We start from the raw sequence: 54850 nt of genomic DNA, 5'->3' as shown, positions 1-54850 counted from the left end.
ATTACCGTGGGAACGTGGCCGACGAACCGAACCTGCTTGGCGACTTCCTGCGCGCCCGCCGCGAACTCGTCACCCCCGAACAGGCCGGGATCCCCGTCCACGGCGTGCGGCGGGTTCCCGGCCTGCGCCGCGAAGAGGTCGCGATGCTCGCCGGCATCAGCGCCGACTACTACCTGCGCCTCGAACAGGGCCGCGACCGCAGGCCGTCGGTCCAGGTCCTCGAGTCGATCGCCCGTGCGCTCCAGCTCGACGAGGAAATGACCGCCTACCTGGTCGGGCTCGCCGCCGAGAAGCCCCGGCGCAGGCGGCGGCCGCCCAGGGAGACGGTGCCCGCCGGCACCGCCAAACTCATCGGGACGCTCCCGCTGCCCGCGTTCGTCGAGGGGCGCTACTTCGACGTCCTCGCCGCCAACCCGCTGGCCACGGCGTTGTCCCCACGCCTGGCGCCGGGCGGCAACCGGCTGCGGGACGTGTTCCTGGATGCCGGAGAGCGGGCGCTCTTCCCCGACTGGGAGACCGCCACCGAGGAGCTGATCGCGGGCTTCCGCCAGTCGGTGGGCACCGACATCGACAACCCCCGCTTCGTCGAGCTCGTCGGCGAGCTGTCCCTCGCCAGCCCCCGGTTCCGGCGGCTCTGGGCCCGCCACGACGTGCAGCCGCGGCAGGGCGCGCGGGTGCGGTTCGACCACCCCCAGGTCGGGCGGCTGGTGCTGCACCGGGAAAAGCTCGTGATCACCACCAGCAGCACCGAAGGGATGATGCTGGTCGTGTACCACGCCGACGCGGGCAGCGACGACGCGGACAAGCTCGCGCTCCTCGCCTCCGCCGCCCTGCCGGCACCCGCGCCGGATCACTCCTTCGGCTGAAAGAGGTGCGCGGCCGCGTGCGGCGGCGCACCCTTTCGTCCATGGCGTTCGGAAAAGCCGCCGCCGTGGCGGCTGTCCTGATCACGGCTGCCGCGACGGCGGCCGGGGCCGAACCCGCCCACGGCGAGCAGGCCTTCACCGTCGACGGCACGTTCACCGCGCCCGAGGGGATCACCTCGGTGTTCGTCGCCGTGTGGGGCGCCGGTGGCGGGGGTGGCGAGGCGAACCCCGGCGGCGGTGGGGGAGCGGCGTGGTGTTCCGTCGCGGTCACCCCGGCCGCCGAGTACACCATCACCGTCGGCGCGGGCGGGCAGGCCGGGGCGCCGGGCAGCGACTCCACCGTGGGTGTCGCGGGAAGCCCGGCGCTCGTCGTGGCGCACGGGGGCGCGGCCGGGACAGCCGACGCGCCGGGCCGGGGCGGCGCCGCCGACTGCGGCACCTCGCCCGGCCTCGCCGCGCCCGGCAGCGACGGCACCGCCGACCGGCCCGGCGAGGCGGGCGTGATCCCGAGCGCGCCGCCGGGCGGGATCGGCGCCGGCGGCGCGGCCGGGATGCCCGGCGCGCCCGGGTACGTCTACTTCTGGTGGTGATCCGCCAGCTTCGAATGCCGCCTGCTGTAGCCGAAGTACACCACCAGCCCGATGACGAACCAGATCGCGAACCGCAGCCACGTCTCCGGCTGCAGGAACGTGATCAGCCAGATGGAGAACGCCACGCCGATCGCGGGCACCACCGGCATCCCCGGGCAGCGGAACGTGCGCGGCAGGTCCGGACGGCGGTATCGCAACACCACCACCGCCACGCACACCACCACGAACGCCAGCAGGATCCCGATGTTCGTCAGCTCCGCGGCCTCCCCGATCGGCAGCAGCCCGGCGATCACCGCTGCCGCCACGCCGAGGATCCACGTCATCCGGCTCGGCACCTTCTTCACCGGGTGCGTGCCGGAGAGCCACTTGGGCAGCAACCCGTCGCGGCTCATCGCGTACCCGACGCGCGTCGCGCCCAGCAGGAACGTGAACAGCACGGTGAGGATGCCGAGGATCGCACCGACCGCGATCACGCCGCCGAGCCACCGCAACCCGACCGATTCGAAGGCGCTGGAGAACGCGGCTTCCGAGTCGATGTCGGTGTAGGGCACCATCCCGGTCAGCACCAGGCACGCCAGCACGTACAGCACCATCGAGATCCCGAGCGAGTACAGGATCGCCTTGGGCATGTGCTTCTGCGAGTCGCGCGACTCCTCGGCCGCGGTGGACATCGCGTCGTAGCCGAACACCGCGAAGAACACCGTCGCCGCGCCGGTGAACGCGCCGCTGACACCGAACGGGAAGAAGTCGGACCAGTTGCCGGTGTTGACGTGGAACGCGCCGACCACGATCACCAGCACCACGAGCGCGACCTTGAGGTACACCAGCAGCGTCTCGAACCGCGCCGCGGAGCGCATGCCCTGGTTCAGCACGAACGCGATCAGCAGGCACAGCAGCACCGCGAACAGGTTCACCTTGTACGAACCCGCCGCGACGCCCTCCGGTTCGGTGCCCGGCGCGCCGGACATCCACAGTGGCAGGTGGATGTCCAGGAAGCCCAGCAGGTCGTTGAAGTAGCCGGAGATGCCGATCGCGACCACCGCGACGATCGCGGTGTACTCCAGCAGCAGGTCCCAGCCGATGAACCAGCCGACCAGCTCGCCGAGGACCGCGTAACCGTAGGTGTAGGCCGATCCGGCGCGCGGGATCAGCCCGGCGAACTCGGCGTAGGAGAACGCCGCCGCCGCGCTCGCGATCCCGGCCACCAGGAACGAAATGAGCACGGCCGGTCCGGCGGTCTCGTTCGCCACCGCGCCGGCGAGCGAGAAGATGCCCGCGCCGATGATCCCGCCAACGCCGATCGCGGTCAGCTGCCACAGGCCCAGGGTCCGCTGGAGCCCGCCGCCTTCCACGGCCTCGATCTGCTCGACGGGTTTGCGCCGGAACAGCTCGTGTACGGCCACCGATCTCCCCAATCACTCGTTCGGGTATGACCGGATCACGTTACTAGGGAAGGGCTCGCCCCGGGACCCACGAAGGTCCCGGGGCGGTGGGGGATCAGCCGAACTGGCCCGGCTGGTAGTCGCCGGCCGGGTTCCGGACGATGACGTTGATGCGGTTCCACGTGTTGATGAGCGCGATCGCGGCGACCAGCGCGGCGAGCTGCTCCTCGTCGTAGTGCTTGGCCGCGTTGGCCCACACCTCGTCGCTGACCCCGCCCGCGGCGTCGGCGAGGCGGGTGCCCTCCTCCGTCAGCTCCAGTGCGGCGCGCTCGGCCTCGGTGAACACGGTGGCTTCCCGCCACGCCGCGACCAGGTTGAGCCGTGTCGGCTCCTCGCCCGCCGCCACGGCGTCCTTGAAGTGCATGTCCGTGCAGTAACCGCAGCCGTTGATCTGACTGGCGCGCAGCTTCACCAGTTCCTGTGTCCGGGCGGGCAACGTCGACTCGGCGAGCACCTTGCCCGCACCGAAGAGGTGCTTGACGAACTTGCCCGCGGTGGGGCTGGTGAAGATGTTCAGACGAGCGTCCACGGTGAACTCCTGTTCCGTTCGGGGTTTCTGCCTCCTTGACGGAACAGCGCGCCGAGATGTGACAGCCTCAGCCCGCGGCGGCCTTCTGCGTGAGCGCGGCCGAGCGGCGGCGCGGCTTCTTGTGCAGCACCCCGGCCCGGAAGTAGCTCAGCAGGTCGGCGATCGCGACCGGGTCGTCCAGCTGCGGGCAGTGGCCCCACTCCTCGCGCAGCATCAGCCGGCTGTGCGGCACCAGCGCGTGCAGGCGCCGCCCGGCGGCGGCGGTCACCAGGCGGTCCTTGCCGCACGCGACGACCAGCAGCGGGACGGTGATGCCGTCCAGCCCCTCGTACGCCTCGGCCAGCTCGGCGACCAGCTGGCGCGCCTGGTCCAGACGAGTGGTGGTCGAGCGGAAGTCCGGGAACAGCCCGGTGAACCGGGCGACGTGGGCGACGTCGGCGGCGGCACGGTCGGCGTAGAGCAGCCGCGGCACCACGAACTCCGCGATGGTCCGCACCACGAACCCGGGCACCGGCAACGGCAGCGACGCGGCCAGCCGCAGTGGCAGCGGGTACTTCCCGACGGTCCGGACCAGCCAGGAGTCGACGAAACCGGGCGCGGCGATCGACACCACACCCGCGATCGGCAGCTCGTCGCGGCACGCGGCACGCAGGCTCATGGTGCCGCCGAGCGAGTTGCCGCCCAGCACGACCTTGCCGCGGTCCGAATAGAACCGGACCACCTCGGCCACGAACGCGTCGAGCTGCGCCAGCATCGCGCCGGGGCGCAGGGGATCGGCCTCACCGAAACCGGGCAGGTCGACCGCGACCGCGGGGATCCCGGCGGCGGCGAGTTCGGCCAGCGCCGGGCGCCAGGTGTCGGCGCTGTCGCAGTAGCCGTGCAGGAGGACGAGTCTTCCGGTGCCGCGCTTCGGTTTGGGGCCGACTTCGAGCACCCTGGTGCGCACGCCTGCGAAGCTCCGGTGGCCGGCCCGGACGACTTCCGGGCCGGCGAGCCGTGAGCCCGGCGCCGCCTCGATCTCCCGCTGCACTGCGGTCATGTACCCAGATTAGCGAGTAAATCTCGGGTTCCGCTCAGTAGACGGGGATAACAAACCGGTATCGGCGCCATGTCAACAAGGCGTCTATGCAGGTCAGAGGGTTATCAGCGGGTGAAAACGACCTTGCCCGCGGTCTCCCCCTCCTGCATCAGCCGGAACCCTTCGGCGGCCTCCGACAGCGGCAGCTCCTTGCCGATCTGCGGCTTGATGCCCGTCAGATCGAGGTAGCGGAGCAGGTCCTCCAGCTCGTCCCGGGTGCCCATCGTGGACCCGACGACCCGCAACTGCAGGAAGAACACCCGCTGCAGGTCCGCGCTCGGATCCGGACCACTCGTCGAACCGGACACCACGACGATCCCGCCCGGCTTCAGCGACTTGAGCGAGTGGCCCCAGGTCGCCTTCCCGACGGTCTCGAACACGCCGTCCACCCGTTCCGGCAGCCGCGCGCCGGACTCGAACGTCTGGTGCGCGCCCAGCTGCTCGGCCAGCGCCCGCTTCTCCTCGGACCGGCCGGTCACCCACACCCGCAGGCCCGCGGCCCGGCCGAGCTGGATCAGCGCGGTCGAGACGCCACCCGAGGCGCCCTGCACGAGCATCGTCTGCCCGGGCCGCAGGCCCGACTTCACGAACAGCATCCGGTACGCGGTCAGCCACGCCGTGCCCATCGTGGCGGCTTCGGCGAAGGACAACCCGGCGGGCTTCGGCACGGCGTTGCGGGCGGGCACGACCACGTAGTCGGCGAAGGTGCCCTGGTACTTCTCGGTGAGCAGGGTGCGCTTCGGGTCGAGGGTGTCGTCACCCTGCCAGCCGGGGGCGTTGATCACCGAGTGCAGGACGACCTCCGTCCCGTCCTCCAGCACGCCCGCCCCGTCGCAGCCGAGGATCATCGGGAACTGGTCCGGCTTGATCCCGACCCCGCGCAGGGTCCAGATGTCGTGCATGTTGAGGCTGGCGGCCTTCACGGCGACCTTCACCCAGCCGGACGGCACCTCCGGCTCCGGTCGCTCTCCGACGGTGAGGGCGTCGAGCGGGTTTTCGGGGTTCGGTTCACTGGCGTAGACGGCGAACATGCCTGCAACGTACCTCGCCGGGCCCCCTGGCGTACCCTGGTCAGGTGTTCGACGGCCTGGCGACCTGGTGGGACAACGCCGAGCTGTGGCTTGCGCAGCTGTGGTTCCCGTTGCAGTTCCTGCTGGTCATCGCCGTGCTGGCGCCGCTGTGCGTCGGTGCGGCGTGGCTGATCGACCGGATCGTCGACCGGGTGGCCGCGTGGTTGCGGCCGGGCCGCGACGAGGACGTTTCGAGCCGGTCCTAAGGTGTCGCTGGTGTCAAGCAGGAGGCGGATCACCGTCGCGCTCGTCGGGCTCATCGTGCTCGTGTTCGGTGGCTGGATCGTGCGCGAGACCACCACGTCGACCGAGCCGGCCAGTGGGCTCACGGCGTTGTCCAGCCTGCCCGCCGAGGCGGGCCAGACGTGGCGTCTCATCCAGGCCGGCGGGCCGTTCCCGTACCGCAGCGACGGAACGGTGTTCGAGAACCGGGAAAAGCGGCTCCCCGTCAAGGAGAGCGGTTACTACCATGAATACACGGTGCCCACGCCGGGGAGCGCGGATCGCGGGGCCCGGCGGCTGATCACCGGGGCGCAGACCGAGCTGTACTACACCGGTGATCACTACGCTTCCTTCGTCCAGGTCGACCCGTCGAAGTAGCGAGAACCCCATGTCCTCTTCCCAGACGATCGTCGAGCAGGCCCGCGCGCGCGGCGCCTACTCGCACATCATCGGCAGCAGGCCGGCGGACAAGATGTCCGCCCTCGACGCGATCGCGTCCGCGTTGTCCTTTCCGGACTGGTTCGGCCGCAACCTGGACGCGCTCTACGACTGCCTCACCGATCTGTCGTGGTTGCCCTACGGCGAGCACGTCCTGGTGTGGGCCGGATCGGACCTGCTCAAGGACGCCGACCCGAAGGCGTACCTGGCGATCCGCAGCGTCCTGTCGGACGCCGAGCGCGCCTTGGCGCCGGGCGGCGACCGCGCCGACAGCCGCCGGCTGACGGTCGCCCTCACCGACGACTAGTCCTGCGGGACCCAGTTCGGCTTGCGCTTCTCGCCGAACGCGCGGATGCCTTCCTGGCCCTCCTCGCCGGCGAAGAACTGCGCGGACAGCTTGAGCATGTCGGGGAAGCCGTCGGCCGGGGTGGCCGGGCGCGGGCTGGCGAGCAGTTCCTTGGTCGCGGCGAGCGCGGCCGGGCCGCCGAGTGTGAGCGAGCGGACGTAGGCGTCGGTCGCCTCGTCGAGCTGGTCGGCGTCGACGGCCTTGTTGACCAGGCCGATCTCGGCGGCGCGCTCGGCGTCGAACACGTCCCCGGTGAGGAACAGCTCCTGCGCGGCGCGCGGGTTGACGCGCGGCAGAACCGTGAGCGAGATGACGGCGGGCACGACGCCGATGCGGACCTCGGAGAACGCGAAGGTGACCTCCTTGGCGGCGACCACGATGTCCGCGGCCGCGACCATCCCGACCCCGCCGGCGCGGGCGACCCCGGACAACTTGGCGACGACCGGCTTCGGGCTCGTCCAGATCTGCTCGAGGATGCGGGGGAACTCGTTGACGCCCTGGTCGCCCGCCCCGGCGCCGCGCGCTTCCTTCAGGTCCATGCCGGCGCAGAACACCTTGCCGGTGTGGGTGAGAACGATCACCCGGACGGCGTCGTCGTCCTTCGCCTTGGTCAGCGAGGCGGACAATTCGCGGCGCAGCTGGGCCGACAGGGCGTTCCGGTTGTGCGGCGAGTCGAGGGTGATCGTCGCGACACCACTCGCCACTGAGTAATGCACCAGTTCATCAGTCACGGGCTCACTGTAGTTCGGGTGGTGCGGCGGGGGAGCGTGGTTGTGAGCGGCTGCGCATCGGGACGATCCGGTGACAGCGCGTCAGGGGGCACGCTACGGTGCTACGGAGTGATTCACGAGGGGGAGGAGCTGGTGATGGCTGAGGAGGGCTCGACCTCATCCGCCGACCAGTTGGCGGACGTGTTCGGTGGCGAAAGCCGGTTGAACGCCATGCACGGCGACGCGAAGCGCATGCTGGCAGACGCGAAGGCGGGCCGCTGGGCCGTGGACGAGGAGACGGGATCGCACCTGCGGCGTGCGGTCACACAGATGCAGGATCGGATGAGCGACCTGACCTTGCGGATCAACCGGCTGCAGCAGGCGCCGAAGTTCGGCAACGACGAATACGCGAAAAGAGCATCGGCGCACTTTCTCACAGCGATGGACTCGGATGACCAGTCGCTCGTCCGGGTGTTCCTCGCGGCTCAGGACATGCTCGCGAGCCTCGGCCAGGCTATCGAGATCGCGATCAGCAAGTATGACGCGTCGGACGACGCAGCGGTCCAGGCGCTGCATACGTTCAAGGATCAGGAACTTCGGTGACCATCAACCTTCGCATTCCTCATGCCGTGACAGGTGCGTGCCTGGCGGCAACCATGGCCGCTTGCACCACCACCGTTGCGGGAACAGCATCGCCCATATCCGGTGTGAGCCCCACTGCGAACGCAGACGTGTTCGCAGGGCTGAACGCGTGCCAGGTTCTCGACCAGTTGGTCGCGGGAGAAGGGTTCAATCCCGGCGAAAACACGAGTCGACGCAACGAGTGTGGTGCTCTCAAGCCGCGGTTCGGATCGTACGGTCTTGCCCTGGATCCCGTGCAGGGGCTCCGCGAGTACCGCGAGACGAACGACGCCGTGACGGACGTTTCGGTCAACGGGCGGAACGCCCTTCAGGCCGACATCCCCACCGGTGGGTGCGCGATCGCCATCGAGGTTGGGGAGCACGCCCGCGCCTTGGTGCAGGTCGCACTGGTCACTAGTCCGCGCGATCCGCAGGCCTGCGTGGACGCCCAAGTCCTCGCCGAGAAGCTTGAGCCCCTGCTGCCCAAGGTGCGGTAATCAGTTCTGCCGCGGCAGCAGTTCCTCCACGAACCGCTCCAGGAACGCCTCGAACGACGATCCGCCCCGGTGGTAGACCACGAACTTCGTCAGGCCGGCTTCCAGGTGGCCGTCCAGCAGGCGGTGCAACGACGACCAGTCCGTGGCGATCACGTCCGCCGGGTCGGTGTCCGGGCGTCGGGAGCGCACCGTGGCGGCCAGGGCGTCCGGGATGCCGTCCTCGGCGAGCATCAGGCTCATCCCGTAGTGGTCCGGCTCGATCGAGCGGCCCGCGGCAGCCGCGGCGGTCTCGATGGCCTCGCGGGCCCGGCGTGCTTCCGCCGGGGACAGGAAGCTGCCCAGCCATCCGTCGGCGTACTGGCCGATCCTCCGGTACGCCGCGGGCGCACTCCCGCCGAGCCAGATGTCCACCGGGCGCTCGAGCCGCGGGCCCAGCGAGACGTCCTCCAGCTTCCAGAACTCGCCCGCGAAATCGCCCGCACCGGCCAGCGCCGCCCGCAGCAACCGCAGCGACTCGTCGAACACCGCGGCCCTCGCGCCTGCTGGGACCTCGAACAGCGGCCACTCGCTGCGGCGCGCGGGGCGCAGGCCGAACACCGGCAGCACCCGCTTCGGCGCCAGCGCCGCCAGCGACGCGATCTGCTTCGCCACCAGCACCGGGTGCCGACCGGGCAACACCGCCACCGAACTGCCCGCCTTCAGCGACGAAGTCCGTGCGAGCGCGTGCGCCATCCCGACGAACGGGTCCACCGCGTCCGAGTACACCTGCTCGGAAAACCACACCGAGTCGACCCCGGCGGCCTCCAGCCGGTCGACGATCCCCGGCAACTCCACGGGCGAGGTCTCAGCCCCCAGCCCAACCCCGATCCGGATCTTCACGCCACCCACGTTACGGGTCAGGCCGACCGGGCGGCACCGGCCAACGCGGTGGCGTACCGCTCCAACACCAGCGACACCACCCGCGGATCACCGGCCAGGCAGTCCGCCAGCACCACCGACGGCTCGGCCTCCCGCGCCAGCGCGGCGATCCGGTCGGGCAGCAACCCGGGCGCGAGGAACCACGACGCCACCGCGATCCGCGACGCCCCACGGGCCCGCAGCTTCGCCACCGCCGCGGGCACATCCGGCTTCGCGGCGCTCGCGAACGCCGCCACCGCCCGGAAACCGTGCCGGGACTGCCACCGCCGGGCCAATGCCGCGACCGCTTCGTTCGCCGCGGCGCGCGACGAACCGACCGCGGCCAGCACCACGCCCAGCCCGGGATCGGACACGTCCGCCACCGCCGCCAGCCGGTCGAACGCCACCGGCTCCAGGTCCGCGCCCAGCACGTCGGCGATCGTCACCCGCAGCGCGGGCACCTCCGCCACCAGCGCGGGCAGGTCGACCCGCGCGTGGAAGGCGCTGCCCAGCAGCAGCGGCACCACGACCGCCTCCCGGTGCCCCTCCGCGACCAGGTCCCGCAGCACGTCCGTCACCAGCGGCTCGGACAGGTCCAGGAACGACACCCGCACGTCCAGCTCCGGCGCCGCGGCGGCGATCCGGTCCACCAGCGCCCGCACGGTCGCCGCGGACCGCGGGTCCCGGCTCCCGTGCGCGACGGCGACCAGTGGGATCACAGCGACCCCAGCCCGCGCGCCCGCAGCACGGCCCGCTCCAGCGGCCGGAACACCAGCAGTTCGATGCCGACGCCGACCAGCAGGATCAGGAAGATCGCCGCGATCACGGTCGACATGTCGTTGAGGAACCGGCCGTCGTCCAGGTAAGCGCCCAAGCCCTTGCCCAGCAACGGCGATGTCGCGATGATCTCCGCCGCCATCAGCGACCGCCACGAGAACGCCCAGCCCTGCTTCAACCCGGCGAGGTAGCCGGGCAGCGCCGCGGGCAGCAGGATGTGCCGCGCGGTCGCCAGCCGTCCCGCGCCCATCACCTTGCCGACGCGCGGCAGGATCGGCGGGATCTGGTCGATGCCCGCCACCAGGCCGTTCGCGATCGACGGCACGCTGCCCAGCAGCAGCACCACGTACATCGCGGCCGGCTCCACACCGAACCACAGCACCGCGGCAGGCACCCAGGCCACCGACGGCAGGCTCTGCAGACCGGACAGGAACGGCCCGATCCCGGCCCGCACGAGCTTGACCTTCGCGACCAGCAACCCGAGCGGCGTCGCGATCAGGATGGCGACGAGGAACCCGAGCACCGCGCGGTGCACCGACGTCCACACGAACCCGAAGGCGTCCCCGCTGGTGAACCGGGCCCACAGCTCGTTCCACACCGCGAGCGGCGAGGGCAGTTGGTACTCCGGCCAGAACGCGGCCGCCCACAACGCCTGCCAGACCGCGATCACCAGGACCAGGAACACCACCGGCGGCAGCACCGACCGGACGAACCGGCCCCAGCCGCCCTTCTTCGCGGCAGGCCGGACGGGCGTGTCGAGCGCGTCCAGACCCGCCTCGACCGCCGCGGCGTCCGGTTCGGTGGTCGAGCCCTCAAGCGGCGGCATGGCTGCTGATCACCTCACGCAGGCGGCGGTTGATCACGTCCACCGCGTTCACCTCGTCCTGCCCGGCCAGGCCGTCGACGCGCCACTGCTGCACGACCTTGCCCGGCCGTGACGACAGCAGCACCACTCGCTGCCCGAGCCGGACCGCTTCGCGCACGTCGTGGGTCACGAACACCACCGCGGTGCCGGTCGCCTCCCAGATGCGCAGCAGCTCGGCCTGCAGCACGTCGCGCGTGATGGCGTCGAGCGCGGAGAACGGCTCGTCCATCAGCAGCAGCGACGGCCGTTCCTCGCCGTCCTCGGTGTGGGTGGCCGAGGCCAGCGCGCGGGCGAGCGCCACGCGCTGGCGCATGCCACCGGACAGCTCGTGCGGCCGCTTGGCGCCCGCCCCGGACAGCCGCACCAGCTCCAGCAGCTCGCCGGTGCGGGTCTTGCGCTCGGTGCGGCCCATGCCGGCCAGCTTCAGCGGCAGCTCGACGTTCGCCGCGGCGGTCAGCCACGGCATGAGCGCCGCCTCCTGGAACATGACCGCCGGCCGGGACGTGGTCAGCTCGATCTCACCCGCGCTCGGCCGATCCAGGTTCGCGATCAGGTTCAGCAGGGTGGTCTTGCCGCAGCCCGAGGCGCCGAGCAGGCAGACGAACTCGCCCGGCGCGACGTCGAGGTCGACCCCGGCGAGCGCGGTCACGGCGTCGCGACCCTGCCCGAAGCTCTTGTGCACCCCGGACAACCGCACGGCGTGCCCGGTCGCGGGCTCCACCGGCGGGCGTCCCAGCGTGGCGGTCATGAACAGCCTCCTACTTCTTGTCCAGGCCGGACGCGCTGACGGCCGGCTTCCCGGCCTGGGCGAGCACCGTGTTGAGCAGGGTCAGGTCGGCGAACCCGGCGACGTCCGGGGCCTTGTCCTTCACCCCTGCGGTCACCTGGTCCTGGGCGAGCTGCGGGAACTGCCCGGCCAGCGGGTCGGTGGTGAGCTGGATGCCCTGCCACGCGCGGTCCAGCGTCGCGGCCCCGAGCGCCTTGCCGGTGAGCTGCTGCAGCTGGTTGTTCACCGCGGTCTTCGCCTTCGCCGGGTCGGACGCGGCGAGCGTGTTCGCGTCGAGCAGGCCCTGCAGGATCGCGGTCACGGTCGCCGGGTGCTCCTTCAGGAACTGGGTGCGCACGATCAGCACGGTGGTCGGGAACTGCCCGCCCGGCCAGAGGTCCTTCTCGTCGACCAGGACCTTCGCGCCGGCCTCCAGCACCAGGCGGGACGCCCACGGCTCGGGCAGCCACGCGGCCTGGATCGCGCCGGACTTGAACTGGTCGAGCGTCAGCGCGTTGTCGATGTTCTGGACCTTGACGTCGCTCAGCTTCTGGTCGGCGATCCACTTCTTCAGCGACACGTCCTGCGTGTTGCCCAGCTGCGGCGACGCCACGGTCTTGCCCTGCAGGTCCTGCGGCGTGTTGATCGACGGCTGCACGACCAGCTGCGCGCCGCCCGAGGTGGCGCCCGCGATCAGCCGCACGGCCTCGCCGCCGGACTGGGCGTAGGCGTTGATCGCCGGGCCGGAGCCGATGAACCCGATGTCCAGCGAACCGCCGAGGAGCGCGTTGACCTCCTCGGGGCCGGCGTTGAACTTGGTCGGCACCAGCTTGGTGTTCCCGAGGTGCTGCGCGAACAGGTTCTGGTCGAGCCCGATCAGCGCCGACGCGTGCGTGACGTTCGGGAAGTACCCGAGCCGCACCTCGGCCGCCGGGCCCTGATCGGTCGCCGTCGCCGAATCCTCCGATCGGTCCGCCCGTGAACACCCGGTCACCACTGCCAATGCGGACAACGCCACTGCTGCCAGAGCCAGAACACGAGTTTTCACGGACGGACCTTTCGGTTGGGGGATGGGGAGTTACGGGCCGGGGGAGACCACGTCCCGGTCGCTGCGCAGCACGGGAAGCGGCGCACCGACCATCCCGGCCGCCAGCGTGGTGCCGTCGGCCGGGTCGATCACCAGGAAGGCGCCGGTGCGCCTGCTGACCTCGTACTCGTCGACCGGCAGCGGCTCCGCGACGCGGACCTTCGCACGACCGATCTCGTTGAGCTGCAGCGTCTCCGGGTAGTCCACAGTGGACAGCTTCTGCTCGTCGAAGCGGGAGACCAGCTCGTCGACGAACGCCTGCACCGTGCGCGCGCCGTGCTTGACCAGCACGCGGGCGCCCGGCCGCAGCGGCTTCTCCGACAGCCAGGCCAGCGTGGCGTCCAGCTCGTCGGTCGCGACCGGGGCCGAACCCGCCGCCGCGATCACGTCACCGCGCGCGATGTCCAGGTCGTCGGCCAGCACCAGTGTCACCGAGCGGCCAGCGGCGGCCTCGGCCAGCTCGCCGTCCGGCGTGTCGATCCGCTCGACCGTCGTGCGCAGGCCCGCTGGCAGCACCACGACCTCGTCGCCGGGGCGCACCGTGCCCGCCGCGACCTGGCCCGCGTAGCCGCGGTAGTCCGGGTACTCGGGCGTGCGCGGCCGGATCACGTACTGCACCGGGAAGCGGAACGGCGCGTCGTGCGGGTCGGGCGCGACCGGCACGGTCTCCAGGTGCTCCAGCAACGTCGGGCCGGAGTACCACGGCGTGTGCGCCGAGCGCTCCACCACGTTGTCACCCACCAGTGCGGACACCGGGATCGCCAGCACCGATCCTTCGGCGTAACCCAGCGACGTGGCGTGGTCGGTGAACTCCTTCGCGATGACCCGGAAGGTTTCCTCGTCGTAGTCGACCAGGTCGACCTTGTTCACCGCGAGCACCAGGCGCGGCACGCCGAGCAGGGCGAGCACCGCGGCGTGGCGGCGGGTCTGCTCGATGACGCCCTTGCGCGCGTCCACCAACAGCACGGCCAGCTGCGCCGTGGAGGCGCCGGTGACGGTGTTGCGGGTGTACTGCACGTGGCCGGGGGTGTCGGCGAGCACGAACGAGCGCTTCGGCGTCGCGAAGTAGCGGTAGGCCACGTCGATCGTGATGCCCTGCTCACGCTCCGAGCGCAGGCCGTCGACGAGCAGCGACAGGTCCGGAGTGGACAGACCGCGGTCGACGCTGGCGCGGGTGACCGCGTCCAGCTGGTCGGCCAGGACCGACTTGGTGTCGTAGAGCAGACGGCCGACGAGCGTCGACTTGCCGTCGTCGACGCTCCCGGCTGTGGCGAGCCGCAGCAACGAGCTCATCAGAAGTACCCCTCCCGCTTGCGGTCCTCCATGGCGGCCTCCGACAGGCGGTCGTCGGCCCGGGTGGCGCCGCGCTCGGTGAGCCGGCTCGCCATCACCTCGGCGATCACTTCCTCGACCGTCGACGCTGTGGATTCCACGGCGCCGGTGCACGAGCCGTCACCGACCGTGCGGTACCGCACCGTCAGCTCCTTCACCTCTTCGCCGTCACGCGGACCGCCCCACGGTCCCTCGGTCAGCCACATGCCGTCGCGCTTGTAGACCTTGCGCTGGTGGGCGTAGTAGATCGAGGGCAGCTCCACCTTCTCGCGCGCGATGTAGTTCCACACATCGGCTTCGGTCCAGTTGGAGAGCGGGAACACCCGCACATGTTCCCCCGGACGGTGCCGTCCGTTGTACAGGTTCCACAATTCGGGACGCTGCCGTCGCGGGTCCCACTGCCCGAACGCGTTGCGCAGGCTGAAGATCCGTTCCTTGGCCCGGGCGCGCTCCTCGTCGCGGCGCCCGCCGCCGAACACCGCGTCGAACTTGTGCTCGGTGATGGTGTCCAGCAACGGCTGCGTCTGCAGCGGGTTGCGGGTGCCGTCGGGACGCTCGGTGAGGCGGCCGTCGTCGATCCAGTCCTGCACGTTCGCGACGATCAGCCGCAGGCCGTACTTCGCCACGACGTGGTCGCGGAACGCGATGACCTCGTCGAAGTTGTGCCCGGTGTCCACGTGCAGAAGCGGGAACGGCACCGGCGCCGGCCAGAACGCCTTGATCGCCAGGTGCAGCAGCAGGGTCGAGTCCTTGCCGCCGGAGAACAGGATCACCGGCCGGTCGAACTCGCCCGCCACCTCCCGGAAGATGTGGATGGCTTCGGATTCCAGTGCCGCCAGGTTGTCGGTCGCGGCGTCGGTCGCGGCTGTCGTCATTTCCTCTCCCTACGCGTGCAGGCCGCACTCGGTCTTGGACTTGCCTGCCCAGCGGCCGCTGCGCGGATCGGCGCCCGGCGCCACCTTCGCGGTGCACGGCGCGCAGCCGATCGACAGGTAGCCCTCGCCGACCAGCGGGTTCTGCAGGATGCCGTGCTCGTCGATGTAGGCGTTGAACTCGTCGTCGGTCCACGGCGCGATCGGGTTGACCTTGACAAGGCCGTTGCGGTCGTCCCAGGTGACGATCGGGGTGTTCGCCCGCGTCGGGGCGTCCACGCGGCGCACGCCGGTGACCCACGCGGAGTAGTTCGACAGCGTCTTGCGCAGCGGCACCACCTTGCGCAGGTGGCAGCACAGGTTCGGGTCCCGCTCGTGCAGCTTGGGGCCGTACTCGGCGTCCTGCTGCGCCACGGTCTGCTCGGCGGCCGCGTTCACGATCTTCACGTCCGGGTACACGGTCGCGACCGCGTCCCTGGTGCCGATCGTCTCGGCGAAGTGGTAGCCGGTCTCCAGGAACAGGATGTCCACATCGGACTTCACCTTGGTGGCGAGGTCGATGAGCACCGCGTCCTGCATGTTGGAGGCGACGATGAAGTCGTCGCCGAAGGTCTCCGCGGTCCAGCGCAGGGCCTCCAGCGCGGTCGCGTCGGCCAGTTCGGCGGACGCCTTCTCCGCCAGTGCCTTCAGTTCTTCGGTCCTCGTCGCGGTGGTCACTTGCTCGCTCCTTCCGGAAAGCGCAGCCCGATGAACTTGACGGTGAAGACGCGGCGGCACGCGCCGCAAAGCCAGGCGCCCTCGCCCTCCCGTCGCCCACCGCCACCCTCAAGGGTGGCGCTGCGCGCCGCTGTGTCTTCCTGAGGTCGGAGGTCTTCGTCCCCGCAGTAGGGGCAGTGGAACGGCGTCGCTCGTTCCTGTGCCGTCATCGGAGATCGGCCTCGTCGGCGCGGGCCACCCACTGCGCGAAGCGCTCGCCCTCTTCCCGCTGGCCCAGGTAGTTGCGCACGACCCGCTCGACGTAGCCGATCAGCTCGTCGCCGGTCACCTTGTGGCCGCGCAGCTTCCGGCCGAACCCGGCGTCCAGGCCCAGCCCGCCGCCCAGGTGCACCTGGAAGCCCTCGACCTGGTTGCCGTCGTCGTCGGTCACGATCTGGCCCTTGAGGCCGATGTCCGCGGTCTGGATGCGGGCGCACGAGTTCGGGCAGCCGTTGATGTGCACCGTGACCGGGTTCTCCACCTGGTCCTGGATGTCGGCCAGCCGCTCCTCGAGCGCGGTCACCAGGTCCTTGGCGCGCTGCTTGGTCTCCACGATCGCGAGCTTGCAGAACTCGATGCCGGTGCAGGCCATCACGCCGCGCCGCCACGGGCTCGGGTTCGTGGGCAGGCCCAGCTCGGCCAGTTCCGCCTGCAGGCCGGGCACGTCCTCCTCGGCGACGTCGAGCACCAGCAGCTTCTGCAGCGGGGTGAGCCGCACGCGGTTCGAGCCGGCGCGCTCGGCGGCCTTCGCCACCTTGATCAGCGTCGAGCCGGACACCCGGCCGCCGATCGGCGCGGCGCCGACGTAGAACTTGCCGTCCTTCTGCCGGTGCACGCCCACGTGGTCGTGCTGCACGGCGGGCGCCTCGGGCGCGGGGCCGTCGATCAGCTTGCGCTTCAGGTACTCGTCCTCCAGCACCTGGCGGAACTTTTGCGCGCCCCAGTCCTTGACCAGGAACTTCAACCGGGCCCGCGAGCGCAGCCGGCGGTAGCCGTAGTCGCGGAAGATGCTGATGACGCCTTCCCAGACCTCGGGCACCTCGTCGAGCGGCACCCACGCGCCCAGCCGCTGGGCGATCATCGGGTTGGTGGACAGGCCGCCGCCGACCTGCACGTCGAAGCCGGGACCGTGCTCGGGGTGCCGCACGCCGACGAAGGCGACGTCGTGGATCTCGTGAGCCACGTCCGGCAGGCCGGACACCGCGGTCTTGAACTTGCGCGGCAGGTTCGCGTACTCCGGCTTGCCCAGGTAGCGGCGCTTGATCTCGTCGAGCGCCGGGGTGCCGTCGATGATCTCGTCCTCGGCGATCCCCGCGACCGGGGAGCCGAGCATGACGCGCGGGCTGTCGCCGCACGCGGTCATCGTGGTCAGGCCGACGCCCTCCAGCTTCTCCCAGATCGTCGGCATGTCCTCGATCCGGATCCAGTGGTACTGGACGTTCTGCCGGTCGGTGATGTCCGCGCTGTCGCGGGCGTAGGTCTGCGAGATCTCGCCGATGACCGCGAGCTGCTCGGTGGTCAGGGCGCCACCGTCGATGCGGACGCGGAGCATGAAGAACTCGTCGTCCAGCTCCTCCGGCTCCAGCGTCGCGGTGCGGCCGCCGTCGATCCCGGGCTTGCGCTGGGTGTAGAGGCCGTACCAGCGGAACCGGCCGCGGAGGTCGCCCGGATCGATCGAGTCGAAGCCGCCGCGCGCGTAGATGTTTTCGATCCGCGATCGAACGTTGAGCGGGTGGTCGTCCTTCTTCGAGCGCTCGTTCGGGTTCAGCGGCTCCCGGTAGCCGAGGGCCCACTGGCCCTCACCACGACGCTGCCGGGCGCGCGGGGTTCGGGCGGCGGCGGGGTTGTCGCGCGTCGGCGAAGCCATGTTCGAGTCCTTCCGGGGCTCTCGCGAAGGCGCCGCGCACACGGAAATGCCCTGGTCAAAGCCCGTGGTGGGGGTTTGGCAGTCCGCGGCGTGACGGCGCCCGCTGGTCCTAGCTGGGTGGCGGTGGCGGCGTCAGTTCGTCTCGCGGCACAGGGCGCTGGCGACACGCCGGAAGTCGACGTGGCGACGCACCACGAGGAGCACTCCGGCATAAGTCACCGCATCAGCGTGCCACGCTGCTCACGATGTGGTCCAGCCCGCTCCGCATGCTGGGATACGCATCACGCTGAAAAAATCTCCGGCAGACTGTCGCGCGGAGTGGATCAGGGACACTGGGAAGCGTGAGTGAGACTTCCGCCCCGGTGGCGTTCGCACTGCCGGAGCACGCGCTGGCCGGGCTGGGGACGCGGCCCTTCGGCGTGTACGTGCACGTGCCCTTCTGCGCGACGCGCTGCGGCTACTGCGACTTCAACACCTATACCGCCGGTGAGCTGGGCACGAGCGCGTCGCCCGAGTCGTGGCTGGAGGGGTTGCGGCGCGAGCTGGACCTCGGCGCGCGGGCGCTGGGCAACGCGCCGGCGGCCGAGACGGTCTTCGTCGGCGGCGGCACCCCGTCGCTGCTGGGCGCCTCCGGGCTGGCCGCCGTGCTGGACGCGGTGCGCGAGTCGTTCGGGCTGGCGCCGGGGGCCGAGGTGACCACCGAGTCCAACCCGGAGTCGACGTCGCCGGAGTTCTTTTCCGGGCTTCGCGAGGCTGGGTACACGCGGATCTCGCTGGGGATGCAGTCGGCGGCCTCGCACGTGCTGAAGATCCTGGACCGCACGCATACGCCGGGCCGCCCGGTGGCCGCCGCGAAGGAGGCGAGGGCCGCGGGGTTCGAGCACGTGAACCTCGACGTCATCTACGGCACGCCGGGGGAGCGGACCGCGGACCTGCGCTCCTCGCTCGACGCGGTGCTGGAGGCCGGGGTCGACCACGTGTCGGCGTACTCGCTGATCGTCGAGGACGGCACCGCGCTGGCCCGGCGGGTGCGGCGCGGTGAGCTGCCCGCGCCGGACGAGGACGTGCTGGCGGCAGACTACGAGCTGATCGACTCGGTGCTGTCGGCGGCCGGGCTGAGCTGGTACGAGGTGTCGAACTGGGCGGCCTCGGAGGCGGCCGCGTGCCGGCACAACCTGGGCTACTGGCGGGGCGGCGACTGGTGGGGCGCGGGGCCGGGCGCGCACAGCCACGTCGGCGGGGTGCGCTGGTGGAACGTGAAGCACCCGGCGCGCTACGCCGCGGCGCTGGCCGACGGCGGGTCCCCGGAGGCGGACCGCGAGGTGCTGACGCCCGAGGAGCAGGCCTTCGAGCGGATCATGCTGGAGCTGCGGCTCGCCGAGGGGCTGCCGGTGTCCGCGCTGACCGCCGACGGGGCGCGGGAGGCCGAGGCCGCGGTCGCCGAGGGGCTGCTGGACGCCGCCGCACTCGCCGACAAGCAGCGGTGCGTGCTGACCTTCCGTGGACGCCTGCTGGCCGACGGCCTCGTGCGGCGGCTCGCTCCCTGAATATTCGTTCGCGGAGACCATCGCCGTGCGCCTAGCTTCGCGGCACCTGGTGACTTCGGGAGGTCGAGGGATATGGCTGTCAGCGGCCGTCCTTCGCCTGCCCGTTCTCTCTCACCCGGAGTTCTCCTTGTTCTTGACCACTGATCGTCTTCTGCTGCGACCGTGGACCGGGGCGGAGGCCGCCGCCGTCCGCGCCGGCGATCGCCGCCCGGACTGGGCCGGTGACTTCGTCGTCGAGCGGGCCACCCGGCTCGTCGTGGGTTCGATCGGCCTGTTCTGGCCGCCTGAGGACGGCGTCGTGGAGATCGGCTACGGCATCGTGCCGAGCCGCCACGGGCGGCGGTACGCCGCGGAGGCCACCGTCGCGCTGACCGGGTTCGCGCTCACCTCGCCGGACGTGCGTAGCGTGTCCGCCCAGGTCGAGCGTTCCAACCCGGCTTCGGTGCGAGTGCTCGAAGCGGCCGGGTTCACGCTCGTCGCCGACGAGGGTGAGGTGCTCCGCTTCAGCCGGTCGTAGCGGCCGGGCGGCCGAACAGGCTGCGCCAGTGGCCGGAGCGCCGCAGCAGCAGGTGGGTCGGCAGCTGGAGGACGACGATCGTCACGATCGTCAGCACACTGTCGAGCGCGGGGACCACCGCGACCGGCAGCGTGTAGGCCATCACGATCCGCAGGGCGCTGTCGGCGAGCGCCGCGCCGCCCCAGCAGATCGTGATGGCCCGCCAGGCCGCCCGGAACCGTCCATCGGTGGCCCACAGGCGGTCCATCAGCGTCGCGCGGTGCGGCAGCAGGGTCCTGGTCACCTCGAAGGTGAGCGGTTGACGCCGGAACAGCGTCGCGAGCGTCCACAGCCCGGCCGGCGCGCTGAACCAGGCGCCGCGCGCGAGCAGTTCGCGTGGGCCGCCGCCGAGCAGCGCCGCGACGGCGCCGAGCGCAGTGCCGGCGAGCACCGCGACCGCCAGCGCGTCCAGCCGGCGTTGCCGGACCGCGGTCAGGACCGCGTTGAGCGCGGGCGGCGCCATGCTCACCACGAGCGCCGTCGTGTCGCCGGTGGCCGAGCGGAGTCCGTAGAAGAGGGCGAGCGGTGCGGCAACGTCCAGCACCACGGAACGGACGTGGTTGATCACCTGCCGATGGTCCCGGGTGCAGCCCGCCACGCGCGTCGGGCTTGCGGCTACACCGGCTCCGACCTTGGTCGGGGGTCAGCAGTCGGGGATGGTCTCGGTGCAGATCGGCTGCTCGCCGTTGCTCGCGGTCTGCAGCAGCCGGTAGAGCGTCTCGCGCTGGTCGGTGTCGAGCGCGCAGAACACCTCGTCCTCCACCGCCGCCAGCGCGAACTCCGCCTTCGCCAGCGTCTTCGCCCCGGCCTCGGTCAGCGAGACCGTGTGCCGCCTGCGGTCCTCCGGCGAGCGCCGCCGCTCGACCAGCTGCTCGCGCTCCAGGTCGTTGAGCAGGCCGACGACGTTCGTCCCGTCCATCTCCAGCGTGCTCGCCAGCGTCTGCTGCGAGATCCCGTCCCGGTCCCGCACCAGGGTCAGGGCCAGCAGGTGCCGCGGCCGCAGCCCCAGTGGCTCCAGCACGGTTTCCGAGCGCAGCCGCAGCCGGCGCGCCAGGTGGTCGATCAACGCGCCGACCCGGTGCGCGGGCTGGTTCACAACCGGCAGGGAGGCCACCTCGTCACTTTACCCAACCGAAGCGCCTATCGGTGTGCTATAGATAGTTTGCGTAACACAAATCAATCTTGAAGGGCAAACCACCAATGGCGCACCTACTGCACATCGACTCGAGCATCCGCGGCGAGGAGTCCGTCAGCCGCAGGCTGACCGCTCGTGCGGCGGCGGCCTGGCGGGCCGCGCACCCGGACGGCGCCGTCACCTACCGCGACCTCGCCCGGAACCCGGTTCCGCACCTCGGCGAGGCAGGCAACACGGCACGGACGGTTCCGCCCGCGCAGCACACCGAAGCCCAGGCCGCGGCCTGGGCGCGCATGCAGGAGCTGATCAGCGAGATCAAGGCGGCCGACACCGTCGTGCTGGGCCTGCCGCTCTACAACTACGGCCCGCCGAGCGAGGTCAAGGCGTGGGTCGACCACCTGATCGTCCCCGGCCTGGCGTTCGACCCGGAGACCGCGCGGGGGCTGCTCGGCGACCGCGAGTTCATCGTGCTGGCCAGCCGTGGCGGCGGCTACGGCCCGGGCACCCCGCGCGAGGGCTGGGACCACGCCGAGCCGTGGCTGCCGCACGGGCTGTCCCTGACCGGTCTCGAACCGCGCGTGATCGCCGCCGAGCTGACCCTCGCGCCGCACAACCCGGCCATGGCCGATCTGATCCCGCTGTTCGAGCAGAGCCTCGCCACCGCGGAGAAGGAGATCGACGCCCTGTGGGTGCCGGCCGCGGCCTGATCGTGTGACCCGGACCGCACTTCCGGGAAAAAGTGCGGTCCGGGTGCAACGGCCACCCGTGGTGCGAGCATCTGCTCTTCGTGCACTTCGACGATTTCGCCCGCGAGCAGCTGCCGGGGCTGGTGCGGTTCGCGGCGGTCCTGACCGGGGATCCGGACCTGGCCCAGGACCTCGTGCAGGAGGCGCTGGTGCGGGCCCACGAGAAGTGGGCCCGGGTCGCCGAGACCGACCGGCCCGACCTGTACCTGCGGAAGATGGTCGTCAACGGGCACCTGTCGTGGCGGCGCCGCTGGTACCAGCGCGCGGTGCGGACGGTGGCGGACCCGGCGTGGTTCCGCGAGCCGCACGCCGCCGACCCGGCCGGCCGGATCGCTGACGGCGCGCAGCTGAAGGAGCTGCTGTCGGGGCTGAGCCGGTCGCAGCAGGCCGCCATCGTGCTGCGGTTCTACGAGGACCGCGACGACGACGAGATCGCGTCGGTACTCGGCTGCGCGGTGGGCACCGTGCGCAGTCACATCTCCCGCGGCCTGTCCGTGCTGCGGGTCCGCCTGGGCGCCGAGATGGAGGTGGCCTGACCATGTCCGAAATGCGGAATCTGCGGGAAGCGCTGAAGACCCGGGAGGCGCTCGCCCCCGATCCGGACGCGGTGCTCGCCGGGGCGCACGGCCGGATCCGGCGCAGGCGCGCCCAGCGGCGGATCGCCGGCGCGGCGGCCGCGGTGGCGGTGGTGATCGCCGGGGTCGCCGCCGGGATGACCGTGCTGCGGCCGTCGGACGAGCCGGAGTCGATCGAGGCCGCCGCGGGGGCGGCCGACCTCCCGTTGCCCGCGCCCGCGTTGCCGTTCACGGTCGGCGACCTGCCGTCCGGGTTCGAGCTCAGCACCTGGACCGTCTCCGGCAGCTTCGCGAGCGGCCGGTACAACGGCTCGTCCGGCAACTACCTGGAGATCAGCGTCAGCGACTACCCGGACCGCCAGGTCGGGGAGTCGGGCATCGTGACGGACCTGGCCGGCGGGGGGACACAGGCGAAGGTCCGCATCGCGCCGGACCGGGTGGTCTCGGTGCTGACCAAGGCCTGGCAGATCCCGGACATCAGCGTGCTGCGGATCGCGCGGTCGGTCCGCCTCGTGCCGACGCCGGTGCACTCGATGCTGCGCAGCCTCCGCGCGCCGGCGGACCTGACGGTTCGGCAGTGGAGCGGCGGGACGGAGTACGAGTACCTGACGCTGTGCCCGCCCGAGGTGCAGACGCAGTCGCCGGCCCGGCCGGACGGGCGGTGCTACAGCGTCTCCGTGGCCGGCCCCGTGCCCGCCACCACGACCAGGGCCACGACGTCGACGAGCGCGCCTGCTCCGCTGATCACGGTCAAGACGGTGCGCCGCATCCTCGACGGCGGAACGGTTCTGATGGTCGACACGGAGGACGGCGAGCAGGCGGTGGTGGAGGCGATCGCGGCGTCCGCGGTCGCCGGCTGACCGGGGCCGCCGTCAGCTCCAGATGGTCACGTAGACCGGTGGCCGGAAGCGGGACGGCGGCACCCCGGCGCCCGGTGCGCGCATCACCTGCATCGCCGCCGGGGTGCCCAGGAAGTGCCGCAGCGCGTTCGCCGCGGTGGAACACCGGTTGTGCGGCAACGTGGTCAGGTGCCAGTACTCCGTTCGCGGGGTGACGGGCGTCGGCAGCACGACCAGTTCCTGCCTGCGCCGCTGCGGCGCCACCAGGTGCTCGAAGGCGAGCGACACCCCGCTGCCGTTGGCCGCCGCCGACCACGCCGCCGTCTGGTTGGGGAAGACGCGGATGGCGGATTCCGGAACGGCCATGCGGCGCAACAGTTGTGCCGTCCCGCTGCCCGGATCCGCGCCGGACGGGTCCACCAGCCACGGCCACTGCGCAGGCCCGCCGCGGGGCCGGAACCCAGGCGCCGCAACGGCGACGATGTTGCACCGGAACACCGGCTCGCTCGCCACATCGCCCTCCAGGCGCGGCCCGAGCGCGGCGTCGGCGAGCCGGTTCGTGACCAGCACCGGCATTTCCGCCACCTGGGCCAGCCCCGCCGAGGCGTCCACCGACTGGCCCGTTCGGCGCATGAACGCTTCGAGCAACGGATCCGCGACGAACTCCGCGATCGTGCTCGTGACCACGACGTGCATCCGTTCGGCTACGCCATTGGCCTCCCGAACGGCGGCATCGGCATCCGCCCCGAGGGCTACCATCTGTGTGGCGATCGGCAGCAGGCGGCTGCCGCCCGGCGTCAGCGTCATCCCGTTGGCAGTGCGCACGATCAGCTTGTCGCCGTGGTGCTGCCGCAACGCGGCGAGTGCCTGCGACACCGCTGGTTCGCTGACGCCGAGGGTCCGGGCCGCGTCGGTCACCGAGCCGAGCCGGGCCACGAGGACGAAGGCGCTCAGCTGACCGAGCGTCATCTCACACCGGTCCGAATCACTTGAACAGCCTACATAAGTGATCCCTTAATCGGCCATTGTCGGTTTCCCCCACCGGGTGCACCCTGTGCCGAAAATCCATGCCCGGGGAGGGCGCATGCAAGTACCTGCGCAGTTCCAGTACGAACGAGCCACGAGCGTGGCCCACGCGCTGAGTCTGCTGACGAAGTTCGGTCCGGAGAGCCGGATCGTGGCGGGCGGGCACAGTCTCATTCCGATGATGAAGCTGCGCCTGGCCCAGCCGCAGGCGCTCATCGACATCAACGAGCTGTCCGAATTGGCCCGGATCAGCGTCGAGGACAGCACTTTGTGCGTCGGCGCCATGGTGCGTCACGCCGATCTGCTGTCCTCGGCGGTCGTGGGGGAGCACTTCCCGATCTTCCACGACGCCGAGCGGGTGATCGCCGATCCCGTGGTGCGCAACCGCGGAACGGTCGGCGGTTCGCTGTGCCAGGCCGATCCGTCGGAGGACCTGTCGGCCGCGTTCGCCGCGGTGCGCGGCGAGGCGGTGATCGAAGGACCCGGCGGGCGCCGGGTCGTGCCGGTCCGTGAGTTCTTCACCGGTCCTTACCAGACCGTGGTGGGGGACAACGAAATGCTCGTGCAGCTGCGCGTGCCGATCTCCTCGTCCGCGTCGGCCTACGAAAAGGTCGAGCGCAGGGCGGGGGACTGGGCGGTCGCCGCGGCCGGTGCGGAGCTGCGGATCGAAGGCACGCAACTGGTTTCGGTCGGCATCGGACTCACCGCGCTGGGTGCGCCGAACTTCCACGCGCCGGAGGCCGAGGAGTACCTGCTCGGCGGGCCGGCCGTGGACGAGCGCTTCGCCGAGGCGGGCCGGATCGCCGCCCGGCACTGCGAACCGGTTCCGGACCAGCGCGGTCCCGTCGACTACAAGCGTCACCTCGCGGAGGTCCTCACCGTCCGCGCGCTGCGCCGGGCCCGCACCCGTTGGCACGGCAACCACCGCCAGGAGGCCTGAAGACATGGAGATCACGGTTACCGTCAACGGGCAGCAGCACACGCGGGACGTCGAACCTCGCCTGCTGCTCGTGCACTTCCTGCGCGACGAGCTGGGCCTGACCGGCACGCACTGGGGTTGCGACACGTCCAACTGCGGCGCGTGCGTGGTGTGGCTGGACGAGACGCCGGTCAAGTCGTGCACGGTGCTCGCGGTGATGGCCGATGGCCGCCGCGTGCGCACCGTCGAGGGGCTCGGCGACTCCACCGGGCTGGACCCGGTGCAGCAGGGCTTCACCGAATGCCACGGCCTGCAGTGCGGGTTCTGCACGCCGGGCATGATGCTGACCGCGCGCTGGCTGCTCGACCACCAGCCGGATCCGTCCGAAGAGGACATCCGCGAGGCGATTTCCGGCCAGCTGTGCCGGTGCACCGGCTACGAGAACATCGTCAAGTCCATCCGGTGGGCCGCCGAGCACGACACCGCCGCCGCGGCGGTCCCCGAGGAGAGCACCGTGGACAGTACGGAGGTGTCCGCGTGACCACCACCGAGAAACACACCCCGATGGGGTTCGGGCGTATGCACCGCAAGGAGGACGCCCGGTTCATCCGCGGTCACGGGCAGTACGTCGACGACGTGAACCTGCCCGGGATGCTGCACGGCGCGGTGCTGCGCAGCCCGCACGCCCATGCGCGCATCGTGTCCATCGACACGAGCGCGGCGGAGGCACACCCGAAGGTGAAGGCCGTCATCACCGGCCAGACCCTGGAGGGGCTGAACCTCGCCTGGATGCCGACGCTCTCGCACGACGTGCAGGCCGTGCTGGCCACCGACAAGGTGCGGTTCCAGGGCCAGGAGGTCGCCTTCGTCGTCGCCGACGACCGCTACGCCGCCCGCGACGCGCTGGAGCTGATCGACGTCGAATACGAGGCGCTGCCGCCCGTCGTCGACGCCCGCCGCGCGCTGGAGCCGGACGCGCCGGTGATCCGCACCGACATCGACGGCAAGCGGGACAACCACATCTTCGACTGGGAAGCAGGCGACGCCGCGCGCACCGACGAGGTGTTCGCCCGCGCCGACGTGGTGTCCGCGCAGGACATGCTGTACCCGCGGGTGCACCCGGCGCCGATGGAGACCTGCGGCGCGGTGGCCCACATGGACCCCGTCACCGGGAAGCTCACTGTGTGGACGACCACGCAGGCGCCGCACGCGCACCGCACCCTGTACGCGCTGGTGGCCGGCCTGCCCGAGCACAAGATCCGGGTCATCTCGCCGGACATCGGCGGCGGGTTCGGCAACAAGGTCGGCATCTACCCGGGTTACGTGTGCGCGGTGGTCGGCTCGATCGTCACCGGCAAACCGGTGAAGTGGATGGAGGACCGCTCGGAGAACCTGATGAGCACGTCCTTCGCCCGCGACTACCACATGCACGGCGAGATCGCGGCCACCAGCGACGGGAAGATCCTCGGGGTGCGCGTCAAGGTGCTCGCCGACCACGGCGCGTTCAACGGCACCGCGCAGCCGACGAAGTTCCCCGCCGGGTTCTTCAGCGTCTTCACCGGTTCCTACGACATCGAGGCGGCGCACTGCGCGGTCACCGGCGTCTACACCAACAAGGCGCCCGGTGGTGTCGCCTACGCGTGCTCGTTCCGCATCACCGAAGCGGTCTACCTGGTCGAGCGGCTGGTCGACGTGCTGGCCTACGACCTCGGGATGGACCCGGCGGAGCTGCGGATGCGCAACCTGCTCAGGCCGGAGCAGTTCCCGTACGTCAGCAAGACCGGCTGGGAGTACGACTCCGGCGACTACCCGCGCGCGCTGAGCCAGGCGATGGACATCGCCGGCTACGCGGAACTGCGGGAGGAGCAGAAGCGGCGCGCGGTGAGCGGGGACGGTCCGCTGATGGGCATCGGCATCAGCTTCTTCACCGAGGCCGTTGGCGCCGGGCCGCGCAAGCACATGGACATCCTCGGGCTGGGCATGGCCGACGGCGCCGAGCTGCGCGTGCACCCGACCGGCAAGGCCGTGCTGCGGCTGTCCTGCCAGAGCCAGGGTCAGGGGCACGAGACGACGTTCGCGCAGATCGTGGCCGAGGAGCTGGGTATCTCGCCGGACGACATCGAGGTCGTGCACGGCGACACCGACCAGACGCCGTTCGGCCTCGGCACCTACGGGTCCCGGTCGACGCCGGTGTCCGGCGGGGCGACCGCGGTGGTGGCGCGGCGGGTGCGCGAGCGGGCCAAGATCGTCGCCTCGGCCATGCTGGAGGTGAGCCCGGACGACCTGGAGTGGGAGAAGGGCCGCTGGTTCGTCCAAGGGGACCCGGACTCCGGCAAGACCATCCAGGAGATCGCGCTGGCCGCGCACTCCGACCTGGAACTGCCCGACGGCGTCGAGGGGCACCTGGACGCGACCTGCGTCTACAACCCGCCGAACCTGACCTACCCGTTCGGCGCCTACATCTGCGTCGTCGACGTCGACCGGGAGACCGGGCAGGTGAAGGTGCGCCGGTTCGTCGCGGTCGACGACTGCGGCGTCCGGATCAACCCGACGATCGTCGAGGGCCAGGTGCACGGCGGGCTGGCGGAGGGCATCGGGATGGCGCTGATGCAGGTGATGGCGTTCGACGAGGACGGCAACCACCTCGGCGGGTCGTTCATGGACTACCTGATCCCGACGTCGATGGAGTGCCCGTCGTGGGAGCTGGGCGAGACGGTCACCCCGTCGCCGCACCACCCCATCGGCGCCAAGGGCATCGGCGAGTCCGCGACCGTCGGCTCGCCCGCGGCTGTGGTCAACGCGGTGCTCGACGCGCTCAAACCGTACGGGGTGCGGCACGCGGACATGCCGCTGACCCCGGCAGCCGTGTGGCGCGCGATGCAGAACCGTCCACTCCGGACAGATTTGGCGATCACGTGATGAACGGGCAGGAGTTGCGGGCGCACGCGGAGTCCCTGCGTGCGGGCCGGACGCCGTTCGTGCTGGCGACGGTGGTGCGGGCGCAACGCCCCACCAGCGCGAAACCCGGCGACTGCGCGCTGGTGCTCGCCGACGGGACCATCGAGGGTTTCGTCGGCGGGTCCTGCGCCGAGTCGACCGTGCGGCAGCAGGGGATCCGGCTCTTGCTGACCGGCGAGTCGGCTCTGCTGCGGATCCAGCCCGGCGCGGGCGAGCAGGTCGAGGAGGGGGTAGTGACGGTCAGGAACCCGTGCCTGTCCGGCGGCGAGCTGGAGATCTTCCTCGACGCGCAGATGCCGCCGCCGCTGGTGGCGATCCACGGCGACGGGCCGATCGCGCGGGCGCTGGCGTCGGTCGGCCGCGTGCTCGGCTACGAAACGCGGGTGGGCGCCGAGCTGTCCGACGACACGTTCGCGGTGATCGTGGCGTCGCACGGCCGGGACGAGGAGCGCGTGCTGGAGGCGGCGGTGCGGGCGGACGTGGCCTACATCGGGCTGATCGCCAGCGAGAAGCGCGGCGCGGCGGTGCTGGAGAGGCTGGGGCTGTCCGAGCCCGGCCGCATCCACACCCCGGCCGGCCTGCCGATCGGGGCGCGGACGCCGGCCGAGGTCGCGGTGTCGGTGTACGCGGAGCTGATCGCGACCCGCCCGCACCCGCCGCGGCGCCCGGCCGAGGACGTCGAGGTGGCCGCCGAGGCGGTCGACCCGGTGTGCGGCATGAGCGTCGCGATCACGCCGGAGGCGGTGCAGCTGCCCTACGGCGGGCGGCGGTACTACTTCTGCGGGACCGGGTGCCGTCACGCGTTCGCCGACGAGCCGGGCAGGTACACCGGTGACGCCTGAGACGGTCGGCGATCTCGCCGAGCGCCTTGGCGCCGCCGGGTACCTCACCGACGACGCACTGGCCACCGCCCTGTTCCTCGCGGTCCGGATGCGGCAGCCGATCCTGCTCGAAGGTGAGCCCGGCGTCGGCAAGACCCAGGCGGCCAAGTCGCTGGCGGCGGCCATGGACACGCCGTTGATCCGGTTGCAGTGCTACGAGGGACTGTCCTCTTCGGACGCGCTGTACGAGTGGAACTACCCGCGCCAGCTGCTCGGGATCCGGCTGGCCGAGTCGCGGGGCGAGTCGCTGGCGGAGGCGGACCTCTTCGCCGACGACTACCTGCTGGCGCGGCCGCTGCTGGCGGCGATCACGCACCCCGGACCGCGCCCGGCGGTGCTGCTGATCGACGAGGTCGACCGCGCCGACGACGAGTTCGAGGCGTTCCTGCTCGAACTGCTGGCCGAGTCGGCGGTGACGATCCCGGAGCTGGGGACGCGCCGCGCGGTGGTGCCGCCGGTGGTCGTGCTGACCTCCAACCGGACCCGCGAACTGCACGATGCCCTCAAGCGGCGGTGCCTGTACCACTGGATCGCGCACCCGGAGGTGGCGCAGGTGGCGGCCATCATCCGGTTGCGGGTGCCGGGCGTGGCGGACTGGCTCGCCGAGCTTGTGGCGCGGGCGGTGGGCCGGATGCGCGGGTTCGGGCTCTACAAGCCGCCCGGGGTCGCGGAGGCGATCTCGTGGGCCTCGGCGCTGCAGGTGCTCGGTGTGGCCGCGCTGGACGGCCCGGCGGTGGAGCGGACGCTCAGCGCGGTGCTCAAGTACGAAGAGGACCGCGCGGTGGCGGTCGAGCGGCTGGCGGAGGTGGTCGGTGAGTGAGTCCCGGCGCGGTGGTGCGGATGTTCGGCGCGGTGTTGCCGTGTGGAGAGGACCGGGCGGGCGTTGTCGTCGGTGCCGGCGGCGGTCATGTCCGGCGGGCATGGCTGGTGGAGGTGGTTGGTGAGTGAGTCCCGGCGCGGTGGTGCGGATGTTCGGCGTGGTGTTGCCGTGTGGAGAGGACCGGGCGGGTGTTGTCCTCGGTGCTGGCGGTGGTCGTGTCCGGTGGGGCGTGGTGGTGGAGTGGCTGGTGGAGGTGGTTGGTGAGTGAGTCCCGGCCTGGTGGTGCGGATGTTCGGCGTGGTGCTGCCGTGCGGAGAGGACCGCGCGGGCGTTGTCCTCGGTACCGGCGGCGGCTATGTCCGGCGGGCGCGGTGGCGGTGGAGTGGCTGGTGGAGGTGGACGGTGAGTAGGCCTCCCCGCCGCGTGCTGGAGCGTGTCGCGGAGGTGGCCGGTGCTGAGACCGCCGGTGGTGCCGGATGAGTGACCTGGCCGAGCTGGCGGCGCGGCTGTGCGAGCGGCTGCGGTCCGCCGGCCTGGCGGTCGGCGCGGACCGGGCTGCCCGCTTCGCCCAGGCGGTGATGCTCGTGTCGCCGCAGCGGACGCGCGAGCTGTATCTGTGCGCCCTGGCAACCCTCACCTCGTCCCCGGCCGACGCGCAGGTCCTGGCCAGCGTGTTCGCCGCCGTTTTCGACGCGCCCGACGTCGGCGCCGGCGGGGCCTTCAGCGCTGGGGAATCGACCGGTCCGTCCCGGGAGGTGCGGGCGCCCACGGCGGGCAGCGCAGTCGACCGGTTGGCGACCCGCGACTTCGGCACGCTCGAACCCGCGGAGCTGGCGTTGCTGCGGGCCGCGATGAGCGAGTTCCGGCTGGCGACCCCGCTGCGGCGGTCGCGGCGGAAGCGGGTTTCGCCCGGTGGGCGCCGCGCCGACCTGCGGGAGACGTTGCGCGTGGCCCGGCGGACCGGGGGCGAGCCGGTCCGGTTGCGGCGCTGGGTGTCGCGCGAGAAGCCGCGGAAGCTCGTCGTGCTGTGCGACATCTCGGGGTCGATGGAGCCCTATGCGCGGGCCCTGCTGCAGCTGCTGGTGTGCGCCGCGGGTGGCGCGCGGGCCGAGGTGTTCACGTTCGCGACGCGTCTCACGCGGCTGACCCGAGTGCTGCAGCGTGCGCCGTCCGAGGCGCTGGCCGACGCGGGGCGGGAGGCGCCGGACTGGTCCGGCGGCACGAAGATCGGTGATTCGCTCGGCGAGTTCCTGGATACCCATGGCGCGCGGGGGATGGCGCGCGGAGCGGTGGTGGTCGTCCTGTCCGACGGGTGGGAGACCGGCAGCCCCGAGCGGCTGGGCCGCGAAATGGCCCGGCTGTCGCGGCTCGCGTACCGGATCGTGTGGGCCAACCCGCGCACGGCCAGCCCGCGGTTCCGGCCGTCGACCGGCGGGATGGCGGCGGCGTGGCCATACTGCGACGCCGTCGTCAGCGCCCACCGGCTGGATGCGATCGAAGACCTGCTGACCGCCATCGCCGGTTGCTCCGGCCGGGATTAGGGTAGCCTAACCGCAGACGCTGAACGCGAGTGAGGAGCGGCGTATGGCAGGCAAGTCCCGGCCGGCGGTCCGGCTGCGGGTGCTGCGCACCCAGCGGCTGACACCGCACATGATCCGCATTGTCGCCGGTGGGCCAGGGCTGGCCGATTTCCAGCCGAACGAGTTCGCCGACGCCTATGTGAAGATGCTGTTCCCGCAGGAGGGCGTGGAGTACCCGGCGCCGTTCGACATGGGCGTCATCCGCGCCGAGATGCCGCGCGAGCAGTGGCCGGTGATGCGGACCTACACCGTGCGCTACTACGACCCGCGCGCCGGCGAGCTGGCGCTGGACTTCGTGCACCACGGCGACCAGGGGCTCGGCGGCCCGTGGGCGGCGTCCGCCCAGCCGGGTGACGAGCTGCTGCTGGCCGGCCCCGGCGGCGCCTACGCCCCCGGCGAGGAGGCCGACTGGCACCTGCTGGTCGGCGACGAGAGCGCACTGCCCGCGATCGCGGTGGCGCTGGAGATGATGCCGGCCGGTGTGCCGGTGCGGGCGTTCATCGAGGTGGCGGACCCCGCGGAGGAGCAGCCGCTCGCCACCAAGGGGGACGCGCAGATCCAGTGGCTGCACCGGTCCGCCGGGGACGACCTGGTGGCTGCCGTGCGCGCGCTGGAGTTCCTGCCGGGCACCGTGCAGGCCTTCGTCCACGGCGAGGCCGGTTTCGTCCGGGAGCTGCGCCGGCACCTGCTGGGCGAGCGCGGGGTGCGCAAGGACCTGCTGTCGATCTCGGGCTACTGGCGCCGGGGCAAGACGGACGAGGAGTGGCGAGCGGAGAAGGCCGCGGAGCGCGCCGCCGAGGAGGCCGCCGGCCGTTCGTGACGGGCTGCGCCGACCGCTTGTGGCGGGTTGCGCGGGCCGGTTACGCCGGGTGGTTGCGAGGCCGCCGGGCCCGTCGGCTATTCTCTTTTCCGGCGCCGGAACCTGGCGCCACACGCGGACGTAGCGCAGCTGGTAGCGCATCACCTTGCCAAGGTGAGGGTCGCGGGTTCGAATCCCGTCGTCCGCTCCACGCGCGATTAGCTCAGCGGGAGAGCGCTACCTTGACACGGTAGAGGTCACTGGTTCAATCCCAGTATCGCGCACTCACTATTTCCGACGGCCAGCGGCTGCTTTTGGTCAGATTGCAGCGGGCGATGCCGTCGGAGTCTTGACGATTTACAGGCTGACGTGACCCAAAGCCTTCCTGGTAGCTTCGCGCTCACGGAGCGGGGAACGCCAGTGGCTCTGGCTTGCCGACTATTAGTGGGCAGCCGCTCCGGGCAGGACTGGCAGTTCAGGCTGGCGCTAGGCTCGGGATGCCGGTTGTTGATGACCATCTCGAGGGTGTCCCCGACGAATTCATGTTCTGTCCTGCACCAAGCTGTGTCCGACGGAGTGGGTTAACCTCGGTGTGCCCGGCGAACGGGAACAACCTCAGAACCCGGTGATTCGAGCAGGCAGGGTGGGGTGAGTCGCGCCGCAGGGGATCGATGTTGATCAGTTCCACTCCTGCGCATGATGTTGAGAATTCCGTAGGCATGAAACTCGAGTGTAGTGTGCGCAGCATCCCGATAAAATCGAGTTGTAGGTCTCAGGAAGATCATGGCAATTGCTTCACATCTTCGAACCTGATGGATGTCTTGAGCCTTCGGCCGAAGGACCATGGGACACGCTTTTCGTGTTGCAGTCGCCCCAGCACTATGCTTGGTGCCACTCCTACGTCACGCGCGAAAGTTACGATCTGCTGCTCGGTAGGAGTCGAGAACGAATCGAGGAAGTTTTGCAGCTTTACCTCGGGTATCAGCGTCGTCTGAGCAAACCTGTCCGCCTCGTTTTCAGCCTGCGTAGAAGCTCCAGGAACTTTCGAGTCACCGTGCAGAAGCATGGGAGATTCATCGTCCGAGTCCTCGTCGGCGGGGTCTGAGCCATCGCGATGATCAAGAAATGTCAGTCGTTTCCCGTGCAATAGAACGTGGCCCAGTTCGTGAAAGAAGGAAAACCAGAAGGTGTCGTCCGTCTTGAATCTGTCGCTGAGTCCGATCATGACTTTGTCAGGTGCGAGCCAGCGCGTCACTCCTGACAGGTGTGTATTCTTGAGGGATGGAATGAAAACAAGTGCGATACCGAGTTCCGCGCAGCGGCTAGGGAGTTGCTCCTGCCAAGCGTCAGGCGTTCGTAAAGTCAGGCTACGCAACTCCGGCAACGCTGCGACCAGTCGTTCTCGTTGATAGGGCGCACACTTGATTCCGCGAGCCCTGATTTCGCAGAGTCTGAGCCAAGTTGCAATCGAATAACCGTCGCCCTCGACGAGCGCGGAACGTCGAAAAGCGGCTCGATACTCCCGCCACGCCTGTTCGGCGACATCCGGTGTGGCGACACCGAAGAAAGCGAGTATCTTCTTTAGATTCTCCAGGGTTGGTTCAGTGTCCTCTATGACGTTGACACGCTTCAGGAAAGGCAGGGGAAACTTGCTGATCCAGCCGACCTTGTCTGCGAGCTTCCGTTGGTCTTCGAGTGCGCTCTGGTGTGTCTGCCAGGCGGCTTCCAGTTGGTTCCATGTCTCCGCGGCCACTCCGGTCGCCCGCTCGAGCAGGACGGCAGTGTCGGGGGTAAGAGCTGCGACACCTTGAATCATCTGATTTATGTGTTTTGTGGATAAACCAGTACGGCGAGCGAGGTCGGCTTGGCTCACCTGCTGGGCGTCGAGTTCTTCCTTCAAGATCTCGCCCGGACGTGGCGGGGTCTCGGGGTGGTAGGAGTACGAGTTCGCAGGCGATGTCATGACAAGCTCCCCTTGTATTCGAGGGATGAAGCCTCGGAGCGTCGGCCGGAGCGCACCGGTTCTGCTGGCACAAGGTCGACAACGACCACCGCGTTGATGGCCGCCTCGTCCGACAGGTCCACGCTGCCATCCGCGCTCCGCACGACCAGTTCGATCGCCGGGCCCGCGGAGATGAACATGACTGCCCCCTCCTCGTTGGCTCCCGCGCGGAGTCGTAGCGCCGCGAACTCGCGCAATTTGGCAAGGTTCGCAACGGCCTGAAGCTGCCCGAGGCGTCGACGGATCAGATCGGCGGACTCCTGACCGTAAGCGGCCACTCTCTCACGGTCACTGTTGCACGTTCGGGCCAGCGTCGCTGAGCCAAACTCGATCTTCATCGCATCCCGGCCCCCGGTTGGCTTTACCCACTCGGTTCATGCTAGCGTCCTGCTTCGCCGGGTTGATCACCTTTACCAATCTGGTGCAGGCAATCTGTTTGGGGATGTGAGCGGGGTGACCTGCCCCTGGTGCGCGGAGAGCACCCGGGCCGGTGCCCGAGGGAGAGATGAATGTCAGACGAGACCTACGTGACCCATGCGGTCCTGAAGCGGTTCGCCGAGAACCGGATCAACGTGCCGAGCGAGGCAGCGCGGAAGCGCCGTGAACAGGTGAATCACCTGCGTGCTCGACTCGAGGCGCACATAGCCGCGCACCCCGACTACGACCTGGTGAAGCTGCGCGCGTCGGGTAGTACCGCGAAGCACACCGCCATCCGTACTCGGAATGGCGCGGGATCCGACGCGGACGTCGCCGCGTACCTGCGGAGCGCCGATCCGGAGATCGACGAGGCGAAGCTTCTCGACTGGTTGTGTCAACGGTGCCAGGAGGTCTACGGCAAGACCAAGGTGGCCGATGACTTCGTCATCTCGCAGCACGCCGTCGGGATCACGCTCCGAGGCTCAGGGCTGAAGGTCGACGTCGCGCCCGTGCTGTACACGGGTGAGGACGACGACAAGGGCTTCCTCGTGACCCGGCAGGGCCAACGAGTCCTCACCTCCGTCACCCTGCACCTGCGATTCATCGGCGACCGCAGGAAAGCAGCAGGCCCTGGTTACACCGAACTCATCCGGCTGCTCAAGGCCTGGATCCGTGAAGCCAAGTCGCGTGACCCGTACCTGCGCTGCAAGAGCTTCTTGCTTGAGCTCGTGGTCGCGCACCTGTGGGACACCGGATGGAACGGTCATGCGCTGCAGGTTGAGGACTATCCAGCGGCGTTCGAGCAGGTGCTCGCCTACATCGCCACCACCGGCCTGCAGACTCCGATCGCTTTCAGCGACTTCTACTCCCTCGATCAAGTCCTTCCGAACCACGACTCGATCCAGATCTGGGACCCGGTGAACCCGGAGAACAACGTCGCGTCCAGCTACACCGACGCTGATCGCAGGAAACTCGTCGACGCCGCTGCTTCAGCGCTCGACTCAGTGAACTGGGCGGCGATGGCTCCTACCCAGGGCGCTGCTTATGACGCCTGGCGTGATCTCTTCGGCCCCACCTTTCCCGGAGCGTGACCATGACTCGCTCCCTCAGCGGAAACGCGTCCTGCACCATCACCGACGCGCGCTACGTCGGCGCGAAGATCGGAGCCGACCTGCGCCAGCTTCGCGCGATCTACGGCAAACCAGAGGACACCGCCAAGATCAGCGCCTATGCCGAAGAGGTCGCGCAGCTCCTTAAGTATGGCTACCTCGACTCCGTGTCCTACGGGTTCCGCGAACCCGACAGCAACCTGTGGAAACTTCGGCTCCGCTACCGCGCCACCCTTGGCGGCCGCCTCCTCGACGGCAATCCTGGACAGCTGCCCCGGACGGCGAATGTCTCCGGCCTGCCGTTCTACTCCTTCATCAACTACTCGACCAAGTTCCACAGCTTGCCTCCCAGCGCGCAAACGGATTTCGAGCAGACCTTGCCGATCACCCGGACGACCGGCGTGGAGCCGACGACAGGCATCGGCGGCACCACCCCCGGAACCGGTTACAGCCGCAGCGGCACGGGTGTCACCCGAGACACCTTCGTCGCCTCCGACCACTGAACTCAGGAGGACGCGCACATGAGCAGTCAGGACGATCTCTTCCACCCCGTCGTCGAACTTCCCGAACCGGTTCGTCGAGCCCGCTACGACCGGCTGGTAGGCCTCGACGATGTCAAGGATCGTCTTCGCAAGGAGGCGATCCTGCTCGCGACTCCAGACCGGCTGCGTGTATGGGCGGCGCGGCATTACCCGGGTATGGAGGTCGCCGCCCTGCCCCTATTCATCGACCGTGTCCCGCTGTTCGTGTTCACCGGTGACGTCGGCTCAGGCAAGACGGCGCTCGCCGAGTCCTTCGGCGGCGACCTCGCCGATCAGCTCAACCTCCCCGTCCTTCTGTACCGGCTCAAGCTCGCCACCCGCGGCAGCGGCCTTGTGGGCGAGATGACGTCGCTCATCGGCGACGCCTTCGCCCACCTGAAGGCTCAAGCATCCGCAGCGCGTACCGGCGGACGAACGCGACGCGTGCTCGTGTTCGTCGTCGACGAAGCCGACGCGCTGGTCCAGTCCCGAGCAGCGCAGCAAATGCACCATGAGGACCGTGCCGGGGTCGACGCCTTCCTCGCCGGAGTCGACAGCCTTGCCGGTGCCGGTCTGCCCGTTCTGGTCGTGTTGTGCACCAACAGGGGCAACGCCCTTGATCCAGCTGTCCTGCGCCGGGCAGCAGCGACCTTTACCTTTGGCCGGCCGAACGACCAGCAGCGGCACGCCATACTCACTAATGCGTTGCGTGGCCTGAACATCCGCCAGGACACTATTACCAAGCTCACCGAACTCACCGGTGCGGCCGGGTCCCGTCCGGGGTTCACCAGCTCCGATCTCACGCAGCGCCTGGTACCCGCCGCCGTTATCGATGCGTTTCCTGGCCACCCCGTCCGCGACGAGCGCCTCCTGACCCTTGCCACGGAACTCACGCCGAGTCCGACCTTCATCGAGCACGACTAGACCGAAGTGACTCATGCTATCCCCCGATCTTCTCTCTACACCTCGCCTCGGCTCTCCTGGAGGCCCACGATGCCCGAGATAGACGACCTCGACCCGATCTTCCTCAGTTACCGTCACTCCGACGGCGACACGCTCGCGGAGCGTGCGGCGTGGGCGTTCCGGGCGCATGGTGTTCCCGTATGGCACGACCAGACCCACCTACCACCCGGGCAGTTCCGTCGGAGGCTAAGAGAAGCGATGGAATCCGGTTTGTCCGGCGCCGTGCTGCTGATCACCCCGGATCTGACGATGTCCAGCATCGTACGGGAGATCGAACTGCCCACACTGCTGCGCTTGGAGGCGAACTCTGCGTTCACCTTCGCGATCGGCAGCACGATCACCGACATCGACGGCAAGCTGGACTATGGTGCACCCGATCGGTTGGTACCTCAGGGGCTCTCGGTGCTTAGCGATTTCGACCAGTTTCCCGTCACCGACCACGCTGGCTTGGCACGTCTCGCCGGAGAGATGGCGGTGCGCCGTGTCCGCCGCGCCGCCGCCAACGATCGGCTACACCTTGACATCCAGACCCGCCTCCCCCCGCTCGGCACCCCGAAAGTACCGCTTGCGGTTCGAACCCGCGCGCCGTCGGCCGGCACAAGCGTGCCCCCGCCTGAGGCGTGGGGGGACTTCGCTCCCTTTCTCGGCGAGCTGCCGCGCATCGTGCAATCAGCTGGTGTCCGGCACCTTCACATCACTGGCGGCGCTCACCTCAGCATGGCGTTCGCGCTCGGAGCAGCGGTGCCCACCACGACCGGCCTTACCGTCACGGTCACTGACCAGGACGGTGACGCCTGGACGACGGGGACTGCGCCCTCGGTGCCCCTCGTGCAGAACGATATTCCGGGCCGAGGCACGCCTGCTGACCCGGTCGCCGTCTATCTGGACCTCGTCCCTGCTGCACCCAACAACGGATTCCGACGATATGTCGACAGCCACGCCTACACCCATGCGGTCGAGATCTCGGTAGCCGAACGCGAACCGATCCCGGCGAATGCCGGCCCGGCCCTAGTGGCCGAACTACACCGCCGCATCGGCGAGATCGCGACAGGCAGACCCGTGCACCTTTTCCTGCGCGCCCCCTTCCCCGTAGCCGTGATGCTGGGGCGAGCGTCCAACACACTGCGCGTAACGCTTCACGAGTGGGAACGAGAGGTCGAACCACCTACCTACCTCGAAATGGCCACTGTATCCGCAGGTCGGAGCGGCAGCCCCGTCGTGTCGTGGACGCTCGACCGTCAACCGGCGCCCATCAAAAAGGACTGTTTGTAGGCGCTTGAATAAGGTTGGCACAGTTGGAGACGATTTCATCAGCGGGGCAGGAAGCGTGCTACCAGGTTGACCGGCGCACCAGTGGTCGCGCGGATGGCCCCGGAGGACAACTCGATCAACGGACTGCCTGGCGCAATGTTTCTGTCAGCCTGATTCCCACCTTTGGTGACCCCGCCTCAGGACTTAAGGCTTGCGACGAGCATCGCTGTCGCAAGCAGATCGGCCATCTGCATGTTAATCAGGCGACAAGTTGAGACGGCGACGGGAGCACCACAGTCCCTTGTGGGCATCGTCTTCCCGGGACGGCTGCCACGATTGAGTTCGGCAGCCGTTCTCCGTTTTTTCAGCGGGTCGGGGGCGTGGCCGTCGTGGAGCCGGTAGTTTCGCCGGGTAGCGGGTCCACGGCGCAGGCAGCGTCGAGATGTCCTCCGGTGCGATCGTCCGGGGCACGTTGTGCAGCCGGCGCAGGGCGTGACCACCGCGATGTGATCATCTGGCCCGTCCGCTGGGCCGGATGCGTGTGCGGCCCGGCGCTCCAGGCGAGGTGCGCCCGTTTGCCGACCTACAGCCACCGCGCCAGCGGATCCGCGGTCGCCAGCATCAGCGCGTCGCCGGCTGGCTGTCCCGTGCCGTCGAATTCGCAGTCGACCAGCGCGTATCTTCGGGGGATGTTAGCGATCGGCGGGGCGTGCCAGCGGCCCGCGAACCGGCGATCGGCCACGCAAGGTGATCACCGGCGCGTGTGATGCCCGCGCGTATCACTCCGGGCGCACGGGCTTCGCTGGTGCCAGCCGCGCCGCCGGCTGGGTCACTTCAGCGCCGAAACCGTGCTGAAGCCGTGGTGAAACCGGTCGCCCGCACGCTGCCGTCATGGAACAAGACGAACTGGCCTCGCTGCCCACCGCCCGTCCCACCGGCTGCCCCTTCGACCCGCCCGCCGAGCTGGGCGAGATCCGGGCACATCGGCCCCTCGTGCGTATGTCCTACCCGGACGGGCACCGCGGCTGGCTGGTCACCGGTCACGCCCAGGCCCGCGCCGTGCTCGGCGACTCGCGGTTCACCTCGCGGTACGAGCTCATGCACTACCCACTCCCCGGCCTGGACGGCGACATCCCGCCGGCCCCGGTCGGCGACCTCACCGGCATTGACGCGCCCGAGCACACCCGCTACCGCAAGCTGCTCGCCGGGAAGTTCACCGTCCGCCGGATGCGTCAGCTCACCGAGCGGGTCGAGGAGGTCGCCGCCGAGCACCTGGACGCGATGGCGCAGCACGGCCCCGCGGTGGACCTGGTGCAGGCCTACGCGCACCCGGTGCCCGCGGTGCTGATCTGCGAGCTGCTCGGCGTGCCGTACTCCGACCGCGAGTTCTTCCACACCCAGGTGACGGCGCTGATGACCCCGCAGAGCACGCCGGACGAGCAGTTCGCCGCGTACGGCGCGCTGCAGGACTACCTGCTGGACCTGGTGCGCGCCAAACGCGCCGAGCCCACCGACGACGTGCTCGGCGACCTCACCACGAGCGACCTGACCGACGAGGAACTGTCCGGCATCGGCACGTTCCTGCTGGGGGCAGGCCTGGACACCACCGCCAACATGATCGCGCTGGGCGCCTTCGCCCTGCTGCGCCACCCGGACCAGCTCGCCGCGCTCCGCGACGACCCGGCCCTCGCGGACAGCGCGGTCGAAGAGCTGCTCCGCTACCTGACCATCGCCCACACCGGTGTCCGGGCCGCGCTGGAGGACGTCGAGCTGGACGGTCAGGTGATCCGGGCCGGCGAGTCGGTCACCATCGCCGCGAACGCCGCGAACCGCGACCCGGAGCGGTTCCCGGACCCGGACACGCTCGACCTGCGCCGGCACGCCGCCGGGCACCTGGCTTTCGGCCACGGCATCCACCAGTGCCTGGGGCAGCAGCTGGCCCGCGTCGAAATGCGCGTCGCCATCCCTGCACTCTTCGCCCGGTTCCCGACGCTGCGCCTGGCGGTCCCAGCCGACGAGGTGCCGCTGCGACACGACATGAGCATCTACGGCGTCCACCGGCTGCCGGTCACTTGGGACTGATCGGCGGCACCGGACCGGCGGCTGATTCGGTAGGCACCTCCTGACGTTTCATTCGCCTCCTCAGAAGACAGTGCCCGCGTCCTGGGCGACGATCTCGTCCAGGGCTCGTTCGGCGACGGCGGCGATGGTCATGGACGGGTTGCACGCGGCGGTGTTGCCCGGCATGAGGGCGCCGTCGAGCACGTAGAGCCCGCGGTGGCCGAGGACGCGGCCGGCGAGGTCGCAGACCGTGCCCATGGACGCGCCACCGAGCGGGTGCCACGTGCTCGGCACGAGCGTCGTGGTGTTGAGCTTGACGGCGGCGGCTCCGCCGATGTCGGTGATCCGCTCGTGGATGCGCTGCGCCACCTTGGCGTCCGCGTCACCTGGCCACTGCAACACCGCGTCGTCCTTGGCCGGGTCGTAGACGAAATGGCCGCGCCCCGCGCTCACGCCGTAGCCGACGAGCATCGTGGTGCGCAGGTTCGGCAGCGGCGGGAGGGACGCCTGGATGACCGTGTTGGCCAGCGCCGGGTCGTCCCACTCCTTGCTGCCGTAGATGACCGGGCCGCCCTGTGGGGAGCCGAAGTCGTCTGCGAGGCTGGTCCAGGTGTAGATCTGGTCGCCGTTGGAACCCCAGTTCGTGCCGAGACCGTCCGGCAGGTCGGGGATCCCGCCGGTGGCGCCGGCCCGCATCAGCAGCTTGGTGGTGTTCGCCGTACCGGCCGCCATCACGAGGGCGCTCGCGGTGAGGACCTTCTTTTCGAGCACGACGCCGCCGGTGTTGATGCGGTCCACGTGGATCAGCCAGCGCCCGTCGGGCGCCATCGCCACATCGGTGACGTTGTGCAGGGTCGCAACGGTGCAGCGGCCGGTGGCCTCGGCGGCCGCGAGGTAGGTGACGTCGACTGAGTGCTTGCCACCGTTGTTGACGCCGAACGCGCAGTCGCCGTTGGTGTAGGACGGTTTCATCTCGCCCTTCAGCTCGCGCAGGGCGTAGCTCCAGTCGATCGGCATCGGGATCTTCTCGACCGAGTGGCCGGCGGCGCGGGCGTTGCGGGCGAAGACGCGCGCCGCCGCGTAGGTCGGGCTGGCGATCAGTTCATCGGGCGCGGTGGCGATGCGCAGCATGCTCGCCACGCGCGGGTAGTACACCTGGTCCATCCGCGCGTAGTCGAGCTGCTCGGGGAAGTTCGCGTTGAACACCTCCTCGGTCGGCTGGAGCGTCATGCCCTGGTAGATCAGCGATCCGCCACCGACACCGGCCGCGCACATGATGTCCATGCCGTTGCCCGGCACGCGTTCCAGCAGTCCGGTGTAGCGCTCGAACGGGAACGACACGAGCCCGAACAGGTTGGGCTCGGAGCCGAGCCAGAAGATCCGCTTGTCCGGCGCGGTGGGGTGGGGGAAGGTCTCGGCGTTGGGGCCGGTGGGCCAGCGGATGCCGCGTTCGAGGACGTGCACGGGCACCCCGGCCTGCGCGAGCCGCAGGGCGGTCACGCCGCCGCCGAAGCCGGAGCCGATGACCACGACCCGGTGCTCCTCGCGGGTGACCGGCACCCGGCTCGCGGACGCGGCGCCCGGCAGGAGGGTCAGGCCCATGGCGGCGGCCGCCCCCTTGAACACGGTGCGGCGGCTCAGAGCGGGCATGGGTCCTCCGTTGCGGTCGGTGCGGGTTTGGTGACGGGCGGGAGTTTAGGGAGGTGAACCGAGACATGGAACGATTTGCGGATCTCACTACTCGCCAGTAGCATCCGGCGGATGCGAGGTCGCCGGAGTTGAGCCCGCACCGCAGCGACGCCCTGCGCAACCGCGAGACGATCCTGCGCGTGGCCGACGAGGCGTTCGCGGAGGGCTCGGACGTCGTCCCACTGGAGGAGATCGCCCGCCGGGCGCGCCTCGGCCGCGCGACGGTCTACCGGCATTTCCCCGACCGCCGTGCGCTCGGCTTGGCTGTGGCGGCGCAGCAACTGCGGGCGCTGCGCCGGATGGTGAAGCAGCAGGAGGCCGCACCCCGCCCGTTCCGCGAACTGCTGGCGATGGTGCTGGCCATGCAGGTCTCCCGGCGCCCGCTGGTCCGCTTGTTCCGGGAGCTACCGGTGCGCTACCAGCAGCAGAAGGCGAACGCGCTGATCACGATCCTGACCCCGGCTTTCCGCCGTGCGCAGGCCGATGGGCAGTTGCGCGCGGATGTGCGGCCGACGGATCTGTTGCTGGTGTTCGAAATGGTGGAAGCGGCGGTAACGGCGGGATCGGCCGCGGTGCACCAGGACGACGCCGTGCGGCGGGTGGTGAATGTCGTGCTGGACGGGTTCTTCGCGGTGGTGCCGGCGCGGTGAGCGGTGCGGGCCGAGCGCCGTTGCCAGGATTGCCGGCGCGGCGCGGGCTGATCGTGGACTGCTGCGAGATCATGGTTTTCCTTCTGTCCTTTGTGGTTCCGGTTCTGCTGATCATTCTAGGAGCGCGCAAATCGCCGCACATCTACCGAAAGACAGATTTTTCCGGCTTTCACCGCGCGACGCTGGTCTGTCAAGCCCGGCTGGAGTAGAACGGGATCATGGCGACGGAGCTGAAGGTGGACACCGACCCCGCCGAGGTGGGGTTCGACGCGCGGCGGCTGGACCGGATCGACGGGCACTTCGGCCGGTACGTGGACGACGGCCTGCTTCCCGGGTACCTGGCCGTGGTCGCGCGGCGCGGCAAGATCGCCTCCGTCGCGCGACAGGGCCACCGGGACGTCGAAGCGGGCCTTCCGGTCGAAGTGGACACCCGCTGGCGCATCTTCTCGATGACCAAGCCGATCACGTCGGTCGCCGCGATGGTGCTCTACGAGGAGGGCGCCTTCGAGCTCACCGACCCGATCGCCCGCTGGCTGCCGGAGTTCGCCGAGCCGCGCGTGTTCGTCAAGGGCTCCGCGCTCAAACCGGTCACCGAACCGGCCACCGAGCCGATCCGCGTGTGGCACCTGCTCACCCACACCGCCGGGCTCACCTACGGTTTCCACCACGCCCACCCGGTGGACGCGATCTACCGCGCCAACGGCTTCGAGTGGGGGACCCCGCCGGGCGCCGACCTCGCCGAGTGCACGCGGCGGTGGGCGGAGCTGCCGCTGGTCTTCCAGCCCGGCGCGGAGTGGAACTACTCGGTCGCCACGGACGTCCTCGGCCGGCTCGTCGAAGTGGTGTCCGGGCAGCCGCTGGACGAGTTCTTCGCACAGCGCGTCTTCGAACCGCTCGGCATGGGCAACACGGGTTTCGCCACCGACTCCACGGACAAGTTCGCCGCGCTGTACGTGCCCGATCCCAGTACCGGCAAGGCCGTCCGCAACGACGCGTTCGGGCGGTCCGGGCTGGAGAAGGCCGCGTGTCTATCGGGCGGTGGCGGGCTCGTGTCCACGGCCGCGGACTACCACCGGTTCACCCAGTTCCTGCTGAACCGCGGCGAACTCGACGGGGTCCGGCTGCTCGGCCCGCGCACCGTCGACCTGATGACGAGCAACCACCTGCCGGGCGGTGTGGACCTGGAGGCCTATGGCAGGCCGCTGTTCGCCGAAATGCCCTTCCACGGTTTCGGGTTCGGGCTCGGCTTCTCCGTCCTGACCGACCCGGTGAAGGCGAAAACCCTGTCCGGCGAGGGAGAGTTCGCCTGGGGCGGTGCGGCGAGCACCGCGTTCTGGGTCGATCCCGCCGCGGAGATCACCGCGTTGTTCTTCACGCAGCTGCTGCCGTCCAGCACTCACCCGATCCGGCAGTACCTGCGGCAGCTGGTGTATCAGGCGCTCGTCGACTGACGGTGCAGCCGCCGCAGCGCCAGTGCGAGCTGCAGGCGCAGGCGCCCGGACGGGTCGTGCACCGACCAGCCCAGCAGGGTTTCCGCGTGGGCCAGCCGGTCCTGCAGCGTCGAGTGGTGCACGGTGAGCGCGGCGGCCGCCGCGCGCAGGCTCGCACTGGTGGCCACGGCGTCGAGCGTGGCGAGCATCCACGGCGCCGACGCGGCCGCGCGCTCCAGGGCGCGCACGTCCGGGACCGGTTCGCTACCCGGCCCGACGGCTTGCGCGAGCACCGCCAGCCCGCCCAGCTCGTCCGCGCGGACCACCCGCGGACCCGGGTCGTCCGGGGTGCCTTCGGCGGTGAACCGCAGCGCCGTCCGGGCCGCGGCCAGGGACGACGGCAGGTCCAGCACGGGCACCGCAGGGCCGATGCCCGCGCGGGCCCCGGCCGGCGGGGTGATCATCACCCCGGCCGTGCCGTCGGCGTAGGCGATGGCACGCGCGGTCGCCCCCAGGCCCAGCCGCCGCGCCGCCTTCTCCCTGGCCTGCGGGGCCGCGGTGCCGTCCAGCACGACCTCGACGGGCTCCGGCACCCGGTCCCGCTCCAGCACGAGCCGGATCGCGGCGGCGGCGCGTTCGAGGACCATCGCATCCACCGCGGAAGGCGGGCCCGGCCGCTCCAGCCACAGCCCGTCCACACCGGGCCAAGCCGGATCGACCGGGGTGTCCAGGTCCGACCGGCGGCCGTCGGCCGAGACCCGGATCCGCCTGCCCGGCGCCTCCAGTCGCGCGGCGCAGCCGGCGAGGGTGGCCGCGCCGCGGACCAGCGCCTCCAGCCCGGCGTGCCCGTCGACGAGGCGGTCGAAGTAGGCGATCACCTTGACCGCGGCGCCCGCCTCCGGGTCGAGCGCGGCCAGCCGCCCTGCCAGCTCTCTCACCGGTCCATGGTGTCACTCGGCGAGGATCCGCCGCAGCCACCGCAACCGCGCGGCCTTCGCGGCCCGGGAGATCTCCGCCTGCGGCGCGAACGAGTCGAACCCGTGGTAGCCGCCCGGCCACACGTGCAGCTCGGCGGACCCGCCCGCCAGCCAGATCCGCCGCGCGTAGTCGACGTCCTCGTCGCGGAAGGACTCCGCCGAGCCGACGTCGATGAACGCAGGCGGCAGCCCGGACAGGTCGGTGGCCCGCGCCGGGGCGGCGTAGGGCGAGACGTCCGGGCCGCCGCGCGCCGAGCCGAGCAGCGCCGTCCAGCCGGTGTCGTTCGACGTGCGGTCCCACACGCCGAGCCCCTTCATCTGGTGCGTCGACGGGGTCTCGTTGCGGTCGTCCAGCATGGGCGCGACCAGCAACTGCCCCGTCAGCCGCGGTCCGCCGCGGTCCCGGGCCATCAGTGCGACGGCCGCGCTCAGCCCACCACCCGCGCTGGCCCCGGCCACGACCAGCCGGGACGGGTCGATGCCCAGCTCGGCGGCGTGCTCGCGGGTCCACCGCAGCCCGGCGTAGCAGTCCTCGACCGGCACCGGGTGCGGGTGCTCGGGCGCCAGCCGGTACTCCACCGACACCACGACCAGCCCCAGCTCGAGCGCCCAGGCCAGCGGCTCGTCGAGCCCGACGCGGTTGGTGCCCACGACCATGCCGCCGCCGTGGATCCAGTAGATCCCGGGCGCGGGTGTGCGCAGCCCGGTGGGGCGGCCGACGACCACGGACACCTCGTCCGACACCCGCCGGTCCACCAGTTCGATGCGCCCGTCCTGGCTCAGCTCGTCGTCGGAGAGCAGGCGTGCGCCCATGCCCTCGCGCATCGCGGGGATCATGTCCGGCAGGATCGCGGGCGGGACCTGCTCGGCGATGACGTCGAGCATGGCCGCGGCTTCGGGGTCGAACGCCGGTGGCGGGCCGTACGGGGTGCTGGTGGTCATCGGGCCTCCTGGTCACGACGGTGTGGAACACCATCCTGACCCGGCCGGGAGGCGCCGGGTGGCGGATGTTGCCCGCCACCCGGCGGGTGCTCATCCCAGCCTGCCGATGATCTGCTCGCCGTAGGCGTGCAGCGTCTGTTCGCGCTGGTCGTGCATCAGGTACACGGCGAACTGGTCGACCCCCAGGGCGGCCAGTTCCTGCAGCCGCGCGACGTGCGCCCCCGCGGGGCCGGTCAGGCAGAACCGGTCGACGATCTCGTCCGGGACGAAGTCGGTCGACGGGTTGCCCGCCTTGCCGTGGTGGGCGTAGTCGTAGCCCTGCCGCTCGCGGATGTAGTCGGTCAGCTCGTGCGGCACCGGGCCGGACTCGCCGTAGCGGGCCACCAGGTCGGCGACGTGGTTGCCGACCATCCCGCCGAACCACCGCAGCTGGTCGCGCTGGTGCGGCAGGTCGTCCCCGACGTACGCGGGCGCCGCGACGCAGATCGTGATGCCGGCCGGGTCCCGTCCCGCCGCCCTGGCCGCCTCGCGGACCGAGCCGATGGTCCACTCCGCGATCGCCGGGTCGGCGCACTGAAGGATGAACCCGTCCGCGTGCTCGCCCGCCAATTGCAGCGCCTTCGGCCCGTACCCGGCCATCCACATCTCCAGCCGCCCGCCGCGCACCCACGGGATCCGCACCGGGGTGTCGCCCAGCACCACCTCCCTGCCCTCGGCCAGCTCCTTGATCGCGTGCATCGCGTCCCGGACCGTGGCCAATGTGGACGGTCGCTTGCCGATCACCCGGTGTGCCGAGTCGCCGCGCCCGATCCCGCACACCGTGCGGTTGCCGAACATGTCGTTGAGCGTGGCGAACAACGACGCGAGCACCGACCAGTCCCGGGTGCCCGGGCTGGTGACCATCGGCCCGACCGTCATCGCCGAGGTGGCGGCCAGGATCTGCGAGTAGATGACGAACGGCTCCTGCCACAGCACCACGGAGTCGAACGTCCAGCCGTAGCCGAACCCGCAGTCCTCCGCCGCCTTCATCAGCCGGACCACCTCACGCGCGGGCGGATCCGTCTGCAGCACCACACCGAAGTCCATGACGGCTCCCTAGTTCAGGTACTGGCACAGGTCCCGGGACAGGAACTTCCCGTGCCCGGCGCTGCCGGAGAACCCGGACGGCGACACGATCACGCGGCCACGCGAGAGCACGGTCTCGACCTTCCCGGTGATCTCGAAGCCCTCGTACGCCGAGTAGTCCACGTTCATGTGGTGCGTCTCGGCCGACAGGGTCTGCTTCGCCGCCGGGTCGTAGACCACGATGTCGGCGTCCGAGCCGGGCGCGATCACGCCCTTGCGCGGGTACAGGCCGAACATGCGCGCCGGGGTGGTCGAGCACGCCTCCACCCAGCGGCCCAGCGAGATCTCGCCGGCCACCACGCCCTGGTGCAACAGGTCCATCCGGTGCTCGACACCCGGCATGCCGTTGGGGATCTTCGAGAAGTCCCCGCGGCCGAGCTCCTTCTGGTCCTTGAAGCAGAACGGGCAATGGTCGGTCGACACCACGCTCAGGTCGTTCGTGCGCAGCCCGCGCCACAGGTCGCCCTGGTGCCACTTCTCCCGCAGCGGCGGGGAAGCGACGTACTTCGCGCCCTCGAAGTCCGGCTTGGCCAGGTCCTCGATGGACAGGTAGAGGTACTGCGGGCAGGTCTCGGCGAACACGTTCTGCCCCGTGTTCCGCGCTTCCGCGACGGCCGCAAGCGCTTGCGAAGCCGACAGGTGCACGATGTAGAGCGGCGCGCCGGTCACCTGCGCGAGCCGGATCGCCCGCGACGTGGCCTCGCCCTCCAGCTCCGGCGGCCGGGTCAGCCCGTGCTGCACCGGATCGCCCTTGCCTTCGGCGAGCGCTTGCGCGACCAGCTGGTCGATCGCGATGCCGTTCTCCGCGTGCATCATGATCGTGGCGCCGGTCTGCCTCGCCTGCTGCATCGCGCGCAGGATCTCGCCGTCGGTGGAGTAGAACACGCCCGGGTAGGCCATGAACATCTTGAAGCTGGACACCCCGGCGTCGATGCAGGCCTGCATCTCCTTCAGCGTGGTGTCGTTGACGTCGGACATGATCATGTGGAACCCGTAGTCGACGGCGCAGTTGCCGTCGGCCTTTTCGTGCCACTTGTCCAGCGTCGGCTGCAGCGTGGAACCCTTGGGCTGCACCGCGAAATCGATGATCGTGGTGGTGCCGCCCCACGCGGCCGCGGTGGTGCCGGTTTCGAAGGTGTCGTGCGAGAACGTGCCGCCGAACGGCATCTCCATGTGGGTGTGGGCATCGATCCCGCCGGGCAGCACGTACTTCCCGGTCGCGTCGATCACCTCGTCGGCGGTGTCGAACAGCCCCGGCGCGGCGACCGCGGCGATCGTCTCGCCCTCGACGAGCACGTCCGCGCGGCTCGCCCCGGTGGTGGACAGCACGGTGCCGCCCTTGATCAGCGTGCGCATGCGTTCTCCCTCAGGGCGCCACGATCGAGTCGTAGGAGTCCGGGCGGCGGTCGCGGTAGAACTGCCACAGGTCCCGGACCTCACTCAGCTTGTCCATGTCCAGGTCCCGCACCACGACCTCGTCCTCGGTGTCGGATGCGGCGTCGCCGACCAGTTCGCCGCGCGGGTCGACGAAGTAGGTCTGGCCGTAGAAGTCGTTGTCGCCCAGCGGTTCCACGCCGACCCGGTTGATCGCGCCGACGTAGTACTCGTTCGCCACGGCCGCGGCGGGCTGCTCCAGCCGCCACAGGTACTGCGACAGGCCGCGGCTGGTCGCTGACGGGTTGAACACGATCTTCGCCCCGGCCAGGCCCAGCGCGCGCCAGCCCTCCGGGAAGTGCCGGTCGTAGCAGATGTAGACGCCGATGCGGCCGACCGCGGTGTCGAACACCGGGTAGCCGGTGTTGCCGGGCCGGAAGTAGAACTTCTCCCAGAAGCCCTTGACCTGCGGGATGTGGTTCTTGCGGTACTTGCCCAGGTACTTGCCGTCGGCGTCGATCACGGCGGCGGTGTTGTAGTAGACGCCGGCCTGCTCCTCCTCGTACATCGGCGCCACGATCACGATGCCGTGCCGCTCGGCGACCTCCTGCAGCAGCTTGGTCGTCGGGCCGTCCGGGATGCCCTCGGTGTAGGAGTAGTAGTCGGCGTCCTGCACCTGGCAGAAGTACGGCCCGTAGAACAGCTCCTGCAGGCACACGACCTGTGCGCCCTGCGAGGCGGCGGTGCCGATCGCGTCGACCGCGCCGGCGATCATCGAGTCCTTGTCACCCGTCCACCGCTGCTGTACCAACGCGGCTCGGACCAGATTGCTCACGGGTTTCCTCCTTCGGTTGACGGTGCGCCCAGGACAGCGCGAGGTAGACGACGAAGGCGCCGGCCAGACCGGCCACCCAGCTGTAGTCGTAGACGGGCTTGAGGAACGGGATCAGCCCGTCGGCGGGGAACGGACCCTGCGAACCCGGCGCGGTGTAGGCGCCGCCGACCGCGAGCACCCCGCCCACGGCCGTCGCCACCAGCGCGCGCCAGTTCCAGCCGGCGCGGAACCAGTACCGCCCGCCCTCGGCGTAGAGCCCGGCCAGGTCCAGGTTGGTGCGCTTGACGACCCAGTACCCGGCCACCAGCACCCCGGCGACCGCGCCGAGCACGCCGCCGTAGAAGCCCAGCCAGGCGAAGATGTAGATGTCGGGGTCGGAGTAGAGCTTCCACGGCATGATCACCACGCCGATCACGCCGGTGATCAGGCCGCCGACGGCGAAGGTGATGCGCTTGGGGAAGGCGTTGGAGAAGTCGTAGGACGGGCTGACCACGTTCGCCGCGAGGTTCGCCGAGATCGTGGCGAGCACCAGCGCGATCAGCGCGACCACCACCAGCGCCGGGCTGGAGAACCGGTCGGCCAGCTGCGCCGGGTCCCAGATCGCCTCGCCGTAGAGCACCTGGCCGCCGGAGGTGGTCAGGATCGCCACGATCGCGATGAACGTCATCGTGGTCGGCAGGCCGAGCACCTGGCCGCGGGCCTGTTTGCGCTGGCTGCCGCCGAAGCGAGTGAAGTCCGGCATGTTCAGCGACAGCGTCGACCAGAACGCGATCATCGCCATCAGCGACGGCGCGAAGATCTTCCAGAAGTCGGTGCCCCAGCCGAGCTTCGCCGGTTCGGACAGGATCGGGCCGAGGCCGCCGGCCTTGATGAGCACGTAGGCGAGCAGGATCAGGAACCCGACCGACACCAGCGGCGCGGTCCAGTTCTCGAACCGCCGCACCGCCTCCATGCCGCGCCAGATGATCAGCATCTGGACCACCCAGAAGACGCCGAACGACAGCCACAGCGTCCACGGCTGGCCGCCCACCTCGGCCGCGTTGCGCCACCCCGGCCCGGTGAGCTTGCCGACCAGGATGTAGATCGCCTCGCCGCCGACCCAGGTCTGGATGCCGAACCAGCCGCACGCGATGAACGCCCGGAGCAGCGCGGCCAGGTTCGCGCCCCGGATTCCGTAGAAGGCACGCGCGAACACCGGGAACGGGATTCCGTACTTGGTGCCGGCGTGGCTGTTGAGCAACATGGGAACGAGCACGATCAGATTGCCCAGGGTGATCGTGATGAGCGCCTGGAGCCAGTTCATCCCCAGCGCGATCAACGACGCGGCGAGCGCGTAGCTGGGAATGTTGTGCGCCATTCCCATCCACAGGGCGAAATAGTTGTAGGTGCTCCAGGTGCGTTTTTCGACGGGCACCGGAGCGAGCTCGTCGTTGAAGAACCGGCTACCCCGGATCGGCGCGGTGTCGCTGAGATCCACCCGGCCGTCCGGTCGCGTGATCTGCGAGGTGGGTTCCATTGCGGAATCCTGCTCGTCCCCGCCGCGGGGGAGGCACTGTCAGAGTGTTCACCGTTGCCCGCGTCGGAACGCATTGTGTCGATTGCGCCCGGCGCGGGCCGGTGCATCACCCGGATGTGAAAGCCGGTTGTGACAGCCGGTCAACCTGGTTGAAACACGGGTTCAGAATTCGAAGACCCCGCCGGACTCGGCGGCCGCGGCGCACTTGTTGCCGAAGGTGTGGGTGTACACCACCGGCTTGCCGCGCCAGTGGCCCTTGGCGGTGGCCGTGGTCGGGCTGTAGATCATCGGGCACACCGTCGCCTCGCCGGGGATGCGCTCGATGTCGCCGTCCACAGTGGTCAGCGTGGCGCAGGCCTTGGTCTTGCCGGGGTGGCTGCCGCCCGCCGGGTGGCAGTCCAGGCTCACGGTGACGACCCGGCCCGCGCCGTCCTGCAGGGAGAGCATCAGGCTGGCCGCGGGGGTCTGGGCGGGCGGGGCGGCCAGGGCCAGCACCGACGCCGCGGCGGGGAGTAGGGCGGAAAAAGGCATATCGGGGCTATCGGCCGGTCCAGCCCGGATCTGTGTTACCGGTTCGGGTGATCGTCGAAAAGATCATGGGCCAGCAGCGCGAGGTAGAGCGACAGCATCGATTCAGGGTCCTCCAGCGGCACGCCGAGCACCTGCTCGATGCGGGCGAGCTGCTGGTAGTAGGCGGTGCGGGAGGTGTGCGCGGCCGCGGCCGCGGCGGACTTGTTGCCGCCGTGCTCGCAGTAGTGCCGCAGGGCCTGCACCAGCCGGGTGCCCGATGCCGCGTCCCGCGACAACAGCGGGCCCAGCTCGCGCTCGGCGAAGGCCCGCACGCGCTCGTCGTCGGCGAGCAGGTGCAGCAGCCCGCGCAGGCGGACGTCCTGCAGCCGGTGGACCTCGCGGTCGGTGTCCGAGCGCAGCGCCGCCGCGGCGACGTGGGCGGCCTCGACCAGGCTGCGACGGGCGTCGGCGGCGCTGTCCACCACCGTGCCGACCGCCAGGACCGCGGGCACCGACGTCGGGCGGGCCCGCAGCTCGGCGGACAGCCGCCGCAGCACCGCGTCGACGTTGGCCTGCGGCGACAGCGACAGCAGCGCACGCACGCTGACGTCGTCGACGACCGCCACGAGCGCGGAGACCTTCGCCCGGCGGGTGGCCAGGGAGACGGTCTCGGCGAGGTCCCGCAGCACGGTCGGCGCGGACGCCGCCTGCCGTTGCGACGCGGTCATCCGCGGCCGGACCGCGACGCCCACCAGCCGCCCGGACAACGGTGAGCCCAGCGCGGCCGCGCGGGCCAGCAGTTCGGTGGACGGGGCGGGCGAGGTCATCAGCTCCGCGAGCACCGCGCGGTGCGCCTGCCGCTCCAGGCTGTCCGCCTCGCGCGCGACCAGTCGGTGCACCGCGAGCGCGGACGCCGCCCGCTCGGCGACCACGACGTGCCGGTCCGGCGGCGGCTCGTCGCACACGACCACCAGCCGTCCCCAGTCGTGCCCGCGCGCGCCGACGACGGTGACCAGCCAGCCGGCGTCGGCGTGGTAGCCGGTGCGCTCGCCCAGGTGCACGGTGCGGGAGCGGGACGGCCAGCCGGTCAGCAGCTCGGCCGGATCGGTGCCCGCGGAGTCGTAGGCGAGCACCTCGTGGGCCAGGGTCTCCAGCACCACCGGCGACTCGGTCATGCGCGCGACCTCGCGCAGCACCTCGGCCGGTTCCGCGCCCGCGACGGTGAGCTGCGTGAACACCTGGTGCACGTGTTCGGCGGCGCGCAGCTCGGCGACTTGGGCGTCCACGATCAGCCCGTTCACCGCCTCGGTGACCGCGACGTACCGCGTCTCGCGGGACAGCGTGATCAGAGGCAGCTCGTGCCGTGCGGCCGCGTCGACCAACGCCCGAGGCAGCGCGTCGCTCCAGTGCCGGACCAGCTCGACCACCAGCCCGGCGACCCCGGCCTCGGCGAGCCCGTCCACGTACTTCGCCAGCTGCGCGGCGTCGTCCGGCAGCGCGATCCCGGTGGTCAGGACCAGCTCGCCGCCCTTGAGCAGGTGCCCGATGTCGGCCACCTCGGCGACGTGCACCCAGCGCACGCGGGTGTCCAGCTTCTGCCCGCCTGCCACGACCTTCGGGCGGCCGTGCCGCAGCACCGGCAGGGCCAGCACGTCCGCGACCGTCGGGTACAAGCGCCACCACCTCCGCAGAAAGCAGACTGTACGGCCGATCCGGCCATTGGGTACATGTTGTGTGTGGTGGCCGGGCGCGGCGGCCACCGAGACTGGCGGGCATGAGCGAATCGGAGCTGCTGGCCCGGCACCGGGCGGTCCTGCCGAACTGGCTGGCCCTGTACTACGACGAGCCCCTGGAGATCGTGCGAGCGCAGGGGAGGCGGGTCACCGATTCCTCCGGCACCACCTATCTGGACTTCTTCGCCGGCATCCTCACCAACGCCATCGGCTACGACGTCGCCGAGATCTCCGACGCCATCCGCGCCCAGGTCGACTCCGGGGTCCTGCACACCTCGACGCTGTACCTGATCCGCAAGCAGGTCGAGCTCGCCGAGCAGATCGCCCAGCTGAGCGGCATCCCGGACGCGAAGGTGTTCTTCACCAACTCCGGCACCGAGGCCAACGAGACCGCGCTGATGCTCGCGACGCAGTACCGCCGCTCCAACCAGGTGCTCGCGATGCGCAACAGCTACCACGGCCGGGCGTTCGCCACGATCGGCATCACCGGCAACCGCGGCTGGTCCGCCAGCTCGCTCTCGCCCGTCAAGGTCTCCTACGTCCAGGGCGGCTACCGCTACCGGGACGCGTTCCGGAACCTGTCCGACGCCGACTACGTGCGCGCCTGCACCGACGACCTGCGGGACGTCCTGGAGACCACCACCTCGGGCGACGTGGCCGCGTTGATCGCCGAGCCGATCCAGGGCGTGGGCGGGTTCAACGTGCCGCCGGACGGGCTGTTCGCCGCCTTCAAGGAGGTCCTCGACGAGTACGGCATCCTGCTGATCTCCGACGAGGTCCAGACCGGCTGGGGCCGCACCGGTGAGCACTTCTGGGGCATCCAGGCGCACGGTGTCACGCCGGACGCGATGACGTTCGCCAAGGGCCTCGGCAACGGGCTGGCGATCGGCGGGGTCGTCGCGCGCGGCGAGCTGATGGACTCCATCACCGCGAACTCGATCTCGACCTTCGGCGGCAACCCGGTGTCCACCGCGGGCGCGAAGGCGACGCTGGACTACCTGCTCAGCCACGACCTGCAGGGCAACGCGGCGAAGCAGGGCGCGCGGCTGCTGACCGGCCTGCGTGACATCGCCGAGCGCTACGACGTCGTCGGCGACGTGCGCGGCAAGGGGCTGATGATCGGCGTCGAGCTGGTCGAGCCGGGCGGGGCGCCGAGCCCGGAGTCCGCGCGGCTGGTGCTGGAGGAGACGCGCGCCCGTGGTCTGCTGGTCGGCAAGGGCGGGCTGCACGGCAACGTGATCCGGCTGGCGCCGCCGATGACCCTGACCGACGACGAGACCGGCGAGGCGCTCGAAATCCTGCGGGAGTCGATCGCCGCCGTGCAGGAGGCGCGGAAGTGACGCAGCGGATCAGCCACTGGATCGACGGCAAGCCGTGGGCTGGGGTTCCGGACCGGACCGGGGAGGTGTTCGACCCCGCCACCGGTGAAGTGCGCGCGCGCGTGGACTTCGCCGGTGGCGGGCAGGTGGACGAGGCCGTCTCGGCGGCCGCGCGCGCCTTCCCCGGCTGGCGGGACACCTCGCTCGCGGCGCGGTCGCGGGTGCTGTTCCGGTTCCGCGAACTGCTCACCGAGCGCAAGGACGAGCTCGCGGCGATCATCACCGCGGAACACGGCAAGGTCCTCTCCGACGCGGCCGGTGAGATCGCCCGCGCCATCGAGAACGTGGAGTACGCCTGCGGCGCGCCGCAGATGCTCAAGGGCGGGTTCAGCGAGAACGCCTCGACCGGCGTGGACG

The 54850-nt window shown here is 70.4% G+C and carries 60 protein-coding genes and 2 tRNA genes (1 of these 62 running past the window's edge); 31 read left to right on the top strand and 31 right to left on the bottom strand.

Going from position 1 to position 54850, the window contains the following annotated elements:
- Positions 1-14 precede the first annotated feature (14 nt).
- The gene (locus ACCP09_RS03230) at positions 15-866 is read left to right on the top strand and encodes a helix-turn-helix transcriptional regulator (protein WP_378332757.1); all 852 of its coding nucleotides are present in this window, start codon (positions 15-17) and stop codon (positions 864-866) included.
- 41 nt (positions 867-907) lie between these two features.
- On the top strand, positions 908-1456 hold the full coding sequence (locus ACCP09_RS03225; RefSeq protein ID WP_433743052.1) for a glycine-rich domain-containing protein: 549 nt from the start codon (positions 908-910) through the stop codon (positions 1454-1456).
- Here ACCP09_RS03225 and ACCP09_RS03220 read toward each other — a convergent pair.
- From ACCP09_RS03220 to ACCP09_RS03205, 4 genes are all read right to left on the bottom strand, one after another.
- Complete coding sequence (locus tag ACCP09_RS03220) at positions 1441-2859, bottom strand: amino acid permease (RefSeq protein ID WP_378332755.1); 1419 nt, start codon at positions 2857-2859, stop codon at positions 1441-1443. The two genes, ACCP09_RS03225 and ACCP09_RS03220, sit on opposite strands and share 16 nt — an antisense overlap.
- 94 nt (positions 2860-2953) lie before the next feature.
- Positions 2954-3427, bottom strand: coding sequence for a carboxymuconolactone decarboxylase family protein (locus ACCP09_RS03215; RefSeq protein ID WP_027931627.1), 474 nt, complete (start codon positions 3425-3427; stop codon positions 2954-2956).
- A gap of 67 nt (positions 3428-3494) precedes the next feature.
- The gene (locus tag ACCP09_RS03210; RefSeq protein WP_400980993.1) at positions 3495-4466 is read right to left on the bottom strand and encodes an alpha/beta fold hydrolase; all 972 of its coding nucleotides are present in this window, start codon (positions 4464-4466) and stop codon (positions 3495-3497) included.
- Between the two features lie 104 nt (positions 4467-4570).
- The gene (locus ACCP09_RS03205; protein ID WP_123683348.1) at positions 4571-5536 is read right to left on the bottom strand and encodes a quinone oxidoreductase family protein; all 966 of its coding nucleotides are present in this window, start codon (positions 5534-5536) and stop codon (positions 4571-4573) included.
- A gap of 44 nt (positions 5537-5580) precedes the next feature.
- Between ACCP09_RS03205 and ACCP09_RS03200 the strand changes: the two genes are divergently transcribed.
- The 3 genes from ACCP09_RS03200 to ACCP09_RS03190 are packed head-to-tail and all read left to right on the top strand — an operon-like array spanning position 5581 to position 6542.
- Complete coding sequence (locus ACCP09_RS03200; RefSeq protein WP_017981180.1) at positions 5581-5781, top strand: hypothetical protein; 201 nt, start codon at positions 5581-5583, stop codon at positions 5779-5781.
- A gap of 10 nt (positions 5782-5791) precedes the next feature.
- The gene (locus ACCP09_RS03195) at positions 5792-6175 is read left to right on the top strand and encodes a ribonuclease domain-containing protein (RefSeq protein WP_026152964.1); all 384 of its coding nucleotides are present in this window, start codon (positions 5792-5794) and stop codon (positions 6173-6175) included.
- Positions 6176-6185: 10 nt separating this feature from the next.
- Entirely contained in the window at positions 6186-6542 is a 357-nt protein-coding gene (locus tag ACCP09_RS03190) for a barstar family protein (protein WP_017981182.1), read from the top strand.
- Here the strand turns inward: ACCP09_RS03190 and ACCP09_RS03185 are convergent.
- The gene (locus ACCP09_RS03185) at positions 6539-7312 is read right to left on the bottom strand and encodes an enoyl-CoA hydratase-related protein (protein ID WP_433743047.1); all 774 of its coding nucleotides are present in this window, start codon (positions 7310-7312) and stop codon (positions 6539-6541) included. The genes ACCP09_RS03190 and ACCP09_RS03185 overlap by 4 nt on opposite strands.
- Positions 7313-7447: 135 nt before the next feature.
- Here ACCP09_RS03185 and ACCP09_RS03180 point away from each other — a divergent pair, with 135 nt between their 5' ends.
- Together ACCP09_RS03180 and ACCP09_RS03175 are read left to right on the top strand one after the other, a co-directional pair.
- Positions 7448-7894, top strand: a complete 447-nt coding sequence (locus ACCP09_RS03180) for a hypothetical protein (RefSeq protein ID WP_433743045.1) — start codon at positions 7448-7450, stop codon at positions 7892-7894.
- Positions 7891-8409 carry a DUF3558 domain-containing protein gene (locus tag ACCP09_RS03175; RefSeq protein ID WP_433743043.1) on the top strand — a complete coding sequence of 173 codons (519 nt, stop codon included), beginning with the start codon at positions 7891-7893 and terminating at the stop codon, positions 8407-8409. The genes ACCP09_RS03180 and ACCP09_RS03175 overlap by 4 nt, the downstream gene beginning before the upstream one ends.
- On the opposite strand, the gene ACCP09_RS03170 is transcribed toward ACCP09_RS03175, so the two are convergent.
- From ACCP09_RS03170 to ACCP09_RS03120, 11 genes are all read right to left on the bottom strand, one after another.
- On the bottom strand, positions 8410-9288 hold the full coding sequence (locus tag ACCP09_RS03170; RefSeq protein ID WP_123683344.1) for a TIGR03854 family LLM class F420-dependent oxidoreductase: 879 nt from the start codon (positions 9286-9288) through the stop codon (positions 8410-8412). It lies immediately after the preceding gene.
- 17 nt (positions 9289-9305) lie between these two features.
- Entirely contained in the window at positions 9306-10025 is a 720-nt protein-coding gene (locus ACCP09_RS03165) for a sirohydrochlorin chelatase (protein WP_027931620.1), read from the bottom strand.
- The gene (locus tag ACCP09_RS03160) at positions 10022-10909 is read right to left on the bottom strand and encodes an ABC transporter permease (protein WP_017981189.1); all 888 of its coding nucleotides are present in this window, start codon (positions 10907-10909) and stop codon (positions 10022-10024) included. Before ACCP09_RS03160 ends, ACCP09_RS03165 begins: the two co-directional genes overlap by 4 nt.
- On the bottom strand, positions 10896-11696 hold the full coding sequence (locus ACCP09_RS03155; RefSeq protein WP_123683342.1) for an ABC transporter ATP-binding protein: 801 nt from the start codon (positions 11694-11696) through the stop codon (positions 10896-10898). The genes ACCP09_RS03160 and ACCP09_RS03155 overlap by 14 nt, the downstream gene beginning before the upstream one ends.
- 10 nt (positions 11697-11706) lie before the next feature.
- The gene (locus ACCP09_RS03150; protein WP_123683341.1) at positions 11707-12711 is read right to left on the bottom strand and encodes an ABC transporter substrate-binding protein; all 1005 of its coding nucleotides are present in this window, start codon (positions 12709-12711) and stop codon (positions 11707-11709) included.
- A gap of 81 nt (positions 12712-12792) precedes the next feature.
- Positions 12793-14094, bottom strand: a complete 1302-nt coding sequence (locus ACCP09_RS03145) for a sulfate adenylyltransferase subunit 1 (protein WP_027931617.1) — start codon at positions 14092-14094, stop codon at positions 12793-12795.
- Positions 14094-15008 carry a sulfate adenylyltransferase subunit CysD gene (cysD, locus tag ACCP09_RS03140; RefSeq protein WP_027931616.1) on the bottom strand — a complete coding sequence of 305 codons (915 nt, stop codon included), beginning with the start codon at positions 15006-15008 and terminating at the stop codon, positions 14094-14096. The genes ACCP09_RS03145 and cysD overlap by 1 nt, the downstream gene beginning before the upstream one ends.
- Positions 15009-15017: 9 nt before the next feature.
- A complete protein-coding gene (locus ACCP09_RS03135) occupies positions 15018-15722 on the bottom strand; it encodes a phosphoadenylyl-sulfate reductase (RefSeq protein WP_020416571.1) in 705 nt (234 codons plus the stop codon).
- The gene (locus ACCP09_RS03130; RefSeq protein WP_433743039.1) at positions 15719-15931 is read right to left on the bottom strand and encodes an Insertion element protein; all 213 of its coding nucleotides are present in this window, start codon (positions 15929-15931) and stop codon (positions 15719-15721) included. Before ACCP09_RS03130 ends, ACCP09_RS03135 begins: the two co-directional genes overlap by 4 nt.
- Positions 15928-17628 carry a nitrite/sulfite reductase gene (locus ACCP09_RS03125; RefSeq protein ID WP_433743037.1) on the bottom strand — a complete coding sequence of 567 codons (1701 nt, stop codon included), beginning with the start codon at positions 17626-17628 and terminating at the stop codon, positions 15928-15930. The genes ACCP09_RS03130 and ACCP09_RS03125 overlap by 4 nt, the downstream gene beginning before the upstream one ends.
- A 132-nt stretch (positions 17629-17760) precedes the next feature.
- Positions 17761-17832: a putative leader peptide gene (locus tag ACCP09_RS03120; RefSeq protein ID WP_354708697.1), complete on the bottom strand. Its 72-nt coding sequence runs from the start codon at positions 17830-17832 to the stop codon at positions 17761-17763.
- A gap of 158 nt (positions 17833-17990) precedes the next feature.
- On the opposite strand from ACCP09_RS03120, the gene hemW reads away from it, so the two are divergent.
- Both hemW and ACCP09_RS03110 read left to right on the top strand, forming a co-directional pair.
- A complete protein-coding gene (gene hemW / locus ACCP09_RS03115) occupies positions 17991-19175 on the top strand; it encodes a radical SAM family heme chaperone HemW (protein WP_433743113.1) in 1185 nt (394 codons plus the stop codon).
- A 133-nt stretch (positions 19176-19308) separates the two neighbouring features.
- Positions 19309-19692: a GNAT family N-acetyltransferase gene (locus ACCP09_RS03110; protein WP_433743035.1), complete on the top strand. Its 384-nt coding sequence runs from the start codon at positions 19309-19311 to the stop codon at positions 19690-19692.
- On the opposite strand, the gene ACCP09_RS03105 is transcribed toward ACCP09_RS03110, so the two are convergent.
- Positions 19679-20299 (bottom strand): VC0807 family protein, encoded by a 621-nt coding sequence (locus ACCP09_RS03105; protein ID WP_431905764.1) that lies wholly within the window; start codon positions 20297-20299, stop codon positions 19679-19681. The genes ACCP09_RS03110 and ACCP09_RS03105 overlap by 14 nt on opposite strands.
- A gap of 75 nt (positions 20300-20374) precedes the next feature.
- Positions 20375-20845, bottom strand: a complete 471-nt coding sequence (locus tag ACCP09_RS03100; protein WP_026152969.1) for a MarR family winged helix-turn-helix transcriptional regulator — start codon at positions 20843-20845, stop codon at positions 20375-20377.
- An 86-nt stretch (positions 20846-20931) separates the two neighbouring features.
- Here ACCP09_RS03100 and ACCP09_RS03095 point away from each other — a divergent pair, with 86 nt between their 5' ends.
- The 3 genes from ACCP09_RS03095 (at position 20932) to ACCP09_RS03085 (ending at position 23047) form a co-directional block, all read left to right on the top strand.
- Positions 20932-21573 (top strand): FMN-dependent NADH-azoreductase, encoded by a 642-nt coding sequence (locus tag ACCP09_RS03095; protein ID WP_433743032.1) that lies wholly within the window; start codon positions 20932-20934, stop codon positions 21571-21573.
- A gap of 80 nt (positions 21574-21653) precedes the next feature.
- Positions 21654-22148: a SigE family RNA polymerase sigma factor gene (locus ACCP09_RS03090; protein WP_027931609.1), complete on the top strand. Its 495-nt coding sequence runs from the start codon at positions 21654-21656 to the stop codon at positions 22146-22148.
- Positions 22149-22159: 11 nt separating this feature from the next.
- Positions 22160-23047, top strand: coding sequence for a hypothetical protein (locus ACCP09_RS03085; protein ID WP_431905760.1), 888 nt, complete (start codon positions 22160-22162; stop codon positions 23045-23047).
- A gap of 12 nt (positions 23048-23059) precedes the next feature.
- Here ACCP09_RS03085 and ACCP09_RS03080 read toward each other — a convergent pair whose 3' ends face one another.
- A complete protein-coding gene (locus ACCP09_RS03080) occupies positions 23060-23995 on the bottom strand; it encodes a LysR family transcriptional regulator (protein WP_433743029.1) in 936 nt (311 codons plus the stop codon).
- Positions 23996-24110: 115 nt separating this feature from the next.
- Between ACCP09_RS03080 and ACCP09_RS03075 the strand changes: the two genes are divergently transcribed.
- The 9 genes from ACCP09_RS03075 to ACCP09_RS03035 all read left to right on the top strand — a co-directional run bounded on the left by ACCP09_RS03075 (position 24111) and on the right by ACCP09_RS03035 (position 32293).
- Positions 24111-24992 (top strand): FAD binding domain-containing protein, encoded by an 882-nt coding sequence (locus ACCP09_RS03075; RefSeq protein WP_433743027.1) that lies wholly within the window; start codon positions 24111-24113, stop codon positions 24990-24992.
- Between the two features lie 4 nt (positions 24993-24996).
- Positions 24997-25512: a (2Fe-2S)-binding protein gene (locus ACCP09_RS03070; RefSeq protein WP_123683334.1), complete on the top strand. Its 516-nt coding sequence runs from the start codon at positions 24997-24999 to the stop codon at positions 25510-25512.
- Positions 25513-25535: 23 nt separating this feature from the next.
- Positions 25536-27890 carry an aerobic carbon-monoxide dehydrogenase large subunit gene (locus ACCP09_RS03065; protein WP_433743111.1) on the top strand — a complete coding sequence of 785 codons (2355 nt, stop codon included), beginning with the start codon at positions 25536-25538 and terminating at the stop codon, positions 27888-27890.
- Positions 27890-28771 (top strand): XdhC family protein, encoded by an 882-nt coding sequence (locus ACCP09_RS03060; RefSeq protein ID WP_433743025.1) that lies wholly within the window; start codon positions 27890-27892, stop codon positions 28769-28771. Before ACCP09_RS03065 ends, ACCP09_RS03060 begins: the two co-directional genes overlap by 1 nt.
- On the top strand, positions 28761-29630 hold the full coding sequence (locus ACCP09_RS03055; protein WP_433743023.1) for an AAA family ATPase: 870 nt from the start codon (positions 28761-28763) through the stop codon (positions 29628-29630). Before ACCP09_RS03060 ends, ACCP09_RS03055 begins: the two co-directional genes overlap by 11 nt.
- 476 nt (positions 29631-30106) lie before the next feature.
- Entirely contained in the window at positions 30107-31171 is a 1065-nt protein-coding gene (locus tag ACCP09_RS03050; protein WP_433743021.1) for a vWA domain-containing protein, read from the top strand.
- 43 nt (positions 31172-31214) lie between these two features.
- Positions 31215-32030, top strand: coding sequence for a siderophore-interacting protein (locus tag ACCP09_RS03045; protein ID WP_027931601.1), 816 nt, complete (start codon positions 31215-31217; stop codon positions 32028-32030).
- Between the two features lie 114 nt (positions 32031-32144).
- Positions 32145-32220, top strand: a tRNA-Gly gene (locus tag ACCP09_RS03040).
- A gap of 1 nt (position 32221) precedes the next feature.
- Positions 32222-32293 (top strand) — tRNA-Val (locus ACCP09_RS03035).
- Between the two features lie 497 nt (positions 32294-32790).
- Here the strand turns inward: ACCP09_RS03035 and ACCP09_RS03030 are convergent.
- Positions 32791-33972, bottom strand: a complete 1182-nt coding sequence (locus tag ACCP09_RS03030) for a helix-turn-helix domain-containing protein (RefSeq protein ID WP_433743018.1) — start codon at positions 33970-33972, stop codon at positions 32791-32793.
- The gene (locus tag ACCP09_RS03025) at positions 33969-34289 is read right to left on the bottom strand and encodes a hypothetical protein (RefSeq protein ID WP_433743016.1); all 321 of its coding nucleotides are present in this window, start codon (positions 34287-34289) and stop codon (positions 33969-33971) included. The genes ACCP09_RS03030 and ACCP09_RS03025 overlap by 4 nt, the downstream gene beginning before the upstream one ends.
- 231 nt (positions 34290-34520) lie before the next feature.
- On the opposite strand from ACCP09_RS03025, the gene ACCP09_RS03020 reads away from it, so the two are divergent.
- From ACCP09_RS03020 to ACCP09_RS03005, 4 genes are all read left to right on the top strand, one after another.
- Positions 34521-35519 (top strand): CBASS oligonucleotide cyclase, encoded by a 999-nt coding sequence (locus ACCP09_RS03020; RefSeq protein ID WP_433743014.1) that lies wholly within the window; start codon positions 34521-34523, stop codon positions 35517-35519.
- Positions 35520-35521: 2 nt separating this feature from the next.
- A complete protein-coding gene (locus ACCP09_RS03015) occupies positions 35522-36040 on the top strand; it encodes a hypothetical protein (RefSeq protein WP_433743012.1) in 519 nt (172 codons plus the stop codon).
- 18 nt (positions 36041-36058) lie between these two features.
- Positions 36059-36982 (top strand): AAA family ATPase, encoded by a 924-nt coding sequence (locus tag ACCP09_RS03010; RefSeq protein ID WP_433743010.1) that lies wholly within the window; start codon positions 36059-36061, stop codon positions 36980-36982.
- 69 nt (positions 36983-37051) lie between these two features.
- The gene (locus ACCP09_RS03005) at positions 37052-38293 is read left to right on the top strand and encodes an SAVED domain-containing protein (protein ID WP_433743008.1); all 1242 of its coding nucleotides are present in this window, start codon (positions 37052-37054) and stop codon (positions 38291-38293) included.
- A 562-nt stretch (positions 38294-38855) separates the two neighbouring features.
- Here ACCP09_RS03005 and ACCP09_RS03000 read toward each other — a convergent pair.
- Complete coding sequence (locus tag ACCP09_RS03000) at positions 38856-39014, bottom strand: hypothetical protein (RefSeq protein WP_433743006.1); 159 nt, start codon at positions 39012-39014, stop codon at positions 38856-38858.
- Positions 39015-39163: 149 nt separating this feature from the next.
- Here ACCP09_RS03000 and ACCP09_RS02995 point away from each other — a divergent pair, with 149 nt between their 5' ends.
- The gene (locus ACCP09_RS02995; RefSeq protein WP_378332741.1) at positions 39164-40354 is read left to right on the top strand and encodes a cytochrome P450; all 1191 of its coding nucleotides are present in this window, start codon (positions 39164-39166) and stop codon (positions 40352-40354) included.
- Between the two features lie 60 nt (positions 40355-40414).
- Here ACCP09_RS02995 and ACCP09_RS02990 read toward each other — a convergent pair whose 3' ends face one another.
- Positions 40415-41983, bottom strand: coding sequence for a GMC oxidoreductase (locus tag ACCP09_RS02990; RefSeq protein ID WP_433743004.1), 1569 nt, complete (start codon positions 41981-41983; stop codon positions 40415-40417).
- A gap of 179 nt (positions 41984-42162) precedes the next feature.
- Here ACCP09_RS02990 and ACCP09_RS02985 point away from each other — a divergent pair, with 179 nt between their 5' ends.
- From ACCP09_RS02985 to ACCP09_RS02975, 3 genes are read left to right on the top strand one after another with little or no spacing between them, the layout of a single operon-like run.
- Complete coding sequence (locus ACCP09_RS02985; protein ID WP_433743002.1) at positions 42163-42672, top strand: TetR/AcrR family transcriptional regulator; 510 nt, start codon at positions 42163-42165, stop codon at positions 42670-42672.
- Positions 42669-42881 (top strand): hypothetical protein, encoded by a 213-nt coding sequence (locus ACCP09_RS02980; protein ID WP_378332738.1) that lies wholly within the window; start codon positions 42669-42671, stop codon positions 42879-42881. Before ACCP09_RS02985 ends, ACCP09_RS02980 begins: the two co-directional genes overlap by 4 nt.
- Before the next feature lie 9 nt (positions 42882-42890).
- Positions 42891-44123: a serine hydrolase domain-containing protein gene (locus ACCP09_RS02975; protein WP_433742999.1), complete on the top strand. Its 1233-nt coding sequence runs from the start codon at positions 42891-42893 to the stop codon at positions 44121-44123.
- Here the strand turns inward: ACCP09_RS02975 and ACCP09_RS02970 are convergent.
- The 8 genes from ACCP09_RS02970 to ACCP09_RS02935 form a co-directional block, all read right to left on the bottom strand.
- On the bottom strand, positions 44105-45040 hold the full coding sequence (locus ACCP09_RS02970) for a helix-turn-helix domain-containing protein (protein ID WP_027931592.1): 936 nt from the start codon (positions 45038-45040) through the stop codon (positions 44105-44107). The two genes, ACCP09_RS02975 and ACCP09_RS02970, sit on opposite strands and share 19 nt — an antisense overlap.
- Before the next feature lie 12 nt (positions 45041-45052).
- Positions 45053-46021, bottom strand: coding sequence for an alpha/beta hydrolase (locus ACCP09_RS02965; RefSeq protein WP_433742997.1), 969 nt, complete (start codon positions 46019-46021; stop codon positions 45053-45055).
- Positions 46022-46111: 90 nt separating this feature from the next.
- Positions 46112-47107 (bottom strand): TIGR03842 family LLM class F420-dependent oxidoreductase, encoded by a 996-nt coding sequence (locus ACCP09_RS02960; RefSeq protein WP_433742996.1) that lies wholly within the window; start codon positions 47105-47107, stop codon positions 46112-46114.
- A 9-nt stretch (positions 47108-47116) separates the two neighbouring features.
- Positions 47117-48502: a dihydropyrimidinase gene (gene hydA / locus ACCP09_RS02955; protein ID WP_433742994.1), complete on the bottom strand. Its 1386-nt coding sequence runs from the start codon at positions 48500-48502 to the stop codon at positions 47117-47119.
- Between the two features lie 10 nt (positions 48503-48512).
- Positions 48513-49355 (bottom strand): nitrilase-related carbon-nitrogen hydrolase, encoded by an 843-nt coding sequence (locus ACCP09_RS02950; protein WP_433742993.1) that lies wholly within the window; start codon positions 49353-49355, stop codon positions 48513-48515.
- A complete protein-coding gene (locus ACCP09_RS02945; protein ID WP_123683323.1) occupies positions 49306-50871 on the bottom strand; it encodes an NCS1 family nucleobase:cation symporter-1 in 1566 nt (521 codons plus the stop codon). The genes ACCP09_RS02950 and ACCP09_RS02945 overlap by 50 nt, the downstream gene beginning before the upstream one ends.
- Positions 50872-51033: 162 nt before the next feature.
- A complete protein-coding gene (locus ACCP09_RS02940) occupies positions 51034-51402 on the bottom strand; it encodes an SSI family serine proteinase inhibitor (protein ID WP_017981223.1) in 369 nt (122 codons plus the stop codon).
- Positions 51403-51437: 35 nt separating this feature from the next.
- The gene (locus tag ACCP09_RS02935; protein WP_123683322.1) at positions 51438-53054 is read right to left on the bottom strand and encodes a PucR family transcriptional regulator; all 1617 of its coding nucleotides are present in this window, start codon (positions 53052-53054) and stop codon (positions 51438-51440) included.
- Between the two features lie 101 nt (positions 53055-53155).
- Between ACCP09_RS02935 and ACCP09_RS02930 the strand changes: the two genes are divergently transcribed.
- Together ACCP09_RS02930 and ACCP09_RS02925 are read left to right on the top strand one after the other, a co-directional pair.
- Positions 53156-54454, top strand: a complete 1299-nt coding sequence (locus ACCP09_RS02930; RefSeq protein WP_433742990.1) for an aspartate aminotransferase family protein — start codon at positions 53156-53158, stop codon at positions 54452-54454.
- Positions 54451-54850, top strand: partial view of a CoA-acylating methylmalonate-semialdehyde dehydrogenase gene (locus tag ACCP09_RS02925; RefSeq protein WP_433742988.1) — the beginning only. The gene runs 1091 nt beyond the window's last position; the window shows 400 of its 1491 coding nt (coding positions 1-400); the start codon lies at positions 54451-54453; its stop codon lies off the right edge, out of view. Before ACCP09_RS02930 ends, ACCP09_RS02925 begins: the two co-directional genes overlap by 4 nt.

The sequence above is a fragment of the Amycolatopsis sp. 3B14 genome (genome assembly GCF_050958625.1).
Classification (GTDB): domain Bacteria; phylum Actinomycetota; class Actinomycetes; order Mycobacteriales; family Pseudonocardiaceae; genus Amycolatopsis_E; species Amycolatopsis_E thermoflava.
The sequence above is the reverse complement of the archived record's forward strand: the minus strand, read 5'-3'. Positions and strand labels throughout refer to the sequence as shown.

Bases quoted from the DNA above. Each gene is read 5' to 3' on its own strand.
- ACCP09_RS03225 (WP_433743052.1), top strand. From the start codon at position 908: ATGGCGTTCGGAAAAGCCGCCGCCGTGGCGGCTGTCCTGATCACGGCT.
- ACCP09_RS03210 (WP_400980993.1), bottom strand. From the start codon at position 4,466: ATGACCGCAGTGCAGCGGGAGATCGAGGCGGCGCCGGGCTCACGGCTC.
- ACCP09_RS03205 (WP_123683348.1), bottom strand. From the start codon at position 5,536: ATGTTCGCCGTCTACGCCAGTGAACCGAACCCCGAAAACCCGCTCGAC.
- ACCP09_RS03190 (WP_017981182.1), top strand. From the start codon at position 6,186: ATGTCCTCTTCCCAGACGATCGTCGAGCAGGCCCGCGCGCGCGGCGCC.
- ACCP09_RS03180 (WP_433743045.1), top strand. From the start codon at position 7,448: ATGGCTGAGGAGGGCTCGACCTCATCCGCCGACCAGTTGGCGGACGTG.
- ACCP09_RS03160 (WP_017981189.1), bottom strand. From the start codon at position 10,909: ATGCCGCCGCTTGAGGGCTCGACCACCGAACCGGACGCCGCGGCGGTC.
- ACCP09_RS03155 (WP_123683342.1), bottom strand. From the start codon at position 11,696: ATGACCGCCACGCTGGGACGCCCGCCGGTGGAGCCCGCGACCGGGCAC.
- ACCP09_RS03145 (WP_027931617.1), bottom strand. From the start codon at position 14,094: ATGAGCTCGTTGCTGCGGCTCGCCACAGCCGGGAGCGTCGACGACGGC.
- cysD (WP_027931616.1), bottom strand. From the start codon at position 15,008: ATGACGACAGCCGCGACCGACGCCGCGACCGACAACCTGGCGGCACTG.
- ACCP09_RS03130 (WP_433743039.1), bottom strand. From the start codon at position 15,931: ATGACGGCACAGGAACGAGCGACGCCGTTCCACTGCCCCTACTGCGGG.
- ACCP09_RS03125 (WP_433743037.1), bottom strand. From the start codon at position 17,628: ATGGCTTCGCCGACGCGCGACAACCCCGCCGCCGCCCGAACCCCGCGC.
- ACCP09_RS03095 (WP_433743032.1), top strand. From the start codon at position 20,932: ATGGCGCACCTACTGCACATCGACTCGAGCATCCGCGGCGAGGAGTCC.
- ACCP09_RS03085 (WP_431905760.1), top strand. From the start codon at position 22,160: ATGCGGAATCTGCGGGAAGCGCTGAAGACCCGGGAGGCGCTCGCCCCC.
- ACCP09_RS03080 (WP_433743029.1), bottom strand. From the start codon at position 23,995: ATGACGCTCGGTCAGCTGAGCGCCTTCGTCCTCGTGGCCCGGCTCGGC.
- ACCP09_RS03075 (WP_433743027.1), top strand. From the start codon at position 24,111: ATGCAAGTACCTGCGCAGTTCCAGTACGAACGAGCCACGAGCGTGGCC.
- ACCP09_RS03070 (WP_123683334.1), top strand. From the start codon at position 24,997: ATGGAGATCACGGTTACCGTCAACGGGCAGCAGCACACGCGGGACGTC.
- ACCP09_RS03065 (WP_433743111.1), top strand. From the start codon at position 25,536: ATGGGGTTCGGGCGTATGCACCGCAAGGAGGACGCCCGGTTCATCCGC.
- ACCP09_RS03060 (WP_433743025.1), top strand. From the start codon at position 27,890: ATGAACGGGCAGGAGTTGCGGGCGCACGCGGAGTCCCTGCGTGCGGGC.
- ACCP09_RS03050 (WP_433743021.1), top strand. From the start codon at position 30,107: ATGAGTGACCTGGCCGAGCTGGCGGCGCGGCTGTGCGAGCGGCTGCGG.
- ACCP09_RS03045 (WP_027931601.1), top strand. From the start codon at position 31,215: ATGGCAGGCAAGTCCCGGCCGGCGGTCCGGCTGCGGGTGCTGCGCACC.
- ACCP09_RS03030 (WP_433743018.1), bottom strand. From the start codon at position 33,972: ATGACATCGCCTGCGAACTCGTACTCCTACCACCCCGAGACCCCGCCA.
- ACCP09_RS03020 (WP_433743014.1), top strand. From the start codon at position 34,521: ATGTCAGACGAGACCTACGTGACCCATGCGGTCCTGAAGCGGTTCGCC.
- ACCP09_RS03015 (WP_433743012.1), top strand. From the start codon at position 35,522: ATGACTCGCTCCCTCAGCGGAAACGCGTCCTGCACCATCACCGACGCG.
- ACCP09_RS03010 (WP_433743010.1), top strand. From the start codon at position 36,059: ATGAGCAGTCAGGACGATCTCTTCCACCCCGTCGTCGAACTTCCCGAA.
- ACCP09_RS03005 (WP_433743008.1), top strand. From the start codon at position 37,052: ATGCCCGAGATAGACGACCTCGACCCGATCTTCCTCAGTTACCGTCAC.
- ACCP09_RS02995 (WP_378332741.1), top strand. From the start codon at position 39,164: ATGGAACAAGACGAACTGGCCTCGCTGCCCACCGCCCGTCCCACCGGC.
- ACCP09_RS02990 (WP_433743004.1), bottom strand. From the start codon at position 41,983: ATGCCCGCTCTGAGCCGCCGCACCGTGTTCAAGGGGGCGGCCGCCGCC.
- ACCP09_RS02975 (WP_433742999.1), top strand. From the start codon at position 42,891: ATGGCGACGGAGCTGAAGGTGGACACCGACCCCGCCGAGGTGGGGTTC.
- ACCP09_RS02965 (WP_433742997.1), bottom strand. From the start codon at position 46,021: ATGACCACCAGCACCCCGTACGGCCCGCCACCGGCGTTCGACCCCGAA.
- ACCP09_RS02960 (WP_433742996.1), bottom strand. From the start codon at position 47,107: ATGGACTTCGGTGTGGTGCTGCAGACGGATCCGCCCGCGCGTGAGGTG.
- hydA (WP_433742994.1), bottom strand. From the start codon at position 48,502: ATGCGCACGCTGATCAAGGGCGGCACCGTGCTGTCCACCACCGGGGCG.
- ACCP09_RS02945 (WP_123683323.1), bottom strand. From the start codon at position 50,871: ATGGAACCCACCTCGCAGATCACGCGACCGGACGGCCGGGTGGATCTC.
- ACCP09_RS02940 (WP_017981223.1), bottom strand. From the start codon at position 51,402: ATGCCTTTTTCCGCCCTACTCCCCGCCGCGGCGTCGGTGCTGGCCCTG.
- ACCP09_RS02930 (WP_433742990.1), top strand. From the start codon at position 53,156: ATGAGCGAATCGGAGCTGCTGGCCCGGCACCGGGCGGTCCTGCCGAAC.